Genomic DNA, 57,671 nt, shown 5'->3' with positions numbered 1-57,671 from the left:
CCAAGACGCTCGCCCCCACCACGGAGTCGTTGCTGCTCGCCTCCGCAACCCCGCACAACGGCGACCCGGAGTCCTTCAAGGAGATCCTGCGCTTGCTGGACCCCACGGCGGTGCGGCCCAACGGGGAGATTGACAAAAACGCCGTGGACCGCCTGGTCATCCGTCGCCACCGCCACAGCGAGGAGGTGGCCAGCGTGGTGGGCCCGAAGTGGGCGGAGCGCGCGGAGCCGCGCAACATCCCGGTGGAGGCCTCGGCGGAGGAGAACGCGGTGGCGCGTGAGCTGCAGGACGCGTGGCTCAACACACGTAACACCAAGGACCACCTCTTCCCCTGGACCCTGGTCAAGGCATTCCTCTCCTCGCCGGCCGCGCTCGAGGAGACGATCACCACCCGGCTCAGGCGCACCACGGACGCCAACGAGCGCGAGGCCCTCGAGCGCCTCCGAGCGCTCAACGCCAAGGTCACGCGCCAGAACTCCAACAAGTACGCCGCCCTGGTCAACTACCTGCAGGAGATCGGCGTGGGCAAGCGCTCCCCCACGCGCGCGGTCATCTTCTCAGAGCGCGTCGCCACCCTGCACTGGCTCAAGGAGCACCTGTCCAAGGACCTCAACCTGGGCAAGGACGCCATCGCGGTCATGCACGGCAGCCTGTCGGACCAGGAGCAGATGCGCCTGGTGGACGAGTTCAAGCGGACGGATTCTCCCCTGCGCGTCCTGGTGACGGGTGACGTGGCGTCGGAAGGCGTGAACCTGCACACGCTGTGCCATGACCTGGTGCACTATGACATCCCGTGGTCGCTGATCCGCATCCAGCAGCGCAACGGCCGCGTCGACCGCTACGGGCAAACCCACCCGCCGCAGATCACGGCGTTGCTGCTGGATACGGAGGACGCGAGCGTCGGTGAGCTGCACGTGCTGCGCCGCCTCATCGACCGCGAGCACGAGGCCCACGCGGTGCTGGGCGACGTCGCCTCGCTCATGGGCAAGCACACGGTCCGCGGCGAGGAGGACGTGATCCGCAAGGTGCTGCAGGGCAGCGCGGGCTTCGACGATGTGGTCAAGCGCGCCGAGACCGTTGCCGAGGAGGAACCGCAGGATGAGCAGTCGCTTATCGACGCCCTCCTCGCCCGCCTCAACCGCACCACCCCACCCGCGGCACCACCGGAACCCACTGGCACCGGCGCGCCGACCTCCACGGGGGCGACGAGCCTGTACCCCTCGGAGATCGCGTACCTGCAGGACGCGCTGAACGCCGCCTTCCACAACGCCCCGGAGAAGCCGCTGACTAACAAGGGCGTGGCGTTCGCCCAACACCCCAACGGCGTGGCGGAGCTCGCGCCCCCGGAGGACCTGCGCCGCCGCTTGGACGTGCTGCCGCAGGACTACCTGGCGCAGCGGCGCGTGCGCGAATCCTTCCAGCTGGCCACCACGCGCGAGTTGGGCAACGACCTCCTGCGCCGCGCCCGCACCGGCGACGACGGCTCCACTTGGCCCCGCGCCCACTTCCTCGGGCCGCTGCACCCGGTGACGGACTGGGCCGCGGACCGCGCGCTCGCCTCCCTGTCCGGCGGGCAGATCCCCGCCATCCGCGCCGCTGCAGGCACGCTCGACTTCCCCACCGTCCTGCTCATGGCCACGCTGACCAACAAGCGCGGCCAGGTGGTCTCGCGCGCCTTCGTCACCGTGGCCAACGGGATCCTGCCCCAAACCATCCTCAACCCGGTGGACTGGCTGCACGGCGTGGGGCTCACCGCCGACGCGATCAACACCGGCGACCTGGAGTTGCCGGAGAACGCGCAGCAGCTCATCGCGGACTCGGTGACCGTGGCCCGCGGCCAGCTCACCCCGATGATGCAGGCGGCGCGCACGCAGGCCCAGGAGCGCATTGACTACTGGATACAGCGCGCGGAGAACTGGGAGCACTCCAAGTACGACACCCAGACGGCCCTGAGCTCGCGCATCGTGCGCCGCTCCCAGCACCTCCTGCAGCAGGAGAAGCAGCTCATCGCCTCGCTCGCACCGGACCGCGAACTCATCCGCCCCCTCGTCCTGGTCCTGCCAGCCCTGCCCAACACCCAGTAACCACACACCGCGTAAGGAGACCCCGATGGCGTCCTACGACTCACTCATCAACGTTGATGAATGGATCAGCGACCACTTCTTCACCACCGATGAGAAGGGCGAGTCCTTCACCAAGTCGGTCAAGGCGCGCGTGAAGGAGTGGAAGGACCTGGAAAAGGAGACGGGCAGCCTCTCGCCTGCCGAGCGCTTCAAGAAGGCCCGCGGCGAGCTCCAGAACGCCTACGCCACCGCCGACCAGGACGCCGCCCAGCACACGCTGCGCCGCGCGCTCGGCTACGGCGCCCCCACCACCCGCACCTTCGAGCGCGCCAACCACACCGTGGCGTACCAGGGCTGGGCGGGTGCCGACGACACGCTGATCGTGCTCAACGCCGACCCGATCGAGAACTTAGAGGACATCACCTCCACCACCGTCGTTGGCGGCATCACGCGCAAGGACCGCGAGCCAGAGCCCCTCCCGGTGGCCAAGCTGGTCGGCGAGCTCTTCCTCACCGATAACGCCCCGGAGTTCATCGTCGTCCTCGCCGGCCCCTGGGTGGTGCTCGCCCACCGCGAGACCTGGGCGTTGGGCCGCTACCTGGGCGTCAACGTGCAGTTGGTGGTGGAGCGCAACGAGGTAAAGCAGGGCGGCGAGCTGCAGCGCACGGCCGTGATCCTGGCGCGCGAGAACCTGGAGCGCGCCGCCGACGGCACCACGTGGTGGGCCGAGGTTCTCGAAGCAGCGCGCAACCACGCCGTCAAGGTCTCCGAGGACCTTCGCGACGCCGTGCGCGAATCCATCGAGCTCATCGGCAACGACGTCCTTGAACGCCGCAAGGATCAGGGCCTCCCGCTCGAGGACGTCGACGGCAACGAGCTGGCCCGCCAGTCCCTGCGCTACCTGTACCGCATCCTCTTCCTCCTGTTCGCCGAGGCGTCGCCAGAACTGCAGATCCTGCCCACCGGCGCCGCGGAGTACGTCGACGGCTACGGCCTGGACCGCCTGCGCGACTACGCGCTCACTCCCCCGCTTACCGAGCAAGCCCGGCGCGGCACCCACCTCTATGATTCGCTGCAGGTCCTCTTCGACCAGGTCAACCACGGCCACCACCCGGAGCAGACGGAGAACGCGGACGAGGACGCTCAGAACGAGGGCCTGACCTTCCGCAACCTGGAGGCGGACCTCTTCAAACCGGAGGCGACCTCCCTGCTCAGCGGCACGAAGCTGTCCAACGAGGCGCTCACCCAGGTCCTGCAGCGCCTCCTGCTGTCTAAGGAGAAGGCAGGAAAAGACCGCGGCTTCATCTCCTATGCCACCCTCGGCGTGACCGAGCTCGGCCAGGTGTACGAGGGCCTCATGTCCTACCACGGCTTCATCGCCCAGGAAGACCTCTACGAGGTCGCGCCGGGCGGCAACGCCTCCAAGGGCTCCTGGGTCCTCCCCGTCGGTAGGGCAAGCTCGGTGCCGGAGGACAGCTTCGTCATGGAGATGCGCGAGCAGCCGGAGGGCGGCTACGCCCCAGCGCGCCGCGAGCACAAGCGTGGCTCCTTCGTATTCCGCCAGTCCAGCCGCGACCGCGAGCGCTCCGCTTCCTTCTACACCCCGGAGGTGCTCACCCAGTTCACCGTCGGCCAGGCCCTCGAGGTCCTCGAGGAGGAAGGCCGCATCCAGACGGCCGAGGACATCCTGGCTCTCACTATCTGCGAGCCCGCCATGGGCTCCGGTGCCTTCGCCGTGGAAGCCGTACGCCAGCTCGCGGAGCGCTACCTCAAGCTGCGCGAAGCCGAACTCGGCGAGCAGGTGCCACCCGAGGACCGCACCCGCGAACTGCAGAAGGTCAAGGCCCACATCGCCCTGCACCAGGTCTACGGCGTGGACCTCAACCCCACCGCGGTGGAGCTCGCGGAGATCTCCCTGTGGCTCGACACTATGACCGGCGAGCTCACCGCCCCCTGGTTCGGCCTGCACCTGCGCCGCGGCAACTCGCTCATCGGCGCCCTGCGCTCAACGTATGACCCCTCCCAGCTGAAGAAGAAGGCGTGGCTCACCGCCGTGCCGCGCCGGGAGTCCGTGGCCAACCTCGCGCAGGCTATCGACGCCGGCCACCGCGACCCCCGCGCCGCCGGCCGCATCCACCACTTCCTGCTGCCCTCCCAGACCTGGGGCGCGGCCCACGCCGCGAAGGACTTGAAGAAGCTCGCCGGCCCGGAGCAAAAGGCCCTTGCCGCTTGGCGACGCAGCGTGCTCACCGACCCCCGCGGCCCCCAAAAGAAGCAACTCACCCGCCTGGCCGCCCGCGTGGAGACCCTGTGGGCCTTCGCCCTGACCCGTATGAAGATCGCGGAGCAGCAGATCCGCCGCGACATCCCCCTGTGGGGCCGCGAGCACACGCCCACCTCGCGCAACGTCACCCGCGCAGAAATCGAACGCGACCTGCTGAATAATGAGCAGGGTGCTTACCGACGCCTACGCCTCGCCCTCGATGCGTGGAACGCACTGACCTTCTGGCCGCTTACCGAGATCCAGGTCGACGCCGAAGGCGAGGTCCACACAGCCCTGCCCTCCTTCGACGAGTACCTCGAAACCCTGGAGGACCTCCTCGGCATTGAGGCCCAAGCCCGCGACGAGGCGCAGACCATCATCGCCAACGCGGACACCTGGGAAGAGCTGAACCACCACGAGGACATGAACCTGAGCCTGTCCGGCGCCAAGCCCCTGGACAAGGTCCTGGAGCTCCACCCGTGGCTGCACACCGTGCGCCAGGTTGCCGAGGACCAGGGCTTTTTGCACTGGGACCTGGACTTCGCCGCCGTCTTTGCCCGCGGTGGCTTCGACCTACAGGTGGGTAACCCGCCGTGGGTGCGGCCCCGCGGTGACATGGATGGTCTCTACTCCGAGGTCGACCCGTGGTTCTCGCTGGCACACAAACCGACGCAGGCAGAGAAGCGGGAGCGTCGCGAGCAATGGAACGACAACGACCGTGCCCGCGAGATCGCGTTCAGCGGAACGGGTGACACAGTTTCGACCGCCGCCGTGCTTGGCGACGTTGCCATGTACCCGCACCTGGCCAACCAACAGCCGGATCTGTACCGAGCCTTCATGGAGCGTACGTGGGCCAACATGAGCAACAACGGCGTCGTTTCGCTTATACACCCGGAGTCACACTTCACGGAAAAGGGTGCTGTTGCGCTCCGCCACGACGCGTATCTGCGCCTGCGCCGGCACTGGCAGTTCATCAATGCCCTCATGCTCTTCGATATTGATGATCATGTTGTATACGGGGTACATCTCTATGGACCCGAACAAGACCGCCCTAAGTTCTTGCAGGCCGGCCGCATGTACCACCCGCAAACTGCTGCGGATTCCGTCCATCACAACGGCGAGGGTGACCTCCCAGGTATCAAGGATCCTGACTACAACTGGGACCTTCGCCCCCACCGCGATCGTATCCAAAAGGTCGATATGTCGGTCCTCGAGACGTGGCACTCGATCCTCGAGGGCGATGATGTCGCGATTACCGACACTCGCATGGTCTACACCGTCAACACCGAGGCTGCAGCAGTCCTAGCGAAGCTCGCCGATAAGCCACGTATTGGTTCTCTCGGACTCAAGTTCTCTTCTGGCTGGCACGAGACTTCCGACAAGAAGAAGGGGTATTTCGACGTCGATTGGGCCCACCCTAAGTCCTGGGACGACGTGATCCTCCAGGGGCCACACCTCGGCGTCTCGACGCCGATGATCAAGCAGCCGAACCCGACGCTGAAGCACAACCAGGACTGGTCCGAAATTGACCTTGAGGCGATGCCCGCGGACTTCATCCCAGCGACGGCGTATCAGCCAGATCGCGAAACCAAGCCTACGTACGACACTGATTACACATCGTGGGAGGTCGATGGTGAACGCGTTCCATCGAGAAATTGTTATCGGGTCGGTTGGCGAGCAATGGCGGCAACTACTGGGTTTAGAACTCTCTACCCAGTGGTAATACCTCCTGGAGCTGCGCATGTGCATGGCATTCATAGCGGCGGTGCGCCCTCTAATGTAACTAACGCAATACTTGTTGGAGCATCTTTGTCCTCGCTCCTCGTAGATTTTCAGTTGCGGGCTACAGGTCTTGCGAATCTTTATGGGCCCACGATTGACTCATTACCGTTGCCGGAGTTCGGGGAGTTAGAGAAACTGCTTGTGCAGAGATTTCTTGAGCTCAACTGCCTCACTGAGGCCTATGCACCACTTTGGGAAGAGAGCACGGGTCAAACCTGGACCTACGACACCCCATTGCGGAATGCCTGGGATCGGCAGCTCGCGCAAATTGAGATTGACGCGATTGTGGCACTTTCACTCGGCGTCACCGCCGATGAACTCTGCATGATCTATCGCACGCAGTTCCCCGTTATGCGTCGCTACGACGAGGAGGATCGTTTTGACGCGAACGGACGATTCGTTCCTAAGGAGATCCTCAAAGCCGATGCGAGGTTGAAGGATGGCCAGGAACTTTCGGAAACAGATCGCACGTGGGTACACCCGCAATCCGATGTGACGTACGTGTTGGAGTACCCATTTAGTCAGCTAGACAGGGAAGCTTCCTTGAAGGAAGCCTATGAGCGGTTAGGTCAACACGGTTCCTAGCTACAAACGACTTTCGCTGCTCTCACAGGCCGCGATCGTGAAGCTGGGAAGACTCAAGGAGCGTTGAGTTTTGCGAAGGAGAGAGGGAGGACGGAGCGTGCTGGATCTAGGCGAGTTAAAAGCGGGGTCGAGCCTTTTAAGCACTAATAAGGCTCTAGCGGAAATCTTCAAGGCGACAAATGGGCTTTCTTTACATGAGCTAGTGGGACCAGTAGCGGAAATTGCCGAAAGCGCCGTGCAAGAGTGGATGTCTCCAGTTGTCGGCATCCCTTTGCCGTCTGCTCTAACCCTCGCTGAAGCGAATAAAGTTGGTGCAACCTATCAATCAACTCTTTCGTCGATACAAGCCCTTTCTAAGTCGGTGCTTGATGCGCAAGATGCTTCATTCAGCTACGCGAGAAATCTGGTTGAAGATCAGTGGAAGGTGGTGGAAAGGCTACAAGCAGACCACTTTCACGCGTATGAAAAGCTTGTCGAAGATCTACAGCGACAGATAACTTCGCTCCTGCAACCGTCGATTGACCAGGGGGTTTTCAATGCGGCGCATAGAGCGCTGCTGCCACCGAATCTCCGGAACCTTGCCGGCCGAATCACACCTGATGAGGTGGTGTGCTTTGTGGAGGGTGGTTCGATTCCCATCTGTGAGGTACCGAGCGAAGAAATAGCTATCAAGATTATTGCCGCAGAAACCGTAAAAGACCAGCGAGCACTACTGAACAGATACTCTCGGAGAATTCTGGACGACTGTGAGACTGCAATTCGAGTTGTGGTTGCGCCGAGAATCGAAAAGCTTCGTCCTTTTGTCGATGAGGCGTTGGAGGTGGCCCGGCAAGGCCATGAGAAAGCTGCACAAGCCCTATTTACGACGATTCTCGATTCGCTTGTCTCTTTTCGTTTTGAGGGAGACGAGAGGAAAGTCATAAAAAACAGGAAAGCTGAGGATGAAATCCCGGAAGTCATCGACCGAATGACTTTGCGTGAGTCCCTCGTTTGGTTACCGGTGTGGAATGCTCATGCGGCATACTGGCCTGATCGAAATGACCCAGTCCCGTATCAATACTCTCGGCATGCTTCCGTGCACCATGTTTCGAAACGGCAATACAACCAGCGAAACTGCATTCAATCAGCGATGCTTGTTTGCAGTGTCTTCGCCTCCCAGGCTCAGAAATAACGTGAGGTGCTATGGCGAAATTTTTTGAACACGCCACATCGCCTCTTGGTCAACGAACACCGGCCACAGTGTCATCACAAGACAGCGTTTCATAGAACACGAGTTCTGCAATGCGGTGAAGGGAATGACGCCCATGTGAGATAATCACCTCAATACGGCCCACCCCGCCCTAGAAAGGTGACACGATGCCCCACGACGGCAACAGCTCGAAGCCGAACCCCAACTTGGATTGGTTCGGGAAAATACAAAGCGACATCGCAAACAGTGCTGCAGGCCTTGCAGGCTCCAAAGCCCTCGCGCAACAAATAGCAAATATCAACGCATCCATGAAACTGGGTACGAGTCCCTACATTGACTTCAAAAACAGTGGAGTCATGCAAGCCCTCAGCCAGGTACAAACATCCGCCAACGCAGCATCCGCCTTTCTGAGAATGCGCGATGACCAAACATTCAAAGCTGTCGAAGCAATACGACGTGGCATGAATATGGGATTCGAATCTTCAGTATTGAAAGAGATGACTGGGCTGCAAACTTCAATGGCTGACTTCGCGAAAATCGGCAATCCTTTGCCGGATATTTCCGCTTTTGCTGGAACTGGCGAAGTCATCCCACCAAAGAACATGCTCGCGGGACTTAACTTTTCAGCCGTAACCCAAGGCATTGCTGCAACGCAGGCATTAAGTGGACAAGCACTGGTTGTGCGAGGGCTCACCGAGCTCATCAATCAAGCGACCAAGGACCTGACTGCTCCTGAACAGTTGCTGAAGCAGATGCAGGGGCTGGGATTCTCACCAGGGGCGCAGATTGCTCTGAAAGGGTATCCGGCAGCTTTTCCCGACTTTGAGGAGTACTCCGCAGCATCAAAAATTGTCGGTGAACACTACCGCACGCAGAGTATTGACAGCGTTCTGCGCGGCTTTGAACGGCTTGAAAACGAACTCAATCTCGATGTCCCCGTGGAAACCCCTGATGATATCGACGACTTAGTTGGGGACGCGCAGGCTGTTGAATACGTTGAGAATCAAATCACCGAAAACGGTGCTCTTAAGCCTTCGATTTCACAAGCTCTGTTCGGTTTCAATCTCAACGAACTCCCCCTCACGCAATCCGGCAGTCTGGTCGCTTTCGGTGGATCAGTTATCGCGTATATGGATCAAGTCCTAGGGTTATTGCTTGCGGAAAACGTCACTGCCGCGCGCTTCTTCACTGTTGCTATTATTTATTTCATCCCCGTTTATGGCGCAGCAATGGTTGGAGATGGAGAGTTGGGCGAGGGTAAGGATTTGCCTGCTGCGTAGTTGCTTTTGACGATATCCGGGGGCCTGATCCAGTGCGACGACGTCAACGTATTCATGAAGAACCTCAAGTAAGTAAGGAAGAACAATGTCTGAAGTGAACAATACTCAAGCTGCCGCCCGAGGATCCGGCCGCGAAGGGTTCCGGTAACGCCGCTACCGCTACGTTCCAGAACCACATCTACAAGTCGGATACGTCCAAGGAGCGCGCCAACGAGATTTACACCGATCTGCTCAAGACGATTGCTGATGTCGCGCACAAGCACCAGGTGACCTATGACGAGTACCGCTTGCTCAAGGACTGGATGATCAAGGTCGGCGAGTACGGCGAGTGGCCGCTGTGGCTCGACGCGTTCGTTGAGCACGAGATCGAGGAGATCAACTACAACCGCCACGACTACACCGGCACCACTGGCTCGTTTGAGGGCCCGTACTACGTCTCGGATGCACCGGAACTGCCGTGGAAGACCACCATGCCGATGCGTGAGTCGGACAAGGAGTCTGAGCAGCTGATCTTCAAGGGCCAGGTCATCGACATCGACGGCAACGGCCTCGGTGGTGCGACCGTTGAGCTGTGGCACGTGGATGAGGAGGGCTACTACTCCCAGTACGCACCGGTGATTCCGGAGTGGGACCTGTGCGGCACCATCGTAACCAACGAGAACGGCGAGTACGAGATCACCACCGTAAAGCCTGCTCCGTACATGATTCCGCATGACGGCCCGACCGGCTAGTTCATCGCGTCCTACGGTGGTCACCCATGGCGTCCGGCTGCGCGTGAAGCAGCCTGGTTTCCGTGAGATCACCACCCAGCTGTACTTCCGTGGCGGCGACTACGTGGAAAACGATGAGGCGACTGCGGTGAAGCCGGAGCTGATTCTTGATCCGACCCCGGGCGAGTCCGGTCTGGACGAGGGCACCTACAACTTCGCACGGGACAAGAGCTAGTACGTCGACTTGAGCCGCGACATATGGGGAAAGACCCGTGTGCCGCGGTTTTGCCGTGCGTAGATCGATCTGAGTGTGTGCGATTGTCGGGAACTGGATTGTGGGAGTGACCCTGCGATAATGGGCAGAACCCTTCCGATCCAGAGGAGTGAGTATGAGCCAAGAAGCAGTCCTGGGGTTTGACGTCGGTACCTCGAGCTCGAAGGCGGTGCTCGTAGCGTCGGACGGCACCGTCCTGGCCAGCGAGACCTGCGAGCACGCGGTGTCGCGCACCCCGGACGGGATCGTGTCCATGGACGCGCGCATCTGGTTCAAGGAGTTCGGCTCCCTGGCCGCGAAGCTGCTGGGCAGCGTCGATGTGCACCTCGCCGGCATCGGGGTCTCCGGCATGGGCCCGTGCGTCGCGCTCACGGATTCCAGCGATGTCCCGGTTGCGGAGGCCGCGCTCTACGGCGTCGACGCGCGCGCGAGGACGGACATCCAGGAGCTGACCCAGCGGTTCGGCGCCGACTCGCTGCTTGAGGCCCGCGACTCGTGCCTGACCACCCAGGCGGCCGGCCCCAAGTTCGCGTGGTTCTACCGCCATTTCCCGCAGCTGCGGGAGCGGGAGTCGCTGTTCTATATGCCGGCGAGCTACGTCGTTAAGCAACTGACCGGCGAATACGTGCTTGACCGCCAGTCTGCCAGCCAGTGCACCCCGCTGTATGACCCGCAAACCCGCGAGTGGGACAAGGCGGTGTGGGCCGAAATCGCGCCGAACACGCTCCCGCCGACACTGCTGTGGAGTAGCGAGATCGCCGGCACCACCCGCGCCGACCTGGGAATTCCCGGCATCGAGGCCGGGGTGCCGGTCATCGCAGGGACTATCGACGCCTGGGCCGAGCAGGAATCAGTCGGCGCAGTCAACGCCGACGAACTGTTCCTGATGTACGGCACCACGCTCTTCCTCGTGGGCAACGCGGACCACCGCGTCCGCCACGCGTCTATGTGGGGGACGACGGGCACGCGCCCGGGCATCTACAACATGGCCGGGGGCCTGGCCACCTCCGGCTCGCTCACGGACTGGATGCGCCAGCTCACCGGCGAGACGGACTACAGCGTGCTGACCAAGGAGGCGGCGGCCGTGCCCGCGGGCTCAGAAGGCCTGCTGGTCCTGCCCTACTTCGAGGGCGAGCGCACGCCCATCCAGGACCCGGACGCGCGCGGCGTCATCGCGGGCCTGCGGCTGCACCACACCCGCGGGCACCTGTACCGCGCGGCGCTCGAGGGAACAGCGCTGGCGGTGCGCCACAACATCGAGGTGATGGAGCAGTCCGGCCTGCGCATTGACCGCATCGCCTGCGCCGGCGGCGGGCTCACCGCGGACCTGTGGCCGCAAATTGTCACCGACGTGACGGGGCGAGTGCAGACGCGCCGGAAGTACCACATTGGGGCGTCGCTAGGCGATGCCTTCATGGTCGCCCAAACCATCGGGATGGCGGACAGCATCGATGCGTGGAACCCGGTGAGCAAGGAGTTCGTGCCGTCCGCGGACTTCGACTTCGATGCGCTGTACCAGGACTACAAAAAGCTATACCCGAGCACGGCAGGCATCATGCACAACCTGGCGGCTCGGGGGTAGGGGCGAAGCCGGTTTAGCAGCCAGCCTCAAAGTCGGTAATGACCTGGACCTTCTTGGCGGACGGGGAATTGACGTCAAAGACGTAGCCGATCCACTCGCCCACCAGACGCTTCGCCAACTCAATACCCACAACGCGCTGCCCCATGCACAGCACCTGCGCGTTGTTGGACAGGATGGAGCGCTCCACGGAGAAGGAGTCGTGCGCGGTGACCGCACGGATTCCCTTGACCTTGTTGGCGGAGATTGCCACGCCAAGGCCGGTTCCGCAGATGAGCACCGCGCGGTCAGCATCGCCCTTCGCAATCCGCTCGCCGGCCTCGATAGCTACGGACGGGTACGGCGTGTGCTCGTCTTCGTTCACTCCGATGTCCGTCACAGACTCGACGCGCTCATCAGCCTCGAGGAGCTTCCTGATCTCCTCCTTGTACTGCAATCCAGCGTCGTCGCATCCGACGATCATGCGCAGCTTTTCTGTCATCGTTCGCTCCTATCAGTTTGCTTCTTGGGTGAATTCTTCAGCAAGACGCTGCGCGATCATGGAGAATGAGATCGCACCTGCGTCGGGGTGTCCAACGGACTTTTCGGCAAGGGGCGCGGCGCGGCCCTTGCGCGGCACCAGATCAGAGGTCGCCTCCGCGGCCTTCACCGCGACATCCGCAGCATCGCTGAATGACGATCCAGCGGCAAGCGCATCGCGGAACGGGATGAGTGCGTCAAGCAGCGTCTTGTCACCGACCTGCGCCCCGCCAAGCTGCTGGACCGTGTCTGCAAACGCGGCGACTCCTTCTGTCACGGTGGAGGTACCGGCGGCGGCCTCCAAACCAGCGCCCCACAGGACGCCAGACGTGCCTCCGGCTTCGAGAGCCCACGCAGCACCGGCGGTACGGAGCTGGTCCGACGAGGAAGGGGTGAAGCCGGCTTTTGCCACCAGCTTGTCCACCGCGTTCTGTGCCGCGGAAGTGCCGCGCACCATGCCGCGGCCGTGGTCGCCGTCACCGGCGATGGCGTCGATCTTGCCCAGGTGAGACTCCTGATCCTTCATCAGCTGGGCGACGATGCCGATGCCGCGCCGTACCTGCTCGGCCACCGCGACAGCATCGCCCTCCGGTTCGGTGAGCTCCACCTCAGCCTCATTGGTCGCGGTACTGACGGCAGTCGGATCGAGCGTCTTCAGCGGTGCGTGGCTCTTGCGGTAACCGCAGGCGTATGCCTCCGCGTGCCACGCTGCTTCAAGCTCATCGTCGAGCCACATGAGCGTCAGCGAGATTCCACCCATGTCCAGGCTGGTCACAAGCTCGCCCACCTCCGGCTCGACGATGGAAAAACCCGCGGCGCGAAGCTTGGCCGCGACCTTGCCGTACGTGAGGAACAACTCTTCGTACTTCGTCGCGCCCAACCCGTTGAGGATCACCGCGACGCGGTCAGACGCAGCGTCGCTCGGCTCAGCGTCGAGGACGTGGCTGACCAGCAGATCAGCGATCTCCTCAGCGTCTCCGATCGTTTCGTCCTTGATTCCCGGCTCGCCGTGAATGCCTAGACCGACTCCCATTTTTCCCTGTGGGACGTCGAAAAGCGGTTCAGTGGCGCCAGGCATCGTGCACCCGGAGAACGCCACACCCATCGTTCGGGTCATGTCGTTGGCGTGGCGGCCAATTCGCTCTACCTCGTCGAGGGACTTGCCGGCCGCGGCAGCTGCACTCATGGCCTTGAAAACAGTGAAGTCACCGGCGATACCGCGTCGGTCTTCGGGCGTGGAGGCAGAGGCGACGTCATCAGTGACAACGACAATGCGGGTATCAATCCCCTCTGCGTTGAGACGCTTGGCCGCGATGCCAAAGTTCATGTTGTCGCCTGCGTAATTGCCAAACGTAAGGATGACGCCCTTGCCTTGGTTCGCAGCCTTTGCCACGGAATAAACGTGCGCAGCAGACGGTGAGGTAAAGATGTTTCCCACCACAGCGCCGGATGCAAACCCCGGCCCAACTAGGCCTGCGAAGGCCGGGTAGTGGCCAGAGCCACCGCCCACGACCACCGCGACTTGAGGTTCCTTCGGCGGATGCGTGACAACTCCGCCAGTGACGCGCGTGAGCCGGTCTGAATACAGGTCAACAAACCCGTCGAGTTGGTCCTCCGAGAACTCGGCAGGGTCCAGGAAAAGCTTGGTCATTGGAACCTACTTCTGCGGCAGAATGGACACCTTCACCGATGCCCCGCTGGAGTCGCCGACCAGATCAAGCGCGTCCTGGAACTGTTCCAGGCCGAATTGGTCGGTGCAGATGTCGTCGAGTGGCAGCGTGCCAGACTCGATGAGCTTGATCGCGGCGGGCCAGGTGTGGGGGCCGAGGTGCGCGCCGTAGACGTCGAGCTCCTTGTCATCAGAGATGATCGACCAGTCCACGGAGGTCTCGGAGCCAAAGACGGAGTACTCCACAAAGCGGCCCAGCTTGCGCAGCATCTCCAGGCCCTGCACCACACCGGACGGGTGGCCGGTGGCCTCGATGTAGACATCGGCGCCGTAGCCGTCGGTAAGCTCCTTGACCTTCGCAACAGCGTCCTCGTTACGGATGTTGATGGTCAGGTCCGCACCGCAACGCTTCGCCAGCTCAAGCTTCTTGTCGTCCATATCCAGGGCGATGATGCGCAGCGGGTTCTTCTGGCGGGCACCTGCGATGACGCCGAGGCCAATCGGGCCTGCACCAGCGATGACCAGGGTGTCCTCGAACTGGAGCTGCGCGCGCTCAACAGCGTGCAGCGCGCACGAAAGCGGCTCTGTGAAGGCGGCGTGATGGGCCGGGATCTCATTGGAGATCTTATGCACGAGGCCTCGGGTTGGGATCAGCATGTATTCAGCCATGCCGCCGTCGAAGTTGCGGAAGCCGAACATGTCGTGGGGACCGCACATCCAGTACTCGCCACGGTTGCAGTAGCGGCACTCGCCACACGGAACGATCTGCTCGACGACCACGCGGTCACCAACCTCGACACCGTGGAAGTTCAGCCCCGACTCGGAGCCCTTGACCACAGTGCCGGTGATCTCGTGGCCAGAGATGACGTTTTCCTGGGCCCACTGCTCGCGTCCATCTCCGCCCCAGAACTTGGCGGCGCCGTGGTAGCACTTCAGATCCGATGCGCAGACGCCCACGGCCTCGACCTGAATCAGAATGTCGTCTTCCCCGAGGGTAGGCACCGGGCGGGTTTCCAACCGGTAGTCCTCCGGGCCGTGGCAGACCACGGCGCGCATTTCAGAAGGTAGGTTCATTGCGAGGCCTCTCATTTGAGATGAAAAAGTGTTGCAGATAACACACTATGACCTGCTTGAACGCATGTCAAGCACTTTTGTGCGTGCGCTTTCGCTGTGTCCGAAGACCCCATAGAATCCCAGGCATGGAAGACGCAGATGAGGGCAAACTCTATGAGGCGGCACGGCTCTACTACGAGGTTGGATTGGGGCAATCCCAGGTCGCGGCTGCATTAGGTGTCTCTCGCCCAACCGTGTCGCGCTTGCTGTCACGCGCCCGTGAAGCCGGAATTGTGCAGATCCGGGTGGTGCGTCCCAGCGCGACGACCATGACTCCACTGGCGCGCGAGCTGGCGGATGCGCTTGGGCTGCGTTGCGTCTACCTGGCTCCAGGTTCGCAGTCTCCCGCGTTTGATTACGGCATGGAGCCTGCGGTGCAGACTGCGCTGAAAGAGATGAACCTACGTCCGGGCGATTCCGTCGTGGTTGCGTCAGGAATGGCAACAGCGGGGATAGCAAACATGCAATGTAGCGGCCTGGATTACACCAAACTCGTCCCCGCGGTGGGAGGGGCCCACGAACCCGAGGTGTGGTACCAGACCAACGAAACGGTGCGACGCCTCGCCTTGAATTCCAACGCGGAATACACGGCGCTCTTCGCGGAGGCGATCCCGTCTGCGCCGGTGTTTGAAGCGCTGCAAAAAGACGAGTCTTTCCTGAATGTCCGAGCACAGTGGGAGCGAGCGCGTGGAGCCATCGTTGGCATTGGTTCCCGCACGACGGGCCGCGTGTCCATCTCTCAGGCCATTCCGAAGGATGCGCTCCCCTCGGCCGTCGGGGACGTGTGCCTCCACTTCTTTGATTCCCAGGGGCGCGAACTGAGCTTCCCAAACTCGGAACGCACGGTGCACATTTCGCGCGAGCAATTGATGGCCATCCCGGAGACACTGGGCTGCGCAGTCGGCCCCAAGAAAGTGGAAAGCATCATCGTGGCCGCCCGAGCGGGCTTCTTTAAAAAGCTAGTGACCGACGTGGCCACCGCAGAGTTGATCCTTCGCAGGATGTAGCGGTAACCAGTCGGCCACTATCGTGTGCAGGACTTCGCCCGGCTAGGCGGCATCGACTAGAGCGGCGTCCTTGCGCTTCAATTCTTTCCGGTACTCGGGGTCGTCCTGTCGCGTGCGCAGGCGTCCCACCAAGATGAAGGCGACGGCGTACAGTGCCACGAAAGCCCAGACAACGGCTGTGTTTTGTGCGTAGCTGCCGAGGTTGAACCAGCCGGTCACGTTGAGTACCACGGCGACTACAAGCGAACCAAGGAAGGTCGCGCCACCGGCGGCGGTAGTGTACATCGCCATGGCGCCGCCCTCCTGGCCAGGCGCGTTCGCGGCGACGATTGCTCCCATCGGGACAAACCCCGCCAAGAAGATGCCGTACGCGGTACCGGCAATGACGGCAAGGACGTAGCCGGAGGTGGAGCCGGGCTCAACCCAGTGCGGAACGTACCACCAGGCCAGGAGTGCAATGGACGAGGCCAAGATGCCAAAGTAGCGGACCGTGGACACCCAACCGTGCTTATCTCCAATAGCGCCGAACACTGCGTTGAACAGGATATTGCCGGCGTAGACGATCACCGTCATCATCAGCCAGCGGGATTGGCCCCATCCGAGCTCATCGGAGATCACGGCGGGGAGGATGATGAACATGCCGAACTGCGGTGCCGTGTTGATCATGCGGACAAGGAAGCCGTCGCGGACCTTGCTGTTGGACACTAGCAGCTGCAGGCCAGACATGAGTACCTCGGAATTGGACATGGCAGGCTCTGCGAGTCGGCGCAATCCTGTCTGGTCCCGGCACCCGAACCACGCGAGGGCTGTGCCGACGGCAGCGAGCGCGATGGACATGTAGAGGGCAGCAGTCTCACCGACAAAGCCACCCCCAAAGGCCGGAATAACACCGAAGGCGACCAGCGAGCCGAGCGTGGGGAGCCCGCCCGTGAACATGACGTAAAACCAGCCAATCGCCGTGCCCAGCTTTGATGGTCGGGCAAGGTGGTTGATCCAGACGAGGAACGCGAAGGCGAACAGGGGGAACCCGAAGCCGCGGATGAAGTACGTCAGGCCGACCAAGTGGAGGTTGCCGGTGCTGATAGCAAAAATGAATGCGAATTGGAAGACGATGAACACTGCCGCTCCGGCGAGCATGACTCGCTTCGGGCCGAAGAGGTCGGCCAGCGCACCGGACAAGTAACTCGCGACGAGAACGGTCAAGGAGTAGCCGGTGATAACCCAGGAGACCGTGGCTTCAGAGGTGTTCAGACCGGCGACGAGGTGGGGTGTGAGGAAGTTGGATTCCACACCCACCGCCGTCATGAAGAGTAGGACAGCTGGGAAGCCCCACTTAATTGGATCTGGAATGCCGGCCAGGTCCCATTTAGTGACTGGCCTCTCTTCGTGTTGTGTGGCTTCCACTGTCACTCCTTTGCAATGCATGTGATGCACGTAACTATGGGGTGGAAGTATAGGGCAGTCGGAAGTTCATGCACAAGCGTTTGTGACATTCGTTCACGCTTGGGGGTAGTCGGCAGGCCCGGAGGATACCGCCGACCTCATCCTCCGGCGCCTCTAGGACTCCTGGCCGAACTCGTCGAAGTGCTCGGTGGCGTCGCGAAGCGCTTCGTACTGCGCAACGGCCTGCTCGGAGTAGGTCCCCTCGTAGGTCTGTGCATCATGCACGCCCCATTGCGGCGGCTCCGCCTCGTCCGAGAGCGCCCACGCTGCCTGGCGGGCCGCGCCGAGCGCGACGAACTCGGACGCCTTGGGCACCACCACCGGGGCACCGAAGATGGTCGGGGCGATCTTTTGCACCGCCTCGCTCTTCGCGCCGCCGCCGATGAGCAGGACGCGCTCCGTGGTCACGCCGGTGGCGCGCTGCAGCGCCTCGATCGCGTCGCGCATGGAGCACAGCAGGCCCTCCACCACGGCGCGCGCGATGTCCTCGCGGCTGGTGGTTGTGGTGATGCCGTAGAACTGGCCCTTCGCGTTGGGCCGGTTCGGGGTGCGCTCGCCATCCAGGTACGGCAGGAGCGTCACACCGTGCGCGCCGGGCGTGCCTGCCAGCGCCAGCTCCGCCAGCTGTTGGTGGTCCACGCCCAGCATGGTCGCGGCGAAGTCCAGCACCTTCGCGCCGTTGAGGGTGCAGGCCAGCGGCAGGTAGTTGCCGGTGGCGTCGCAAAAGCCCGTCACGCCGCCGGTCTTGTCGTGCACGCTCTTGGTGGAGACCGCGCTGGCCACCCCTGAGGTGCCGATGGACACGCACACGTCGCCGGGCTCCAGGCTCATCCCCAGCGCGGCTGCCATGTTGTCGCCGGTGCCGGCCGCGACCTTGGCGCCGCTCGCGGTGGTGCCCACGATCTCGCTCGGCTCCGCAATCCGCGGCAGCGCCACCTGGGAGCCGAGGTACCGCTCCGCCAGCTCGGGGAGGAAGACGCGGTCGCGGGTGGAGTAGTAGCCGGTGCCGGAGGCGTCGCCGTGGTCCGTCGTCAAGCACTCGCGCCCGCCCAAATGCCAGGTGAGGTAGTCGTGCGGCAGGCAGACCGAGGCCGTGCGCTGGGCGTTGTCCGGCTCGTGGTCGCGCATCCAGCGCAGCTTCGTGCCGGTGAAGGATGCGACCAGCACGCTGCCCACCTTCTCGGCGGAGGCCCGGGGTCCGCCGAGCTCGTCGATAAGCGTGCGTGCCTGCGGCGCCGACGAGGTGTCGTTCCACAACATGGCCTTGCGCACCACCTGGTTGTCGCGGTCGAGCGCGACCATGCCGTGCTGCTGGCCGCCCACGGCCACGGCGTCGGCGCGCTCGAGCAGGCCCGCGGTGGCCTCGCGCATCGCGTCCAGCCAGGCGGTCGGATCCACCTGCGTGCCCGTGGGGTGGGCGGCGCGGCGCTGGTCGATGACCTCGCCCGAGGCGGCATCCACAAGCAGCGCCTTCGTCGACTGGGTGGACGAATCAATTCCGAGTACAAATGACATAGTGGCTCCTAGCTTGCGGTTGTGGTGGCGCGCGCGGGCTCGTCGGTGCGCACGACGTGGATCGTGGCGCCGGACTCCTCCAGGACGCGGTTGTGTTGGTCGGTGGTGTGTTGGTCAATGACGATGTCGTCGAAGGCAGAGAGCTTTGCGACGAAGTGCATCCCCTCCACCGCGAACTTGGAAGAATCCACCACGAGGACCTTGCGCTGGCCCAACCCGATGAGCGCCGTCTTGGTCACCGCGGCGTCCTCGTCCGGGTGGCAGAGCGCGTCGCCGTTGATGGCGGTGGTGGAGACAAAGGACATCGACGCGGTCAGCGTGTCCATCGCCCGGCACGTGGAGGCGCCGAGGAAGGAGTCGGTGGCGGCGACGTAGCGCCCGCCCAGCCCGGTGAGCACCAGGCCCTCCTGCGGGCGGGCGGTGGTGGCGATGTGGCTGAGCACCGACAACGAGTGGGTGATCAGGCCGGCCGGGTGGGCGTCCAGCGCCGCGTCGACCATCGCGCCGACGGTGGTCGAGTCGTCGAGGGCGATGACCATGCCGGGCTCAATGAGCGCCGCGGCCCGGGTGGCCAGCGCCTGCTTGACCTGCGTGTTGGTGGCGCGGCGGATGGCCACGTCGCGTTCGCGGAACTCGCCGTGTTTCAGGCGCGCGCCGCCGCGGAAGAGCTCCACCTTGCCCACCGAGGCCAGGGCCCGGAGGTCGCGGTGGACCGTCATCGAGCTCACGCCCAGCGTGTCGGCGAGGTCAACCGTCTTTGTGTCGCCCCGCAGGCGGAGCTCGTCCATTAGCGCCGCCTGGCGGAGTGTTTGTTGGCTCATGTGCGTACTTTCGTCCTGGGGTGGGTCCGCAGCTGCCACAAAATCTAACATTGGCGTGTTACGCAATGTTGCTTTCGGTGTGGCAATACCCCTGTGCGGGGGCGGATATTTACAAAATATTTCACAGGATGTTGCATTAAATGTGAAAGCGGTGCTACCTGTTGATCTAGGTCACACACATCCGCAGTCATGTGATCTACACCATTCACATTCTTACTGCAGGCTGGAGCAAATCTTGCAAACACAAGCAACACGGCCCAAAGACTGGGCCGATCGGCTTGGCTTCCCCCGACCGCTGCTGTGGGGCTTTGTTGGCCTCACCATCTTCATGATCGGCGACGGGGTAGAAACCAACATCCTGGAACCGTTCCTCTCCGGCGAGCACGGCTTCAACGTCTCCCTCGTGGGCACCCTGGTCACCGTGTACGGCGTGAGCGTGGCCATCGCCGCGTTCTCCGCCGCCGCCCTGTCGGACCTGTGGGGGCCGCGCAAGGTGATGATCATCGGCGCCGCCATCTGGGTAGTGCTGGAGGTGCTACTGCTTACCGTCGCACTGCCGATGAACAGCAAGTTCCTCATCTTCGCGCTGTATGGACTGCGCGGGTTCGGCTACCCGCTCTTCGCCTACGCCTTCCTGGTGTGGATCACCGCCGTCTCCGCGCCGGAGCACCGCGGCGCGGGCACCGGCTGGTTCTACGTCGGCTTCTCCGCGGGCCTGCCCACGCTGGGCGCGCTCGTGGCCACCGTCTCCATCGGCGTCTTCCACCTCTCCTTCTATCAGACGCTGTGGATTTCGCTGGCTCTCGTCGTTATTGGCGCGCTCATCGCGCTGCTGGGCGTGAAGGAAGCGCGCGGCCGCAAGCCGCTGGTGGAGAACCCGGACGACATCCGCGACACGCTTGGCGAGTCCTTCCGTCTCCTCGCCCGCGACAAGCGCGCCATCTACGTCGCCGTCATCCGCACCATCAACTCCATCCCCACCTACGCCATGGCGGTGTTCTTCCCGGCGTACTTCTCCGAGCGGCTGGACTGGCCGCTTGAGTGGTTCCTCATCATGACCACGGTGATCTACCTGGTCAACCTGCCGTTCAACCCGCTGTTTGGCATCGTCGGCGACAAGATCGGCTGGTCCAAGACCGTCGTCTGGGCCGGCGCCATCTCCTGCTGCATCGCGCTCGCGCTGGTGTACTTCGTCCCGATGCTCTCCGTGGACGCGGGCCTGCCCGACGGCGTCGGCTTCGCCCTCTCGCTGGTCGCGGCCTGCCTCCTCGGCGTGGCCCTGGCCGGGTTCGTCCCGCTCTCCCCCATCGCCGTCTCGCTCAACCCGGAGCGCCCCGGTGCCGCCATGGCCGCCTACAACTTGGGCGTCGGCGGGGCGGTCGCGGCCGGCCCGCTGCTGGTGGCCGTGTTCTACCCGCTCGTGGGCGCCACCGGCCTGATCCTCATCTTCTGCGCCCTGTTCCTCCTCGCCGCCTGGATGGGCACCCAGCTCAAGGGCACGCAGCCCGGTTTCGACGGCGTCCCCCACACCACCTCACTTGCTTAAGGAAGCACCATGACCATCCACCTCTCCAACGACACCCTGCAGCAGATCGCTGAAAGCACCGACGTCGCCGTCCCCACCTACGACCGCTCCGCCGTCACCCCCGGCATCGTCCACTTCGGCGTCGGCGGCTTCCACCGCGCCCACCAGGCTCTCTACCTGGACAAGCTCCTCTCCCAGGGCCTGAACACCGACTGGGGCATCGTCGGCATGGGCGTCATGCCTGGCGATTCCCGCATGCGCGACGCCCTGAAGTCCCAGGACTGCCTCTACACCGTCACCGAGAAGGCGCCGGACGGCTCGGAGCACGCGCGCGTGGTCGGCTCCATCATTGATTACGTCTTTGCGCCGGACGACCCGCAGGTGGCCGTCGATAAGCTTGCGGATGAGCAGATCAAGATCGTCTCGCTCACGGTCACCGAGGGCGGCTACAACTTCGACCACGTCCGCGGCGAGTTTGACCTGCACAACCCGCACATCGCGGCCGACATCGAGGCGCTGCAGGCAGGCGACTTCGCCTCCCTGACCACCTTCTACGGCCTGATCACCGCGGCGATACTCACCCGCAAGGAGCGCGGCACCCGCCCGTTCACCATCATGTCCTGCGACAACATCCAGGGCAACGGCCACATGGCGCAGCGCATGTTCCACGCCTTCGCCACCGCCGTCTCCCCGGGGCTCGCCGAGTGGATCGAGGACAACGTGACCTTCCCCAACTCCATGGTGGACCGCATCACCCCGGAGACGACGGACGGCGACCGCGCCGACATCACCCAGAAGTTCAGCTACGTCGACGAGTGGCCCGTGGTGTGCGAGGACTTTACCCAGTGGGTGCTGGAGGACAATTTCGTCGCCGGCCGCCCCGACTACGGCAAGGTGGGCGTTGAGCTTGTCCAAGATGTCGTGCCCTACGAGCTGATGAAGCTCCGCCTCCTCAACGCCTCCCACCAGGGCCTGTGCTACTTCGGCCACCTCGCCGGCCACGAGTTTGTCCACGATGTGATGGCGGACAAGCGCTTCCGCGACTTCCTGCTTGCCTACATGGAGCGCGAGGGCACCCCGTCGCTGCGGCCGCTGCCGGGCGTGGACCTGGACGCCTACCGCCACCAGCTCATCGCCCGCTTCGGCAACGCCGCGGTGAAGGACACCGTCGCGCGCCTGTGCGCGGAGTCCTCGGACCGTATCCCGAAGTGGCTGCTCCCGGTCGTGCGCGAGAACCTGGAATCCGGCGCGGCTCCCGTGACGCTGTCGGCCGCGATCGTTGCGTCCTGGGCCCGCTACGCCGAGGGTGTGGACGAGCAGGGCAACCCGATCAAGGTGGTCGACCGCATGGCGGATCGCCTGCAGGAAACCGCGCAGGGCACCCGCGAGGATGTCCTCGCCTTCCTGCGCGACCGCGAGGTCTTCGGCGACCTTGTCGACGACGAGCGTTTCACCGAGCCCTACGCCCGCGTGTTGAAGTCGCTCCACGAGGTTGGCGCTGAGGCGACGCTGGATGCGTTGCTGGCTGAGTTGGATTAGGCAGGGAATTTTGGGGGTTGGGGCCCTTGGGGCTTCGGGCCTTTGGGGCCTTGGGGAGTGACAGATTTCCCCGGGCCCTCGCTTGAGCCCTGGGAACCCCCAGGTGGGAGGGTCTAGTAGTTCCCTGTTGTCTGCAAGAATCGAAGCGTTGTCCAAGAATCTAGCGTAAGATGTAGCCATTAATCTAGTTGGAATTTGAAGTTGACGCCTGCATTTTGAGGACATGAGGTGGTTTAAGAGTGCCGATTACACACACACCACTGCGCTATCCGGGTGGAAAATCGCAGGTATATGAACAGATCGCTTCGATTCTCCGCGTTAACGAAATGTCGGATCGGACATATGTAGAGCCTTTCGCTGGTGGTGCGGGATTGGCACTCAAGTTTCTCTTCGAAGGAGATGTGCCTTCGATTATTTTGAATGATGTTGATCCCGCCATTGCGAATTTTTGGCGAACGGTACTTGCAGAGCCTGGTTACCTTTGTGATCGCCTATTTGATACGCCCGTCGACATGGAATCATGGGTTATGCAACGTGCTATCTATGAAGACGAGTCTAAGCAATGGACTCCAGAGCATGCGTTCGCAACCTTATTCCTTAACCGTACAAACCGCGCAGGAATTTTGCGTGGCGGGCCAGTTGGGGGGAAGTCGCAAAGTGGTGTGACGAAACTTGATGCGCGTCTGACGCCCACAACAATTGACAATCTGTGTAAAAAAATCGAAAAAATCTATCAACATCGTGAGCAAATCCAGGTATTTTCTGATGATGCCGGCATCTTGCTGGAGAAATTAAGGTTGGTATCGGATCAGCATTTTGTTTACGCTGACCCTCCGTACATTGGCAAAGGCTCCGCCCTTTACCACAATAGTTTCTCCCAAAAAGACCATTGTGTCTTTAGCAGGCAGATTGTAGACAGCGGATGCGCGTTTATCGTCTCTTACGACGAACACCCATTGGCCCGAGAAATCTATCGTGAATTGCGCATGCGCTACCTGACACTTCGCTACTCCTTGAACAGTAGGCAAAGCAAGAGGGAGTACCTCTTTTTTTCAAAAGATTTAAGAATTCCATCGGAATTGGAGAAAGCATGACTGAGACCTCGAATAGTGAAAACGCTAGTTCTGAACAAGCAACTCCAAATTCTAAAGAACCCTGGTCCGGACACGTTGAGTCAATAAAAATAGTTTCATACAGAAGCTTCACGGACATCGAGATCCCTTTTTCTCCCGGACTAAACATCATTAGTGGAGCTAACGGCATCGGGAAAAGCAGCATTTTATATTTGCTTAGCAATGCTTTTCAACGGCCAGTGGGTAGTCTGCCCTGGATGGAGGAGGTAGCACGGAATAAGCTATTGTCGGGATTCTCGAAAGTACTTAATCTTAAAGTCGAACAACTGATCCGAGACTCAAAATATAGCGACCCCTCGCTAGGTACTGTCGGCACGCTTTTTACTGTCCGTTATGAAGGCGGAAGGAGTTTGGATTTCAGAAGGCACAACTCCAAACAGGACGCGCGACATCGCCTTATTCCCTACTACAGTCAATCTAAGCCGTGGGGCCTTCCGTCGGTGCCTGCGATCTACTTAGGGCTTTCGAGGCTGTCAGCGCCAGGGGAAATTGATGATCAAATTAGGTTCAAGAAACGGCATGTTCTATCTGACGAGTCGATGGAAGAACTTAAGAAAGCGTACAGCCGTATTGCGAGACTAAAATTGCTGCAAACTGAGACGGGTTCGTGGGATGGGGGAAAGCTAGCAGGTAGTTTTGACACCACGACGGATGGTGTTGATTCAAACACAGTTTCAGCAGGCCAAGATAATGTATTCGTAATACTATATGCGTTTCAAGCTCTGAAAGAGTACGCGACGAAAACCGAGAAAAGTCCATCAGTTCTGTTAATTGATGAATTTGACGCAACATTGCATCCGGCGATGCAAATAGATCTCATGAGCAAGCTTCGTAAAGAGTCCAAAGATTGGAATATCAGAGTCTTCTTTACGTCACACAGCTTTAACGTGTTAGAGGAAGGCTTGCGTCATAAAGATAATATTCTGTACTTTAGGTCGCTTGCGAATGGAAGCGCAGAGTTGGAACAAGAGCCGTCGATGGCTAGTTTTAGAATGGATTTAAGTACTTTAACTAGAGAAGCTCTCCTAAGTAACAACGAGATTTTTGTACTGATGGAGGATGCTGAGGCGCGGACTGTATTCAATGAACTCGTTAGAATTCTGTCGCAGGTTGATCCAGGATTCACTCAAATTGCCGCCAAGTTGAGATTGGTGGAAGTTAACATGGGGGCATCTATTCTGAAGCAGTTGTTTGCTGTGAGAGACCTCTGGGCTGAAACGCCCGCCTTCGGTGTGCTTGACGGAGACCAAAGCAACTCAGCCAATAAATCAAATAAATTGATATTTCTTCCTGGGGGGGATTCGCCGGAGAAGTTTCTTGTAGAATACGGGAAAAAGATTAAGGAAGATGAGCGAAGCTTCTGGGATAGCCGTCAAATGCGTCACGAGGGCTATTCCTATAGCGTGTTTGAAAAAGTGGTTCTCGACTACCTATCGGATAATTTAAATAAACCCAAAGGTCGTGCGAAGCGTGAGGTCTATAAGCAGGTTTGGAAGAGATTTGAAAGTGGGTTTACTCGGCTAGCACGCGCTTGGGTTTCCGATTTGAGGAATCGGAAGGAAGTAATTGAGTTTTATAAGCAACTTGAAGTAATGCTGAAGAAGAATAATTCATTGATTGGTCTGGCTAGTGAAACGTGGGAATTTGACGAGTCATTGCTTGTCAACCTGCCGAATGAAGGATGTTGAGTCTGATTTAGAGTTGGCTGCAACCCAGATAGCGAAGATTGAGCATGTCAGTGATGAATTGCAGAGAACATCTTCATTGAATTGTCTAATCAAAGGTGTTCTGGCTTGGGTTTTTCGCGCTAGCGGACACAGGACAGGCACTCGAGCCACAATTGCAGGCGAGCGATTGGATTGCTCGATCTTGTAATTATTCAACGAATTCCTGTTCCCCATTAATGCACGGTCTTTAGTTGGCCAATACAGTAGGAAGACGTGTCTACTCTTCTTCCCGTCCACGCGTCCGCGCACGTCCTTGAGGGCGTCACTGAGTACCTCACCACGACGTTCTCGCTGGCCAACCCGGATACTGCGAAGGCGCTGAGGTCGTTTCTGGACGACACCGAGACCGGCATGTTCCGCGGCCCCTACGTGCGCACCCGCCTGCCGTATGCGCGCGCCACGCAGTGGGAGGGGCTGCTGGGGTGGCTCCCCGCCTGGTTTACTCCCTATCACCACCAGGCAGAAGCTTTTCAGCGCCTGCGCAGCCGCACCCAGGCGGGCGAGCGTCGCCCAGAGCCCACCCTGGTGATCACGGGCACGGGCTCGGGTAAGACGGAGGCCTTCCTCTACCCCATCCTCGCGCACGCGAAGCGGATGCGGGAGAAGGGCCAGCGCGGCGTCAAAGCGCTGTTGCTCTACCCCATGAATGCGCTGGCCAACGACCAGGCCAGCCGCCTGGCCGCCCTCCTCACCTCGGAGGCGGGGCTGGAGGGCGTGGACGCCGGCATCTACGTCGGCGACCAGAACACGGGCGTGACCAAGGTGACGGAGGACTCGCTGATCACGGACCGCGACACCCTGCGCAAGAACCCGCCGGACATCCTGCTCACCAACTACAAGATGCTGGATGAGCTGCTCCTGCGCCCCGCCGACCGCGACATCTGGCGTGCGAGCGCCACCTCCCTGCAGTACCTGGTGCTCGATGAGTTCCACACCTACGACGGCGCGCAGGGCACCGACGTCGCGCTCCTCCTGCGCCGCCTGGGGCTCATGCTGAAGTCGCACCAGCCGGACGGGTTCCTGGGCGAGTACGCGGACAACCCGCTGGGCCGGGTCACGCCGGTGGCCACGTCGGCCACGCTGGGCGGCGAGGGCGATACGGGCCGCATCCTGGAGTTCGCGCGCACCATCTTCGGCGAGCCCTTCCCCGCCGACGCGCTGATCGGAGAAACCGCGCTGACCTTCGACCAGTGGCAGGCGGAGATGGCGGGGACGTATGGGGGGAATGAGGGGGCGTCGATAGGCGAAATGCCCAGCGTAGACGCCATCCGTGAGGTGCTGGGCGCGATCGCGGGGGACGCGACGGGGCGCGAGCACGCCGAGGTGGTGCTGGACGTGTTTCGCAGGCGCGTGTGGGGCTGCGGCGAGGCGCTCGAGGCGACGATCGCCGCGTACGCGCAACACCCGCTGACCAGGGCGATCATCGAGGCAGCGGCGCAGGCGCGGCCGATGGTGGCGCGCGCGGGCGAGGCGACCGCCCTGCCGGAGGCGGTGCTGGGGCAGGCAGTGGTGCGCCAGCTCAGGGGCGACGAGGCCGCCGAGTTTGTCACGCACCTGCTCACGGCGGTGGCGCACCTGCGCGCGCTCGCGGGCGAGAAGTACGGGTTTGAGGGCAAGCGACTGCCGGGTGTGGATACGCACCTGTGGGTGCGCGAGGTATCGCGCATCGACCGCGCCGTGACCCCCACCGCGGACGGCAAGGAGTTCCGCTGGTACGACGACGGCGTGGTCGGCGAGGGCGCCGACGTCACCGCCGAAGCCACGGACGAGCAAGCCCCCGCCGTGTGGCTGCCCGCCTGCTACTGCCGTGCCTGCGGGCGCGCCGGGTGGATGACCAGCCTGGAGCCGGGCACCGAGGCGCCGATCCTGGACCCGGCGGAGATCCGCACGCAGTCCATCGAGCACATCGAGCGCCAGCGCCCCCTGATCACCGCCATCAACGAGCTGCGCCAGGCCACCACCGACGGTGTGGACTTCACCGCCACCCGCGACCCCGAGGGCAAGCGCACCCCCATGTGGCTGCACACGGAGACCCGCGCGCTGTCCACCGCCGCCCCCAGCGCGGAGGAGCTCTTGCGCGGCACCTCCGTGCCCGTGCTCACCTACTCGGGCCAAGACGCCGCCGACTACGCCAAGGACCAGGTCTGCCCGTCGTGCGGCGAGCCGGACACCATCCGCTTCATCGGTTCGCGCGTGGCCACGCTGCTGTCCGTGGGGCTGTCCAACCTCTTCGGCATGGGCGAGCTGGATCAGGACGAGAAGAAGACGCTCGTCTTCGCCGACTCCGTGCAGGACGCCGCCCACCGCGCCGGCTTTGTCCAGTCCCGTTCCCACGCGTTCGCGCTGCGCACCTTCACCTACGCGGTCGTGGGCGATGAGACGGTGAGCCTCGCCGAGATGCCGCAGCGCATTATCGACGCCGCCGTGTACCACTCCCCCGACAACGACCCCGCCCGCGCACGCTACGAGCTCCTGCCCCCGGAGCTGGCCGACACGGTGAACTACCGCCCGTTCTGGGACTTCAGCGCGGATGCCCAGGCCCGCCGCAGCGCCACCCGTGAGGCGAAGCAGCGCCTCGCCTTCGACGTCGCCCTGGAGTTCGGCCAGCGCGCTGACCTGGCCCGCTCGCTGACGCTCACCGGCGCGCTGAACGTGGGCGTGGACATCCCGGACGCCGTGCTTGCCTCCGCCGCCCGCGAGGCCGTATCTCACGCCGCCGAGCAGTCCACCATCAGCGGCGACGCCGACGTGCAGCTGCGCTGGGCGCGCGGCCTGGTCGAGCAGGTCCGCGAGCGCGGCGGGATCAACCACCCGTGGCTGAAGTCCTACCTGCGCGACGACGGCAACAGCTGGCACCTGCACAACCGGCTGGCCAAGTCCAAGGGCGTGCCCGCCTTCCCCCGCGGCGGTGCGCCCGAGTTCCCGCGTGTGGGCGAATCCTTAAACGACAAGGACCGCGGCATTACTCCCCTGTCCAGCCCGCGCGGCCGCTACGCCCGCTGGACCTCCACCATGCTGGGGCTGTCCCCCCACGATGCCGCAGCCGTCCTCCGCGACTTCTTCAAGGCCCTGGCCAGCAGGAATGCGGTCACACCCGTGCAGACCAAGACCGGCGGGACCATCTACGCGCTCGAGCCGGAGCAGGTCGTGGTCTCCAGTGAGGCCGCACCGAAGCTGTTGCGGTGTGGGATCTGCCACGCGCAGTTGGGCGTCGATAAGCATGCGCGAAACCTTATGCAAGACCAGCCCTGCGCAACCCCCGGCTGCTCCGGCACCTACGAGGAACTGCCCGTCGAACCCAACTACTACTGGAGCCTCTACACCTCCGCCCAACCGCGCACCGTCGTGGCCAAGGAGCACACGAGCCTGGTCCCGCCCGAGGAACGGCTCGCGCTCGAACACGCCTTCCGCGGCGGCGCGAACCCCGCCGCCGACGCCCCAAACGTGCTGGTAGCCACCCCAACCTTGGAGATGGGTATTGACATCGGCGACCTGTCCACCGTCATGCTCGCCTCGCTGCCCACCACCGTGGCCAACTACGTGCAGCGCGTCGGGCGCGCCGGGCGACTGACCGGCAACTCGCTCGTCCTCGCCTTCGTCCAAGGCCGCGGGCCCACTCTGTCCAAGCTCAACGAGCCGCTCAGCGTGATCGCCGGCGCCGTCGCCCCGCCCGCCGCCTTCCTCTCCGCCACCGAGATCCTGCACCGCCAGCTCGCCGCCTACCTCATCGACGCCACCGACCTGGAGTCCCTCGGCGTCGACCCCACCGACGCGAAGTCGGTCTTCGGCTACGCCGATCGGCCCCTGGTCTCCGTGTTGCAGGAGGTCATCGCCGCGGGCGTGGAAGACAAGGTGGACCAGTTCCTGGACTCGCTGTCTGGCGAGGAGCTCGACCCGGAGCTGTTGGAACGCGTCCGCGCCTGGGCTACCGGACAAGGCCCAGAGACGCTTACCGCGGCGCTGACCGCCGCGCGCGAGCAGTGGAACGCCGAGGTACGAGTGCTGCAAGATCGCGCCGCCGCGCTGCGCGACGTGGAGGCCGAGCTGAAGAAGCGCGATGCCAACGCCGCCGCATCTCTGGACACCGAATTTGTCGACGAGGACCTCGAGCGTGAAAAGCGCAGCGTCAGCGCCGCGCTCAAGCGCACCCAGCGCGACCTGCACGAGCTCGCGCTCCGCGAGCGCTGGGTCTCCGCCCTGGAACGCTACGGGCTGCTGCCCAACTTCACGCTTATCGACGACTCCGTAGAACTCGCCGTGGCCATCTCCTACCTCAACCCCACCACCATGGAGTTCATGCCGGAAAGCTTCGAGCTCCAACGCGGCGTGTCCTCTGCGTTGCAAGAACTCGCACCGGGCGCGACCTTCTACGCCCGCGGCATCGCCGCGACCATCGACTCGGTGGAGATGGGCTTCGACGGCCAGAACGTGGAGCAGTGGCGCCTGTGCCCCGCCTGCTCCTACGGTGAGCGCGTCGCCGTCGGCGGGGCGAGCGCTGCCGCTACGGGTGGCGCTGGCGTTGTGGGCGCGTGCCCGCGGTGTGGTGCGGCAGCGTTCGCCGATAAGGGCCAGCTCATGGACGTGATCCAGATGCGCAAGGTGGCCGCCGAGGTGGACCGCAGCAACGCCACCATCGACGCCTCCGCCGAGGAGCGCCGCACCACCTTCTTCCACACCGCCATGTCCTTCGCGGTGCCCGAGCACGCCCCCGACGGCGGGCACTGGTACTTAAGCGGCGGCTTCGGCGCAGAGTACCTGCCGCAGGCGGACCTGAGCTGGTTCAACATGGGCAAGGGGCAGGCGCAACGCCGCATGATCGGTGGACGCGAGGTCGAGGCTCCCCTGTTTACCCTGTGCCGCATCTGCGGCCACGTGGACTCCGCCCGCGGCGAGAACAGCAAGTGGGACCACCGCCCCTGGTGCCCGCAGCGCAAGGAGCGCGACGAGGACACGGTCACCACCGCGCTCGGCCGCTCGCTGCGCACCCAGGGCGTGCTGCTGCACATCCCGCGCACGCTCACCGCCGGCGACAAGGCCACCGTGCCCAGCCTCACCGCGGCACTGCGCCTGGGCTTCAAGGAGGTGCTCGGCGGCGACCCGGAGCACCTCAAGGTGGACACGGTGACGGTGCCCAACCCGGCGGGCGGCGGCGTGATCGAGGCGCTGCTCCTGCACGACAGCGTGCCGGGCGGCACCGGCTACCTCTCCCAGTTCGCGTCCCCGGAGCAGGTCCGCGGCCTGTTCGAGCAGGCGTATCGGCGCGTCGCGGCGTGCGAGTGCCACAGCGACGAGCGCCTCGCCTGCGCGCACTGCCTGCTCCCCTACACCGAGTTCCGCCACAAGGACGTGACCTCGCGCGGCGCGGCCGAGCGCGCCATCCGCGCCATCCTGCGCAACGAGGCCCACCCGGCCGACGGCGCGGACGCGCTCGCGGTGCCGTGGGAGCCGCAGACCACCCCGCCCGCGCCCGACGAGGGTTCCACCCTGGAGTTGCGCTTCCGCGAGGTGCTGCGCGCCGCGCTCGAGGCCCGAAACGTCACAGTGACGGATCGCCCGAACGCCGGGCGCATGGAGCTGGAGATCACGTTCCCCGGCGCCAGCGGCGAGCAGTGGGTGATGAAGGAGCAGGTGAATAAAGGGCACACGGTCCCCGACTTCCTGTTCACCCACCGGCGCCGCGGCGACGTCCGCCCCGTCGCCGTGTACACGGACGGCTACGCCTACCACGCCAGCCAGGCGCACTTCCGCTTCCCGCAGGACATGATCAAGCGCGCCACCCTGCACTACGAGGACGACACGATCCCGTGGAACCTCACCGACGCCGACCTGGACAGATTCGAGCGCGAGGGCGCCGACGCCGCCGCCCCCTGGTGGGTCACCGCGGAGCTGCGACGGACGATCTCGGGCCTGCCCAAGCTGGACAGCGACGCCGTCGACTTCCTCCTCGCCTCCCCCATGGAGCAGCTGCTGCGCTACCTCAAGGCGCCGCGCACCGCCACCTTCCCCGCGCTGGGACGCGGGCTGGCGGAGCTGGTGCTGGGCGCGCCGGGCAGGCAGCAGAGCGTGGTCGATTCCATGGTCCGCGTTGCCTTGCCGAGCGGGGCGTGCCTGGACCTGCGCCCGCTTTCGCCAACCGAGTTCGCGCCCGAGCGCCTGTTCATGGACACCTCCGCGGGCGTGCTGGAGGCCGACGCGTGGAACGAGTACCTGCGCATGGCCAACGTGCTCTGGCTTGCGGGTCAGGGTGTGCGTGTGGAGACGAGTGCGGGGGGCGTCGAGAAGCGAACCCTGCCCGCGGAGCCCGCGCCGCAGGTCGCTGGGGCCTGGGCCGAGGCGATCGAGGAATTCGAGGACGAGGAGGCCGTGGTGGCGGCGCTGCGCACGCTTGCCGCGCAGCACGCGGCGCCGGCGAGCGAGATCGGCGAGGAGCTGGGCAGCCTGCCCACCGCGCTGATCTGGCGCGAGGCGAAGGTGGCGCTGCTGCTGGAGGCGGACCCGTCGTACGCGGAGGCCGAGGCGGACCTCGTGCGCGGCGGGTGGACCATTGTGCATCCGGAGGGGCTGACCCCGGACGCGATTCCGCAGGCACTGCTGGGCAACTAGCATCGGACCAGGACATGAAGGAGTAACAGCATGGTGACCTTCTCGCTGTACGGCGGGTTGAAGCTGGACGGCAGTTTGATGAAGCCCACGATGGACTTCCTGCAGACACTCGCCGCGGACCCGACGAACCCGTCGCTGAACATCAAGACCATTAAGAACTCGGTGGACAAGCGCGTGCGCACCGGGCGCATCAATGACCAGTTCCGCGCCGTGCTCTTTGAGCTTCGCGACGGCGACGTGCACCACTTCGTCCTCGTCCATGTCGACTCGCACGACGAGGGCATTGAGTCCGCGCGTCGCTTCGACCCGGCCCGGCTGGAGCTGCGCGCCAACGCGGTCAACGGCATCACGGAGCTGATTGAACGGACGGCGCCGGATGGTGCGGATGACTCGGACGCCCACGAGCCGGAGGTGTCGGACTCGCAGCGCAAGGCCGAGGAGGCGGCTCGCGAGGCCGAGGAGCTGGCCAAGGCGCAGGCGGGTATCACGCCGGTGGAGCTGAAGCCGGAGGAGGTGCCGCCGCGCACCGAGCTGGAGAAGCACGGGTACACGCCGGCGATGCTGCACGACGAGCTCGGCGTGGACGAGACGATCGCGGAGATGCTCTTCGTGCTCACCCGGGAATCCCAGCTGGTGGCGCTCATGCAGGGCCGCCCGAAGTGGGAGACGGAGGCCGTGGAGGGGCTCGTCGCCGGCTACACGATTGACAACGTCAAGGAGATGCTCAATCTCACCACCGACGCTGCGGGCGAGGCCGCTGACCAGACGGGTTCCGAGGACGCGCGCATCCTCGCCGGCCTCAAGCAGGACGCCGCCCAGCTGGAGTTCGCCTACGTAGACGACGTGGACACCGACTCGCTGCGCGCGGTCATCGAGTCCGGCAGCTTCGACCAGTGGCGCGTGTACATCCACCCGGAGCAGCGCCGCATCGTCGAGGGCGACCACAAGGGTTCGGCCCGCGTTTTCGGAGGCGCCGGCACCGGCAAGACGGTCGTGGCCGTCCACCGCGCGAATCACCTGCTCAAGCGGGGTCAACCCCGCGTGCTGCTCACCACCTTCACCGATGGTTTGGCGGGCGGCCTGCGCCAGCAAATGGCCGCGCTCAACCCCAACTACCCCGCCGCGGAGCCCGGCGAGCCCGGCCTGTGCGTCACCAACATTGACAAGCTGGTCCGCCACGTGATCACCGCCGCCGCGCCCGCCGACGTCGAGGAGGCCACCCGCCGCGTCCTCGGCACCGGCACCTCACGCGTGCGCCCGTACAGCAACGACGAGGCCGCCCGCGTCTGGGGAGGGCTCTTGCTTATCGACGCCACCGTCGCCGATTCCCTCCCCGCCGGCACCACCAACGAGACCTTCCTCCAGCGCGAGTACGAGGGCGTTGTGCTGGCCAACTCCATCACCACCAAGGCGGAGTACCTCAAGGTGGCCCGCACCGGCCGCGGCACGCCGTTGAGTAGGGCTCAACGAAAGGTGGTGTGGACGCTCCTGCAGTCCGCGATGCAGACCCAGGCAGTGGACGGCAAGCTGTTCTGGCCCACCATGTCCGCCGTGGGCGCCGAGCTCCTGCGCATCCAACGCGACCGCTCCGACCGCGCCCTGTTCGACCACGTCGTGGTTGATGAGGCCCAGGACTTCAACGCCGGCCACTGGCGCTTCCTCCGCGCCTGCGTGGACCCGGGCCCCAACGACATCTTCCTCGCCGAGGACTCCCACCAGCGCATCTACGGCCAGCCCCTCGTGCTCAGCCGCTTCGGCATCTCCACGCGCGGCAAGGCGTCGCGCAAGCTCACGCTGAACTACCGCACTACCAAGGAAAACCTGGACTACGCCGTGCGCATCCTCAGCGCGGCGGGGGAGTTCACCGACTCCGCGGGAGAGACCGATGACACCCGCGGCTACCGATCCGCCCGCTCCGGCCCGAACCCCCAGCTCCTGCGCTGCGCCACGCCGGACGAGGAGTTCGACGCAGCGGCAGCCTACATTAACTACTGGCTGGACGCCGACGAGGTCCACGAGCCCCGCATCGGCGTGATGTGCCGCACCCGCGGGCAGCTGAGCCGCATTGTCAGCGGGCTGGCCGACCACGGCATCGACGCCGTGCAGACCAAGGACGCGGCGCACGCGTCGGGGGAGCAGGTGGCCGTGATGACCATGCACGGCGCCAAGGGTATGGAGTTCACGCACGTCATCCTGATGAGCGTGGGCCGCGACATCCTCCCGCAGCCCTTCCGCCTCGCCGGGCTGTCCGACGACGACCGCGCTGCTGCTTTGCAGCAGGAGCGCTCCCTGCTCTACGTCGCCGCCTCGCGCGCCCGCGACGCGCTGGTGATCACGACGGTGGGCGAGCAGTCGGAGCTGCTGCCGGAGGTGTAGGGGAGACCGCCCCTAAACAAGGTCCTGCGGGAACGGAAAGCCGACCGACTACCGAGTTACGCGGGACCTTTGTTCTTTCAGTACATGGATCGATGCTTGTTTGACCCTTTCTTCTTCCTTGTGAAGGTGATAACACCCGCCCGAAGAGCGAGCTACCTCACTGTGGTGTTTAAAGTAATCGTGTTCACAAATGATGAAAGAGGGTGACATATGCAAATTGAGATAGGACTGATCAGCTCGGCAGCGATCACACTGCTTTTGCTGTTGTTTGGCGCTTGGGCGGCGAGAAGCTGGAAGGTATTCAGCATGTTTGCCATTCCGGGGCCCGTGGTTGGGGGTTTTCTCTTTGCCCTTGTGGTGCTTGGGCTGCGGGAGTGGGGATCGGTTGAGCTCACGGTTGACACCACGCTGCAGTCGCCCGCAATGTTGGCGTTCTTCACCACGATTGGTCTGGGAGCATCGCTCAGCCTGATTAAGACTGGCGGGCGTTTTCTCATGGTGTACCTGCTGGCGTGTTGGTCGGTAGCGATTCTCCAGAATCTCGTTGGAATTGGCCTCGCCAAGGTCTTGGGGCTCAACGAGCTTCTGGGCATCATGGCAGGAGCTGTTTCACTCGAAGGTGGCCACGGCGCTGCTGCGGCGTTCGGTCCAACGGCAGAAGAGCTTGGCGCGCAAGGTGCTACCGCTGTCGCTATTGCGGCGGCAACATTTGGGTTGATCGCCGGATCGCTCATTGGCGGCCCCTTGGCAACCTGGCTCATCAAGCGAAACAACCTCGCGGTGGAGACCCACGATATCGGCAACGTCGAAGAGCGCGGAGTAGATAACGACTCAGACATCAGCGAAGGGTCCGTCACCGCGACTGCAGCCGTGATCGGCGTAGTGGTCGTGATCGGTGTCTACCTGGGCGAGCTCTTCGGTGAATGGACCGGGTACTCGCTGCCGGGATACGTCGGTGCCATGCTCATTGCGATTGTCTTGCGCAACGTTAACGACGCCCTTGGTTGGGTGAAGATTCACGGGAAAACCCTCAAGCTGATTTCTGACGTCTCCTTAGGCTACTTCCTCACCCAAGCCATGATGAGTCTCAAGATTTGGGACCTCTACGATCTCGCACTGCCGCTCCTGGTCATCTTGCTTGTACAGGTTGCTGTACTTGCTGCTTTGGTCGTGTTTGTCGTTTTTCGGGTTCTGGGCAGAAACTACGATGCCGCAGTCATTTGCGGAGGCATGATGGGTCACGGTCTTGGCGGCACTCCGAACGCGGTCGCCAACATGGACGCGGTTGGCCGCAAGCACGGATTGCAGTCAAAGGTAGCAATGGTGGTTGTCCCGCTTTCGGGCGCCGTGCTGATTGACATTGTTGCCCTGCCATGGATCGTCTTCTGCCTCAACTGGGTAGCGTAACCACCGGGGATGGGGGGATTCGCTTTGGCTCCATTGCTAGGGAGAGGCGCGGGTTCTCGCCCTGGTTTAGGGTAGGGGAATGCGGATTGAAGAGGGGCCGGTGGCGTCGGCAAGCGAAGTGGAGCGGGAGGCGCTGCTGCCTCGGCACGAGGACGCGGTGGTGCGCACGATGCTGGGGCTGCTGCCCAAGGATGCGGCGGACTGGCAGCTGGTGGGGATCGTGAACAAGGACGGGGACGTGTTCACGTTTGGGAATGACTCGAAGATCGTGGGGCGGGCGTTTGAGGTGGTGGCAACGGCGTACGTGAAGCAGCTTGCCGATGCGCTGGGGTACACCTTCCGCGAAAGCGAGGTGCAGACCCAGTACCCGGATTTCGTGCTGGAGAAGCCGAACGGGCGGCTCATTGCCATTGACATCAAGTCCACGTACCGCAGCGTGAGCAAGCGCGGGGCGACGCGCGCGTTCAGCTTCACCCTGGGCAGTTTCACCAGCTACCTGCGCAACGGGACGAAGAACATCTACCGCACGTACGACGACTACGACGCGCACTACGTGCTGGCGTTCCTGTATTCGCGGACCAACCGCTTCGAGACGACCCGCGTTCCCGTCACCGACATCGACCGCATCCGCCCCGCTTACGAGGACGTCGAGGTGGCGTTCATGGAGAAGTACCGCTTGGCCGGGGACAAGACCGGCAGCGGCAACACCGACAATCTGGCCACGTTCAAGGCGACGTCGATGGAGCCGTTCCAATACGGCGCCGGCCCGTTCGCCCTGCTCGGCCACGACGTGTTCGAGCACTACTGGCGCAACCACCCCAGAAACGCCGACTCCGCCGAGGTCAAACGCGCGAAGTTCAAGAACCTGCCCGCGTACTTCGATTGGCTGGAACGCCAGGACAGCGCCCCGTTCGACCCCGCGCAGCTGCGCGCGTCCTACGCGCAGTACAAGGGCTTCGTGGCCGACCGCGGCTGGACGATTCGGCTGAACTAGAACAGCGTCGCCAGGCTCGCTTCGGCGCTTGCCTTGGCGCTTGTCGACGCCACTTCATTCCCCGGCACCGCGTGGCCGTGGGAAATAACCAGCGCCTCCGTCATCGCCTTGCGGTTCTGCACCGACGCGCCGACGTGGTAGAAGTGCTCGGTGGTGCGCAGCTCGCCTTCCCAGGCGCGCAAATGCGTGTTCTCGCGGTGGATGTTGGAGTGCCACATGCTCAGCGCGTACCCGGCGGGGGAGTCCTGCACCTGGCGGGCCAGCTGGTCGGCGAGGTCCTGGCTCCACGTGCAGAAGTACTCGTCATGCCTATCGATGTACGGCGGATCCAGGTACAGAAAGTCCTGCTCCGTGAGCTGGCCGATGATGTCGGCGAAGTCGGCGTGGCGGAACTCCCACTCAGGGCGCTTGGCCAGGAGCGTTTCCGCCCAGTGGACCTGGTTCACGATCTTGGTAATCAGCGCAGGCTGGAAGCGCTGCGGCTTCCGGCAGAAGGGGACGTTGTACCTGCCCTTAGCGTTGAACCGCATCATGCCGTTGAAGTTGCTGCGCTGCAGGAAGAGGAAGTCGAAGGGGCTGCCGGTCTCGTTGAAGCGGTCGCGGACCTCGTAGTAGTAGGAGTGCTTGTCCGCCGGGGTTGCGGCCAGCTTCGGCGCCTCCTGCTCCAGGTAGTCGCGGACCTTCCAGGCGGTGAGCTCCCCGGATTGGATGCTGCGGTAGAAGTTGACCAGGTGCGGATTGATGTCCACAAACACCGCGCGCTGGGGCGCGAGGTTGAACCCCACGACGCCCGAACCCATAAACGGTTCGTAATAGGTCCCTGCGCCGTTCCACCGAACGTTCGCCGCGATGAAGGGGACAAGTTTGGTCTTGATCCCTTGGATCTTCAGCGGCGGTACGTTCAGGTGACCTATCTGCTGCGGCAGGAGCATGGCGGGGCCTTTCGGGCGAGTGGCGGTTGTGTGGTGAGTGTAGCAACCGCGCCGAACACGCCCGTGCGCTGCGGAAAGGGGGGTCCTGTAGCATGGCATGCACCCGACGGCCGTCACGTTTTCCAAGATGGCGCCGGTGAAACCAGGAGAGTCACAGTGACAACTTCACACGGAATCGAGTCGGCGCGGCAGGCGTCGACAAGCGAAAAGCTCACGAACGAGCACAAGCGCGTCCTCGGCGGCGCGCTGGTGGGCACCACCATCGAATGGTTCGACTTCTTCATCTACGCGCAGGCTGCCGGCCTGATCTTTGCCACGCAGTTTTTCAACCCGGTCGCTGACGCCTCGCCGGGGCTGGCGCAGATTATCGCCTGGGCCTCGCTCGGTATCTCCTTTTTGTTCCGGCCCTTCGGCGCGATCCTCGCTGGCCACCTCGGCGACCGTATCGGGCGCAAACCCGTGCTTGTACTCACGCTCGTCGGCATGGGCCTGGCGACGTTCCTGATGGGGCTTTTGCCGAACTACGAGGCGTGGGGGATTGCCGCGCCGATCCTGCTCGTGGTGCTGCGGATCGTGCAAGGCATGTCCGCGGGCGGCGAGTGGGGCGGTGCAGCGCTCATCGCCGTCGAGCACGCACCCGTGCTGCGGCGCGGCTACTTCGGCGCGTTTCCGCAGCTCGGCGTGCCACTGGGGATGATGCTCGCGACCATCATGATGCTCACACTCACCGCTGCGATGACGCCCGAACAGTTCGAGACCTGGGGTTGGCGCATCCCATTCCTGTCCTCGCTCGCGCTGATCCTGGTTGGCTTCTTCATCCGCCGCTCCGTCGAAGAATCGCCCGTATTCACCGAGATGGAGCAGCTGCGCGAACGCTCCTCCGCACCGCTGAAAGACCTGTTCGCCGGCTACTCCAAGCTGGTCGCGCAGTGCGCGCTCATCTTCGCCGGCAACAACGCCGCCGGCTACCTGCTCATCGCCTTCTTCGTCTCCTACGGGTCGCAGACACTCAGCTTCACGCGCCCCGTAGTGCTGGGGATCATGCTGCTCGGCAGTGGCGCGTGGTTCATCTCCACACTGGTCAGCGGGCAGATTTCCGACGTCATCGGGCGCCGCGCCGTCTTCTTCTGGGGCTACGTCGCGCTCATCCTGTGGTCGCTGCCGCAATGGGTACTCGTCGACTCCGGCGAGATTTTCCTCTTCGCCCTGGCCACCATCGTCCTCGGCATCCTGCTCGGCGTGACCTACGGGCCGCAATCCGCCCTCTACGCCGAAATGTTCCCCGCCTCCGTCCGCCTGTCTGGCCTGAACATCAGCTACGCGCTCGGCTCCATCATCGGCGGCGCGTTCGCTCCGATGATCTCGCAAATGATCCTGGAACGCACCGGCAACGCCATCTACATCGGCGTGTACATCGCGGTGCTGTGCGTGTGCTCGATGCTGGCCGTGGTGGCCGTGCCGAAGGGGATCCAGGGGCGCGCGCTGAGGGAGTAGGTGTTATAGGTCGGCATCTGCCAGAACGTCGCGGACAATCTCCGCCATGTGCTGGGCCTCCTTGCCCGTCCCCTGCTGCACCTGTGTACGGCAGGAGAAGCCGTCGGCAACAACGATACCGTCGTGTTCACGCACTCTCGGGAACAACTCTCTCTCGCCGAGCTCAAACGACATTTCTGCGTGGCCATCTTCATAACCCCAGTTGCCCGCGAGGCCGCAGCAACCGGTTTGAATCTCTTCCATGTCGTATCCCAATGCATCGAGAATGAGCGCTGACTGTTTTGGATCACCTAGCGATTTCTCGTGGCAGTGAACCTGGGTAAGCACGGACCCTGACTGAGGTTTTAGACGCCCCTCTTCGACGAGCTGCTTGATCTTTGGTGCAACAACTTCGGAGAAAGATTTGGTCGCCTTAGCGAGCTCGGCCACACGCGGGTCACGCGTCTGTGAGACTGCGTCATGCTGCAACATCGTCGTACACGAAGGCTCGATCGCCACGACTTCGAGTCCCTGTGAAATGTACGGTTCAAAGACTTTAGCTGAGTGCTCGAGTACCCGTCGCGTCATGTCGAGCTGACCTGTCGAGTGCCACGTGAGTCCGCAGCACACGAATTCATCGGGAACGATTACGTGGAATCCCAAAGATTCCAGCACCTCAATGGCCGCCTGCGCAGGCCCCGTATTGAGCTTCGAGTTGAAAGAATCGGGCCAGAACACGATTGGCTCGCCGGTAGATTTAGGAACGCGTTTCTTGGCCCATTTTTGGAGTGATTCTGGCGCGAAGCTAATCAGGGGACGACTCGAGTCCAGCCCGCCAACTTTAGCCATGATTTTCGCGGTAACAGTGGACTGCATGAGTGCTCCTGCAATGCGCGGCACTACAGGGAGCCGGTGTGCAATCTCGCTGAGAAGGGGAAGCCACCCCATGAGGTAGTGCACGCGGGGCCGTAACTTCCCTGAGTACCGGTTATGAAGGAACTCCGACTTATACGTGGCCATGTCAACGTTGACCGGGCATTCAGACGCGCATGCCTTGCAGGAAAGACATAAATCGAGTGATTCTTCGACGTCAGTAGAGTCGACGGTCTCTCCTCGGAAAAGCTCGGACAGCACGCGGGCGCGACCACGCGTGGAATGCACCTCGTCGTGAGTGATCTGAAAAGAAGGGCACATTGACCCTTCCATGGATCGACAAGCGGAAACGCCTACGCAGCGGTTCACCGCGTTAGTGAAACTTCCGTCATCTTGTAGGAAAAGCTGAGTGGGAGCGATCTCATTTTTTCGTTGCGCGGGTTCCATGCGGAGTCCATCGGTGACCGTGTCAGCCCATACGAGGACACCTGGGTTCATTACACGCTGTGGATCGAAGAGAAGTTTGAACTCTTCAAATACGTTTCGCATTTCGGGACTGTACATTTTGGAAAGCAACGAGGACCTCGCTCTTCCGTCGCCGTGTTCACCAGAAAGCGATCCGCCGTACTTAGTCACCAAATCTGCGGCTTCGTTCATGAATTTCTCGAAGTGGGTAATGCCCTCCTCCGTGTGGAAATCAAAACTGATCCGCACGTGGACGCAGCCTTCACCGAAGTGCCCGAAGGGGATGCCCCGATAGTTGTATTTCGCCATCAGTGCGTAAAGGTCGCGCAGATAATCAGCAAGGTTTTCCGCAGGGACCGCTGAGTCCTCCCAATTCGGCCACGCCTCTCCGCCGTCGGGCAAGCGCGTCACGGTTCCAGCAGAAGCTTCACGGATTCGCCACAGCGCCCTTGCTTCTGCGTGATCACTCACGACGACCGCACCGGTGTGCTCAATCGATGCAGTTAACGATTCTGCCACCGCATTAGCTTCTTCTTGGGTATCGCCAGTAGTTTCGCAGTACAGCCATCCGCCCGCGTTGGGCTGTCCAGGGAGATTATCGCCTGCTCGCTCTTGCCCGTTCTTAGAACGGAGCGCATCGAGCAAATCGCCGCCCATACCTTCGATGGTTGCGACGCCGGGGCGCCGCAGACGGGGCGCTGCAGCCGCGGCGGCGAATACGTCGCTAAAAGATAAGACGGCAAGTGCAGTATGTAGCGGCTTACGGATGAGGCGGACGGTCATGCGCGTGATAACGCCTAGCGTGCCTTCGGACCCTGCGATCGCCTTCGCTACATCAGACCTTAAGTAGTGCAATCCGTACCCGGAAACTTGGCGAGGGAACCGACCGAGTTCTTTCTCGATTAGATCCTCGTGCTTTGCATATAGCGTTTTGATTGCCTCGTCGAGTTCGGGGTCGTCGCACCCGGACTCGGTAAACGTCACTAACTTCCCGCTGGGGAGAGCCAATGTCACGTCAACTAAATTTTCAGCAGCAGTGCCGTAAGCAACGGAGTGTGAACCACACGCATTGTTAGCTACCATGCCGCCGATTGTGCAGCGAGAGTGCGTAGAGGGGTCGGGACCATACGTGAGTCCATATGCCCCAGCCGCATCACGCAATTCATCACAAATGACCCCTGGTTCTACGACCGCCGTTTGCGATTCAGGATCTATGGAAAGAATCCGGTTGAAGTGCCGTGAGGTGTCGATGATAAGCCCGTCGCCAATTGCATTACCGGCGACCGATGAACCCCCACCGCGCCCCACAATTGGCCAACCTCGCTGTTGTGCGTAATCAATTCCCTCGAGGATTTCATCTACGGAGTTGGGCTCAAGCACTGCCGCGGGCACACGGCGGAACAGCGACGCATCGGATGAGTAGGCGGCGCGGGTCGGCATATCGCGACGAAGTTTCTGCAGGAGAGAAGTTTGAGGTTCAGGTACCATTATGTTCCTTATGACGAGAAAAGCGGATGCGGTTGTGGACTACGTTCGAGGTGCAATTCGATCAGGGGCTATGCGACCGGATGAATGGTACAGCGTGGCGCAGCTTGCGTACGAGCTCGACATTTCCCGCTCGCCGGTCCGGGAAGCGCTGCTCAAGTTGCAGGAAGCCGGGCTTATTCGGTTTGCGAAAAACCGTGGCTTTGAGGTTATTGAGACGGGTCCGAACGAAGTCGCAGAAATTTTTGCCATCAGGCTCGGCATCGAACCATCGGCCGCTTACCGCGCGGCACGTTTCCGCACCCCTGAGCAACTGGCGGAGGTGTACCGATTGATGGTGGCAATGCAGGAGTGCGCTGACCGAGGGGACGAAACTACGTTTTTCGTGCACGATCGGGCCCTCCACGTGCAGCTGTACGAAATGAGCGGGTCGAGATACGGGCAAGGTTTTATGGAACGCCTGAGGGATATTACCGGAATTCTGGGGCATACCACCGCTGGCACGTCCAGGACGCTGCATGACATTCTCGATGAACACCGGCCGATAATCGAAGCGGTCATCGGGGGACACTCGGCGGAAGCTGCAGCTGAAATGCGTGACCATTTGACCATTACGGGGAAGCTGCTCACCCGGCAAGCGCTTCGAGCTGAGATTCTCGACAACTTCCAGGCCGTCGATGATGAGTGGTGCGCTAGAAAAGTCGACGAGATCTGGTCGAACCACGTGATTGACTGTTAGCAACCTAGCCCTCGGATTGTTTCCGCTGCTTTTCAGTCTCGCGCTCTTTCTCGGCCTGTTTACGTCGTGCCTCACGTGCTGCAGGTCGGTAGCCGAGGACGAAAGCAGAGAGAGCACACAATGTAGCTGCTCCAAACACCCAAGGAGCGAGCGCATCATTCACTCCGGTCACCATGTCACCACTACCCAGGAGAAGACCTATGCCTTGGAGACTCACAAGTGCGAGCCCTCCAATGAGGAATGCAGCGAGAAACAGGTAGAACAGAACTCGGAAGGTTTTGAATATTGTAGACATTTCTATACTCCTGGGACGTAAACCGGTAGGAAACCCATTCCAACGAGCCATGCAAGCAAAATCATTGGAACAACGAAGTACACAATGAGCGGAACAAACATCTTTGTCGGATTGGCCTCTGCCATTGCCGCGGAGAGGTAGATCGGTGCGCCAACCGGTGGTGACGCGCCTTCGGTTGCGGTGCAGAGTAAGACAGCGACGACTGCGATGGTGGGATCGATGCCGGCAGCGGTAAGTGCTGCTACTGCTGGGGCACCGATTGCAGCAGCAGTAGCTGTTGACGAGAGCGGCGTAGCGACAATTACTGCAAGTACGCCTACCACGAGGAGCATCGCCCACTTCGGCAGATCGAAAGCATCGAGGGTATTGGAGAGTTGATCGCCGACGCCCAATTCCTCCATGATGGACGCTGCTGCGAGAGCGGCGAACAGCGAAATGCCCACAGTCGCGAAGCTCGGAAGGTCCCGAACGAGCTGAGCGCGGAATTGTGCATTATTACGGCGAATGCGCCCGGCGCCCTCGATGAGTGCAATTACGGTGATGAGGATTGGTACCCAAACAATGATTGAAATCGACTTTACGCCTGCTTCACCGACCCCGGTGGAGGTCTTCAGCCAAGATGCGAGAGGGCCAATCGTGAGTAGAACCGGGATGATGATACCGAGAAAGATAGATGGAGAACGCCATCCCTGGCTCCACGCCTCGTTTAACGAGACAATGTTCTCTCGAGGCGTTTTCGGAATGCTGTCTCGTTTGGTCCAGTACCAAACGACCACGAGGCGGTATAACACTGCGTAGGCGCCGGCACACGCAAGAGTGACGTAAACCTGACTTGCCGAGGACGCGGCAGCCGCTGGCATAGCCAAAATAATAAACATTGTTGAATTCGGGGGAAGTGAAACACCGAGTCCCGAATTTCCGGCGACGAGTGTCGCGGCTCGGTTAGACGAGAATCCGGTTTGCTTCATCCAGGGAATAGTGACGGAGCCGACTGTCGCGGAGTTGCCAGCAGTTGAGCCTGCAATAAGACCCATCATTGCCGAGGAAAGGGTGGAGACATATCCCGCACCACCTCGCAGCCGTCCAAAGATTGAGTTCAAAATGGTAATCAAGCGATCAATGAGTCCAGTTGATTGGACGATGATCCCCATAAACACGAACGCCATACCTGCAAAAGTGACTTCGGAGGAAATGGCGCTAGTGATGCCATGCCAGAGAAGCTGGGGTGCCTCTCTTCCGCCGAAAAGCGCGACGCCGAGCAAACCGAGAAGAAGCGCCTCAGCAATGTCGCGTTTTAAAACGACGTTAATCAGCACCGTAATCGCGATGAAGACAAACAGCGCGAGGATGCCCATGCTTCATTCCTTTCAGATAAGAAAAAGTGATGTGAGGCACGTTACCGGTAACATGTTACGGCCGACGGAGATCGCACGAATTAACCCAATGTGGGGGTGGATGTGCGGAAAGTTCATCTTGGAAGATTGGGATTGGTGGGGAGAAGCTGGACCTTAGTGCATTGGGGAAATGGGCAATCTGCGAACGGCTGCAAGGCCTGCACCTATTGTCACACTAAGCGGTAGAAGTGGTGAGGAGACGCAATATAAATGGGCATGTATCGAATCGAGAACGTGTTTATGCTTGGCCGGTATGAGCACGCACGATCGCTTCCGCCACTTCCTTATTTTGGCGGGTGGGTTTATCGGGCCTTTCCTGGGGCAGTCGATCGCAGTAGTGTTGCCAGAATTTGCGGCGGATTTTGGGATCACCTTGCGCCAGGCGTCGTTGACTATGACCGCGTTTATGCTGCCATTCGCAACGATGATGCTGTTTTCCACATACCTTGTCCGCAATGTTGAACCTGCAAAGGTAGTGCGGTGTGCATTTTGCGTGATTGCGACCGCTGCGGTCGTACTGGCGCTCGCGCCGAATTGGTGGACGTTTCTGATCGCGTTTGTTGCCGCCGCTTTAGCAAACGCGTTTACATCTCCGCTCCTGCAAGTGATTCTGAAAGCGATGACGCGCGAGGAAGAGCTGGGTAAAGCGCTCGGGTCATATCAAGCGATGCAGTCTTGCGGGCTATTCTCTGCTCCGTTACTCGCTGGACTGTCTGTGCAGTTCACCAGTTGGCGGGCAATGTATGTCGTGCTGTTCTTCCTCACGCTTACCATCGCCGTGGCAGGGTTGCCGTCTACACCGCCGGCAGGGGAGTCTGCACCACGTGAAGGGCGCCTGCTTAGCTGGACTGCAGTCCGAGCTGCGGTGACGTTACTGGCCATCGGCACTTGTGTGATAGGTCTTGGGTTCCTTCTCGCGTTGTATGTGGGTGAGAAGTTCGGAGCGGATCCCGTGGTACGCGGTGTGGTTGTGATGGCCGGAGGATTTACATCGTTCATTTTCGCTCGGTGGGCCGGGTCATTGACTGATCGTTTTGGTGCACGAATAGTCACATCAGGGGGGCTGATTGTGGCTGCGGTCGCGTTGTTGGCATTGTGCATTGCGCCTTCGATAGTTCTGGCGGCTGCACTTTGGGGTATTGCCGTGCTCGCGGCGCAGGGCACGCAAATTTCCATCAACGTGCTTACGCTGCGTGCGCCGGGCGGGGCGCAGATCCTGTCAACAGTTCAAGCTTTCCGGTTCTACGGTAACGCGCTCACACCGTTGATATTTCTGCCTATCTACGGCGTGGGCGGGGCTTGGGCGTTCGTAGGTGCCGCTGGGGTGTTGTTGGTGCTGGGAGGGATCAGCGCCACAGGGGGTGACAGGGGACTTAGTGGGCGAGGAGCGAACGCTTGAGACAGGCTCCCGGAGAGGAAATTGCCGCACGACCATCGATTTTCCTGGGCTTTTCTTGTGGAGTCGACACTCATGGCAGGTTCAAGAATAGGCAAATGCCACCCCCGAGTTGTGAGGCGAGTGAAACTCGTTCATTGTTATGCGCTAAGTAACAGTGTTAGCGGCGGGGCGTCGAACAGAGAAGGCCTCGTTGATCAACAAGAGAGGAATGGTGGGGGTATGAATGCCTTGGCAAACTTCACCACAAACTGGGTACAGAAATATCTGCCGGATGCGTTCATCCTCGCGATCTTTCTCACCTTCATCGTCATCGCAGCAGCGATCGGGTTCACCGATTCGGGGATCATCGACGTAGTGGGATATTGGGGAGACGGATTCTCTAATCTCTTCGTTTTTGCAATGCAGATGGCATTGGTACTTCTGACCGGTTTTGTGCTTGCACTAAGCCCGTTTGTGGAGATGCTGCTGGGCAAGCTCACCGACATACCAAAGAAGCCGAACCACGCCTATGCGCTTACGGCAGCAATTTCATTTGCGTGCTGCTACCTAAACTGGGGACTCGGGCTCGTGGTCGGCGCACTGGTTGCGCGTGAGATGGGTAAGAAAGTGAAGGGAGTTCATTTTCCACTCGTTGTTGCTGCGGCGTATTCAGCGGAAATCGTACGCGGACCATCCTCGGCTATTCCGGTCGTAATGGCCACACCTGACAACTTTATGTTTGACGAGGTGGGGCTCATTCCGATTACGGACACGCTGTATAGCTGGTGGAATTTGCTGATCACTGCCCTCATTTTTGCCGCGATTATTGGCTTTTACCTGATAATGCGTGTCCCCGAGAATGAGGCTATTGCATTTGTGGACACCGTCGACGAGGAACACGTCCACGAGGAGTTGTCGGATGAACCAACGTTCGCAGAACGTCTGGATAACTCGCGTTTTTTGCTGATGCTGCTCGGTGTGCTGCCGTTGGTGTACTTAATCAACTACTTTGTTGCCGAGGGCTTCAATATCAATCTCAACACAGTAATCCTGCTCTTTCTGACGCTCGCCCTGTTTGCGCACCGAAGCGTGAAGGACTTCCTTAACGCCGTGCAAGAAGCGATCACCTCGACACGTGGGATTATTCTCCAGTTCCCTCTTTACGCCGGTGTTGCGGGCATCATGTCGGATTCGGGGTTGGTAGAGACGTTCTCCAATGCGTTCATTTCTATTGCAAACAGTACAACATTCCCACTGTTGACCTTCTTGTCGGCTGGGCTTGTGAACGTGTTTATTCCTTCCGGTGGCGGGCAGTGGGCAATCCAGGGCCCCGTCATGCTGCAGGCAGCCGAGTCGATGGGTGCAAGCATCCCTCAGACAATCATGGCGTTTGCCTGGGGTGATGCATGGACGAACCAGATTCAACCCTTCTGGGCCCTCCCGCTGCTGGGCGTTGCTGGCCTGAATGCGCGAAGCATCATGGGGTACTGCATTCTGTGGCTTGTCATCACTGGGGTGATCATCTGTACTGGTTTTATGTTGCTGACGCTGTTGTGAAATGTGTTTTCGGGCAGCGAAGCAGGGAATCCCAGAGTGGTGTACCTCATTAGGCCAGCCGCTGCGAGAACCTTAAACTTTGGTGGCTTAACCTTTCGCGTCTGGCAAAACGTGAAACCTTAGGCCCCTAAAGTTTCACGTTTCCCGAAACCTCAAGACTTCACGCGGCAAATTTGCGTCGCAGCGCAGGCGGCGCGCCTAGAGCCCCGCGACATCCTCCGCCAGCATCGCCTGGTCCACCTTGATGCCCACGGCCGCGCCCGCGCCCATCGCCTGCGGCACCTGATCCGGCGAGCTCACCACGTTGCCCGCGGCCCAGAGCCCGCTTATCGACGTCCCACCGTCCTCCACCCGAACCCAGCCGTCAGCCGTGCCGTCGACGGTAGCGCAGCCGGCCTGCTTGAGCAGCGCGTCGTTGGGGAGGAAGTCGGGCCCGGTGAAGCAGGCGTCGAACGCGGTGGCGTCGTCGCCGGCGCGCACGACCACGCCGGTTGCGGAGGCAGCGTCGGGGTCGACGCGGGTGACCGGGGTGTCGCTGATGGTGACGCCGAGGGCGTTGAGGATGCCGCGCTCTGCATCGTCGAGAAGAAGCCCGTTGGGGTAGAAGGTGAGCTGATCCGTCCATTTGGAGAGCAGCTTGGCAATGTTCGTCGTGAAAGGCGGATTTGCGCCGCCGACCAGCGCAACCTTTTGGCCACGGACCTCGTATCCATGGCAGTACGGGCAATGGAAGACGCGCGTGCCCCACATATCCTGCAGGCCGGGCACATCCGGGAGGCGGTCGGTGATGCCGGTTGCGACGAGGACGTGGCGGGAGCGCAGCGACTGGCCCGTGGAGAGGGCGGTGCGCCAACCGCCGTCGGTGAGGGAAAGCGCGTCCGCAGTCGCGCGCACGAGGGAGCCACCGAAGGACGCGAACTCGGCGTGGCCCCTTTCCAGGAGCTCCATCGGCGAAACACCGTCCATGCCGAGAATGCCGTGTGCGTGCTCGCTGAAACGATTACGAGGCTGGCCAGCGTCGACGAGTACTACTTGGCGGTTAGCGCGCGCGAGTGTGATCGCAGCGGCAGTGCCAGCGAAGCCACCGCCGATGACGATGACGTCGGGGTGAGCGTAACTGTTTGGATACGGGTTGGGTCGGTTGTGCGGCATACGGTTCCTCGTGGAGCGTGTTTGATGTGGTGCCTTCGTCACGATAATGATTCGGGATGCCAGCGCAAACGGAGCTAGCTCCATTTGCGCCGACTTCGGCAGTAAAACCCCAGTTCGCGCGAAGCTGGAAACCCCAAATGGAGCTAGCTCTGTTTAGCCCCCGCATGTTATGTCCATAGAGTTTTTGGACAAGGAGTCCAATGACTTTTTGGACAAAACGCAGCTAGCTCGCCCGCTTCCTTACACACCCCGCAGCCGCTCCACCGCGTAGCCGAAAACGATGCGTTCCTGTTCGATGCGCAGGCATCCGCCTGCGGAGTGGCTGCGCAGGTAGTCCAGGGCATCGGCCTCCCCAGAAGTAAGTCGCGTCGGCGTAAAGCGGCTAGGACTCGGCTCTTCGACGGCGAGTGCGTCGTGGTCGCGCGCGGTATCCAGATCCATGAGCACGGACCGCGTATGCGGCAGGTGTGCGCGCACGAGGTCAAGGATGTAGAAGCCGTAGGAGTCTAAGTCTCCCCAGTACAACACCTCTTTTGAAGCAAGCCAAGGCAGCTGCTTCGCCAGCACTTGCGCCAGCAGGCCGCCACCGAAGATCGCGACGATGTCCGGCAGCTCCGGCAGCGCAAGGAACGTCTGGTGGTTTTCCACGAACAACACGCGGCCCCCGGGCAGTGCCTTCAGCTCGGAAAGAGGGCACGACCAGTGCCGCACCCCGCAGAATGACGCGTCCGGGTCCAAGCTCCGCAGCTCCACCAGGACCGGCTTGTCGCGAAATCCCAACTCGCCGACTACGGCAGTCAGTACTGCGCGGTGGGCCTCCACCCACTTAGAATCCACGCCGAAGATCGGGAGCTCGCGGATGTAGTAGGCGGACGGGTCATGCGTGCGCAGCCACCGCACCACGCTGACAAAGCGGGCGACGGTGGCATCATCCCACGCCTCCCACGCAGCGAGCTTGTTTATCAAGGGGCTACGGACGTCGTCGCCAAGTGAGGCGGCAAAGCCGTCGAGCAGCGTGTTGATGCGCAGCCAATGCTTAGCGCGACCGGCAACGCGGGCAGCAGTGGCGGGGCTGTCCAGCACTACGCGCGCCGGGAGTGCGTAGGTGCCCAGGTAGCCGAGCTTCTTCTCCTCCCACTCCGCAGTGATGCGGCTGCGCTTCCATTCCTGGATCCAGGCCTGCACCGCGCGCCCCTCATCAAGCTCGGCGGCACGGCCCGTCGGTGGCAGCAGGTTCACCGTGAGCGGCGAGAAATCGCCGGCAAGCCAGGCCCGGTGGTTGCGGGCATAGAACGTGGCAGCGCGTGTGCGTACCTGGTCACAGGTCTTCATCGAGGGCCTCCTCGATGGTGAGTGTGCTGGTCTGCGAGTGCTTGCGGTCCGGGCACTCCACCATCAGCACGCCGCCGATGTAGTCCTGCACCGTCTGCAAAAGCTTCTCGGGCGTGGCGAGGATCATGTGGAATCCGAACTTTCTGAACGCTCCCATGGCCGCGCGCGTGAATTCGGCGTCGGCGCGGTCGAAGGCTTCATCCAGCACGATGGTGCCAAAGCGGGGGTACATCGCATCCTCAACCTCGACCACGGATTTGTTCGCTTGCGACGGGTTCGCGCCCATCCCCGTGAGCCGGTAGCGCAGCGCGGCGGCGAGGCAGAAGGAGGAGAGCTTCTGGGCCTGGCCGCCGGAGAGTCCTTCGGCAGAGTCGTATACTGCGCCGCGGACGCCGTCGGTGCCGTACTCCACGCCCAGGAACTTCACGTGCTGACGCGTGTCCAGGCGCAGCTTCTGTTCGCGGGCGCTCGTGGTGTCGGAGATCGTGACCGCCTCGATCACCTCGCGGATTGTGTGGAAGCGGCGCTCGCTGTCCTCTAGATCGGCCTCGTTGATCATGCCGTCGAGCGTGGCGTCGATAAGCTCGATGAACTTGCGGGCGATCTGCGGCTGCGCCTCGCGGACCTCAATTTGCAGGTGCGTGCCGGGGTAGAACTCGACCTGCGCCAGGGAATCGTTGATGGTTTGGATGGACTTGCGCGTATTGCTGGCGGCCTCGCGGATGAGGCGGCGGAGGCGGCCGAAGTGCGTGCGCGTCTGTTCTTGGAGGAGGTCCTTGAACTCCTGCTCGAAGCTCGGCAGGTTCTCCGTTTCAAGGCGGTCCAGCTCGGACAAGAACGCCTGCTGGTAGCTCTTGTCCGCCTGCAGGTCGCCCTTGCGGCTCTCCCACTTGTGCAGGTAGCGGTGCATTGCGTCGAGCATCCGGCTCTCGCACTTGAGGTCGCGGCGGTTGAGTTCGTCGAGCTCGGCGGTGATGGCCTTGCGCAGCTGCTCGTGCACGCGGTCGATATTCTTCTCGTCGATGGTGCCGGCACGCTTGGACAGCCTGCCGTGGACCTCCTCCGGTGGGGCTCCGCGCTCGAGGCGCGCCTGAGCCTCGGCAAGCGCCTGTTCCGCCTGCTCGAGCTTTTGGCGCAGCCCGCCGCGCTGTTCAATCAGCCCGTTGAGGTGGCCTTGGGCCTGGCCCAGTCGCTTCTCGCGGACTTTGAATTGCTTCTTCAATTCGGCGACCTCCGCGTTGCCGTCGGTGAGCCGGTCCACCAGCTCCTGCGACTCTGCGAGCAGGCGGGCCGCGGTCGCGGTGTCGATCTCGCTGAAATCTGTTGTCTCTTGGAGACGCTCCACCGTGGAAATCTGGTCGCGGGCCGTCTTCATACGGCGCTTTGCGGTATCGCGCGCCTGCTCCGCCTGCGCTAGCTCCTTGCCCACGCGTTGCAGCTCTACGTGCAGTGCGTCGATCTTGTCGTCCAGATTGCCCCACAACACCCACGTGCTCGTGTCGTCGATGCGCCGGCGGTCGTCCTTCACGTGGTCCGCTTCGCTGTGCTTGACCTGGCCATTGCGGGTTACCGCGCGACGGGCGCGCCGGAACTCATCCAGGGACTCGCAGCACTGGTGGTCGAACCGGCGGGCGAGCTGCGACTGCACCCAGTTGTAAAAGCGCCCGTCGGCCACGTCGATCTTCGTGCCGAGCGTGCCGTGTTGAAAGCTCCGGGGCGCCGCGAACTCCTGCTCCGGTGTGATGCGGGTGTACTGCAGCTTTGCGCCAAGGTGCGTGGCATCAATAGCTGTCGAGACTGCGCGGTAGTGCTCTTCGGGTACCAAGAGTGTGCGGGCGAACCCGCCCATGACGCGCTCGGCCGCGCCCTGCCAGGCGCCTTCGCCTTGACTGACAGAGATGAGGTCGGCCACAAACGGCAGGTCTTTCTCGCGGATGCCGGCCGCGTCGGCGATTATGGCGCGAGCTCGCAGCAGTCGAGAATCCATCGCTGAACTGTACTTGTGCAGCGTTTGCAGCTCGGTCTTGAAGGCTGTCTGGGTCTCCTGCAGCTTGCCCACGAGCTGGATCGCGGTGGTAGCTTTGGCGTCTTCTGCGTCGTGCTGCGCGCACAGGTTGTGCAGGTCCTTTCCCAGCTGGTGTGAAATGCGCGCAAATTCCTCCGCTGAGCCAGGTGGCGTGAGTTGGAGCACCCGCAGCCGGGAGGCGAAGGCTTCCGCGGCCTTGTTGACCTGGTCGAGGCGTGTGCGGCGGCTGTCGCGGGTCATTTCGGCCTTGGCCAGGCCGGTGTCCTGTTTGCCGTCGATAAGCTGGCGCAGCTCCTCGCGCTCGCTGCGAAGCGTCTCTACTTCAGCCTCGCCGGCCGTGATCGCGCCGCCCAGCGCTTCGAGGTCGTTGCGGTGCCGCTCGCAGGCGCGCTCGGCGAATTGCGCCTTCCAGCCGAAGACGAAGGGGTCGAGCCACGCCTGTTCCTCGGCCACAACCGCGGTGGCACGGGCGATCTCCTCGCGAGCATGCGCGGCTTCGCGGACGGGAACGAGGTGCTCGATCTGCTCACGCGCGTTTACCACTGCGGTGTAGGCGCCGTGCAGCGCGGTGAAGTTCTCGGCCGCCTGTTTGGCCACGGCAAACGTGTCGGGCTCCGGAAGCATGAAGGTGCGCATGAGGTGGTTGAGATCCCCCAGCGTCTTCGCTGATTGCGTGCGGTGCAGGAGCTCGAGCGCGCCACTGTCGGCGATGCCCAGCGCTCGCTGCAGCGCGGCGATGAACTGCGGGTGCTTGCGCCCCACGTTCAGCGCATCGCCGTAGTCCTGCTTCGCCTGCGTGATCGGCAGGTTCTTCACCGCAAGCGTTTCAAACTCCGTGAGATCCGCATCGCGCGGCAGTAGCAGATACAGGTCCGTGATGTCCTGGTCAGCGTGCGCGTTGGCGGCGAGGAACATGAGCCTGCAGGCGGTGATCGTCTCGCCCGTGCCGTTTTCGTAGCGAAGGAGCACACCGCTCCACGTCGCGCCGTTCCGGAGGTACGAGCGGGTCAGCTCATCCAAGTCCTCGGAGTGTTCACGGCGCCACGCCCCGCGGCAGTACGTGATCATGGTGCGCCCGGAACGCTTTTGGTTGTCCGCAGCGGCGTTGAACGAGCGCTTGCTCGGCGGGACCAGGATGGCGGAGATGGCGTCGATGAGCGTGGACTTGCCGGAGCCGGAGGGGCCGGTGATGAGGTAGCCTTCGCGGGCAATGTCGACGCTGTGCAGGCCGTTGAAGGTGCCCCAGTTGTAGACCTGGACACGGGAGAGGCGGAATTGGCCGGGGATGGTGGTCATGGCTGCTGCTCCAGAAAGGTGCGGAAGGATTCGGTGATTGCGGCGATCTCCTCGCCGGAGAAGACGATGCGCAGGACGGGGGAGACCTCGAACCGGCCTTCGGTCGGGGTGTCGATGACTATTGAGTTCCGCTTCATCTTGTTCCACGACGCCGTGAACTGCTTGCGTGGATTCGACTTATCGGTTGTGGATTTCCCCTGGTAGGGCACCGTGGCCTCGAAGACCTCGTCTTCGTTGACAATCGTGCGCTCGGTGGGGCTGGTGGAGACGAGCTCGCGCCGCAGGTGCAGAATTATGACCGTATCCATGAAGGTCAGCGAGGTCTTGCGCAGCATCGCGCGCTTGTCGGGGACGTCCACCTCCCACGCCTTGGTGTAGGCCACGCCCGCGTCATCGTCCACGATGAGCGTGAGGAAGAGGTTGTCCAGCTGCTGCGCGAGCACTTCGCGAGACCCGGACACGGTCTGAAACACCTCCGGCGTCTTGATGCTGGACACGTACGGGCCGCGGATGAGCTCCGCGAGCGCCCTGCGCTGCGGGCCGGTGAGCGTGCCGGTGTCGCCGTCGTAGAGTTTGTTGTCCATTTATGGCCGTCCAATCGTGGTGTCGAATTCAAACCGTTCGTATCGCGCGCGCAGCCTCGTACCGTCCGCGCGCGTCCAATGCAGCAGCTCGGTGCCGTCCCTTCGCTCGCCGTGCCTGCGCGCAAGTTTGATCAGCCCCACCACGCTCGCAAGCCCCTGGGTCGCAGGGTGCGCGGAGAGCACATCGCTTATCGACGCCCTGCCGTCCCGCTCCACCACGTCGTTCACCGCCCCGCGCAGCTCCTCCCAGTCGATCTCGTTCTCCCGGATGCGCTGGCGCATCGCCTCCATATCGATCGACCCCTGCTCATTGATCTCCATGCCGCGGTCGATCTTGTACTCCATCGGGTCGTGCAGCTTCCAGCTGGACAGTGACGTCGGCTGCATCGTTGTTAACTCCAACTCAACACCGACCGGGCTGTGGGTGCCGATGCCCTCCTGCGCGAGCTGCAGCGCCATCTGCTGCGCGGCGTTGATCGACTTGATCAGTGCCTGCTGGGACTCGGCTTCACGGGATTGCACAAAGCGTCGTAAAGAGCGCGAAAGGTTGGTCATGGAATCGTGGACTTGGCCCGACGACACGTCCAGCGTGTCCACGAATTGGCCCAGCTCAGCGCGCTCCATCGGCGAGAGCTTGCGCACGAAGTCGCGCGACAGGACGGTACTCACGGTGGCGTCGAGCTGCTTCGACTGCTCCGGATCCAAGAAGACCTCGTAGAAGCCGCTAAACGCTTTGCCAGCCTCGGACTGCGTGATGAGGTCCACGCCACGGAACACGTTTTCCAGCACGTCGCGCGCGTGAAGCTTCTCCTCGACGATGGACTCACGAAGCTCCCGGTCCACGTCCTCGATCTCCTCGCGCACCCGCGAAAAATCGGTGGGAAGGTCGCTGACCAGCGACAGGATCTCTCGCGCCTTCTCCACCGCTTCCTCGTCCGAGATGGAGACAACGCCGTTCATACGAACCTGGTCGATCCGGTGTTGGATCGCATCGCGCTGCGCCTCCAACCTGCGGATCGCGTTCGCCTCGTCTTCGTCGGTTTCGGCGGCGAGGTCGCGCAAGCCAGTAATGAGGGTGCTCAGCCGCGACTTTGTCACCGACCGCTGCGGATTGGTGAGCTGCTGCACGTAATCGATCGCCACGTGGGCGTCGGTGGACAACTCGTACAGTTCCTCGCGGGTGCCCTGCGGGCTGCGGCGCACCAAGTACCCATCCTTGACCCAGTCATTGATGTAGGCCACACCGGTCTTCGGCAGCTCCATGTCGGTCTGCTCCCGGATGTCCACCAGCATGGCGTCGACGGCGAGCGCGAAATCGGAGCCGGCGACCTGGCGATTATCCCCTTCAAACACCGACCGCAAGATGGCCAGGACGGCGGGGGCATTCTTCGCGCGAAGTATCACCCAGGCCGGGTTCGAGGTGGATAGCCTGAGCTGCTCAAGCGTCGTGGCAACCACTGAGATGCTGTTCATGCCTTCAACTTAGCAACGGCACCGGACATGACCTGCGGTTTTCTCGAACGGGTGGGCGGTTGGCCTCGATGGAGCTAGCTCCATCTACAACAGCGCCGACCGGAAAACCCCAGGTCGCGGCCTGGCGGTTGGCCTACATGGAGCTAGCTCCGTTTGCACCAGCGCCGCCTCTGTCGCCTGGCCTGGTGAAACGCCCACGAAACGCCCACAAAACGCTCACGAAACGCCAGCCAAGCCAGCCAAGCCAGCCAACTACCCGCCCATCCCAGACTTCCACGCCGCGAGCGTCGTGTGCAGCGGGCGCGGCGCGAAGTTCACCGTGTACGCCCCCGGCTCCGCCTCCGCCTTGAAGCACAGCACCCCGCTGTTGGTTTGCCCGTGCTCAAACGTCAAGTTCAAGTGGTTGAAACCGGGCGCGTAGCTGGGCTCCACGGTCTTCCCGCTCGGCATGGTGAGCACGAAGTCGCTCTTGGAAATCCACAGCTCGTCATTGGTCATGTTGAGGAATGACACGTCGTGGCAGAGGATGTTGTCCTCGCCGTATTTCCCCATGTCGCGCACCGGCCCGACGCCGATGCGCATGCCCCCGACATTCGCCACCTCGCCGGCCTCGAGTGGCGTGAGCTCGAAGGCGCTTTTCGACGGAGCCTCCATCCCCCTCGGACTCACCGGAACCGGATCCTGCACCCCGGAATTTGGGTCGTAGTCGTCCGGGCGGTACATGGCGGGCTCCTCGCCCGCCTCCTTGGCTTGCGAGATCCGCTCATCCACCGCCCCGAAATTCGGGAACTCAGCCTCTGCCGTCGGCGACTGTTCCCGACCTTGCGTAGTCTCCGCCCCGCTGGGACCATCGGTCATCGAGGTGTAGATCAACCCGATCGCCCCGGCCACCGCCAGCGCCAACACGATGACGACCCACCAGTTCTTGAACTCAAACAGCGTTCTTTCCTCCGGGTCGGAAGGGACGTCGTCGCGCCAGTGCTGCCCCGACCCGAACTCGCCAGGCCCGAACACACCGGACCCGTCGGCCCCGGGCTGGTTCGAACTCGGTTGGTACGAGTAGTGCTTGTACGGATTCGGGTTCTTGCTGCTCATGTGCTGGTCCTTTCGGGAGGGCCGGCGAGGCCGCGCCGGGCGCGGCAACGCTTCGAACACCCCTCACAGTACCGGCCGGCGCGCCCCTGCACACGCCCCGCGACAGCTGCCACGTTTCCCGAATCCACCCCCAAGCCCCGCCCCGTACCTCGACGCCCCGCCACCCAAACGGCGCTAGCTCCTTTTGCACGTCGTGCACCTGCAAAACCCCAGGTCGCGACCCAGCCGCCGACCCAAACGGAGCTAGCTCCGTTTGCAGCCAGCCCCACCACCTACACGCCCCCCGATATTCCACGTCCCGAGCCGGTAAAATTGCCCACAACACCCCGAACAACAACCAGAACAACACCCCAGAAACCACCCCAGAAACCACCCCAGGAGACACGATGAACCAGGATCTCCCCGTCAACCGCCCGGAAGTGTTCGGCGACGCCGACTCCAACGACGACGCCGACCGCGCAACGCGCATCGATACCGTGAATGCCGTGGAACCGCAGCCGGGCGGCGCGCGCCCAGCGGTCAAGCGCATGTTGCAGGGCGACGGCGCGAACCTCATCGTGTTCAACTTCTGCCGTGGGCAGGCGCTTCCGGACCACAAGGCGGCGCACCCGATCACGGTGCAGTGCGTCAGCGGCTCGCTCGAGTTCGAGTGCGGCGGTGAGCGCTTCCCGCTGCAGCCGGGCGAGGTCGTTCACCTGCGCGCCTACGTGCCGCACGCGGTGTATTGCACAGACAGCGCCCCGGAGGAGGGCAACGTGCTCCTGCTCAACATGATCACCGGAGAACGCCACTGAGCCAAACGCCACTAAGTTACAGGTGCACGACTTCCACGTCGTCCCACGCCTCCGCGAGGTACTCGGCGGCGACGAGCCGGTGGCAGGTGCTGGGGTCGGCTTCGGAGCAGAGGAGTACGGCGTCGTTAAACAGCGACTGGTCCAGCGACGAGACCTCGCCGTCGTCGTATTCCGCGCGGAGCTTGCGCGCGAACTCGTCGAACTCGATCTCG

At 62.4% G+C, this 57,671-nt stretch carries 35 protein-coding genes and 2 pseudogenes (2 of these 37 cut by a window edge); 21 read left to right on the top strand and 16 right to left on the bottom strand.

From position 1 onward, the window contains the following. The 6 genes and pseudogenes from CKJ85_RS06760 to CKJ85_RS06740 form a co-directional block, all read left to right on the top strand. A protein-coding gene (locus CKJ85_RS06760) for a DEAD/DEAH box helicase (protein WP_095553881.1) crosses the window boundary here: on the top strand, window positions 1–2,084 show its 3' portion. 793 nt of this gene lie to the left of the window's left edge; 2,084 of the gene's 2,877 nt are visible here — the last part of the coding sequence; its start codon lies beyond the left edge, outside the window; it ends in the stop codon at window positions 2,082–2,084. A gap of 25 nt (window positions 2,085–2,109) precedes the next feature. Then, complete coding sequence (locus CKJ85_RS06755; RefSeq protein WP_095553837.1) at window positions 2,110–6,693, top strand: DNA methyltransferase; 4,584 nt, start codon at window positions 2,110–2,112, stop codon at window positions 6,691–6,693. Window positions 6,694–6,790: 97 nt separating this feature from the next. Beyond that, entirely contained in the window at window positions 6,791–7,864 is a 1,074-nt protein-coding gene (locus CKJ85_RS11865) for a hypothetical protein (protein WP_143340170.1), read from the top strand. Between the two features lie 185 nt (window positions 7,865–8,049). Further along, window positions 8,050–9,162, top strand: a complete 1,113-nt coding sequence (locus CKJ85_RS06750) for a hypothetical protein (RefSeq protein WP_095553836.1) — start codon at window positions 8,050–8,052, stop codon at window positions 9,160–9,162. A 110-nt stretch (window positions 9,163–9,272) separates the two neighbouring features. Next, window positions 9,273–10,107 (top strand): annotated as a pseudogene (catA, locus tag CKJ85_RS06745) (catechol 1,2-dioxygenase). 154 nt (window positions 10,108–10,261) lie between these two features. Next, window positions 10,262–11,728, top strand: a complete 1,467-nt coding sequence (locus tag CKJ85_RS06740; RefSeq protein WP_095553835.1) for an FGGY-family carbohydrate kinase — start codon at window positions 10,262–10,264, stop codon at window positions 11,726–11,728. 13 nt (window positions 11,729–11,741) lie between these two features. Here CKJ85_RS06740 and CKJ85_RS06735 read toward each other — a convergent pair whose 3' ends face one another. The 3 genes from CKJ85_RS06735 to CKJ85_RS06725 are packed head-to-tail and all read right to left on the bottom strand — an operon-like array spanning window position 11,742 to window position 14,987. Beyond that, window positions 11,742–12,206: a ribose-5-phosphate isomerase gene (locus tag CKJ85_RS06735; protein ID WP_095553834.1), complete on the bottom strand. Its 465-nt coding sequence runs from the start codon at window positions 12,204–12,206 to the stop codon at window positions 11,742–11,744. Window positions 12,207–12,218: 12 nt separating this feature from the next. Then, the gene (locus tag CKJ85_RS06730; protein ID WP_095553833.1) at window positions 12,219–13,895 is read right to left on the bottom strand and encodes a dihydroxyacetone kinase family protein; all 1,677 of its coding nucleotides are present in this window, start codon (window positions 13,893–13,895) and stop codon (window positions 12,219–12,221) included. Window positions 13,896–13,901: 6 nt separating this feature from the next. Then, window positions 13,902–14,987: an alcohol dehydrogenase catalytic domain-containing protein gene (locus CKJ85_RS06725; RefSeq protein ID WP_304441676.1), complete on the bottom strand. Its 1,086-nt coding sequence runs from the start codon at window positions 14,985–14,987 to the stop codon at window positions 13,902–13,904. 125 nt (window positions 14,988–15,112) lie between these two features. Here CKJ85_RS06725 and CKJ85_RS12370 point away from each other — a divergent pair. Further along, window positions 15,113–15,259, top strand: a pseudogene (locus CKJ85_RS12370) (helix-turn-helix domain-containing protein); the annotation flags it as partial. A 36-nt stretch (window positions 15,260–15,295) separates the two neighbouring features. Continuing rightward, window positions 15,296–16,033, top strand: coding sequence for a sugar-binding domain-containing protein (locus tag CKJ85_RS06720; protein ID WP_369801161.1), 738 nt, complete (start codon window positions 15,296–15,298; stop codon window positions 16,031–16,033). A gap of 42 nt (window positions 16,034–16,075) precedes the next feature. Here the strand turns inward: CKJ85_RS06720 and CKJ85_RS06715 are convergent, their stop codons facing one another. From CKJ85_RS06715 to CKJ85_RS06705, 3 genes are all read right to left on the bottom strand, one after another. After that, window positions 16,076–17,458 (bottom strand): RbtT/DalT/CsbX family MFS transporter, encoded by a 1,383-nt coding sequence (locus CKJ85_RS06715; protein ID WP_095553831.1) that lies wholly within the window; start codon window positions 17,456–17,458, stop codon window positions 16,076–16,078. 132 nt (window positions 17,459–17,590) lie between these two features. Next, the gene (gene xylB, locus CKJ85_RS06710) at window positions 17,591–18,991 is read right to left on the bottom strand and encodes a xylulokinase (RefSeq protein ID WP_095553830.1); all 1,401 of its coding nucleotides are present in this window, start codon (window positions 18,989–18,991) and stop codon (window positions 17,591–17,593) included. Window positions 18,992–18,999: 8 nt separating this feature from the next. Beyond that, a complete protein-coding gene (locus CKJ85_RS06705; RefSeq protein WP_095553829.1) occupies window positions 19,000–19,812 on the bottom strand; it encodes a DeoR/GlpR family DNA-binding transcription regulator in 813 nt (270 codons plus the stop codon). Window positions 19,813–20,044: 232 nt separating this feature from the next. Between CKJ85_RS06705 and CKJ85_RS06700 the strand changes: the two genes are divergently transcribed. The 8 genes from CKJ85_RS06700 to CKJ85_RS06665 all read left to right on the top strand — a co-directional run bounded on the left by CKJ85_RS06700 (window position 20,045) and on the right by CKJ85_RS06665 (window position 37,116). Further along, a complete protein-coding gene (locus CKJ85_RS06700; RefSeq protein WP_369825030.1) occupies window positions 20,045–21,358 on the top strand; it encodes an RbtT/DalT/CsbX family MFS transporter in 1,314 nt (437 codons plus the stop codon). A gap of 9 nt (window positions 21,359–21,367) precedes the next feature. Continuing rightward, window positions 21,368–22,876: a mannitol dehydrogenase family protein gene (locus CKJ85_RS06695; RefSeq protein ID WP_095553827.1), complete on the top strand. Its 1,509-nt coding sequence runs from the start codon at window positions 21,368–21,370 to the stop codon at window positions 22,874–22,876. A 239-nt stretch (window positions 22,877–23,115) separates the two neighbouring features. Continuing rightward, window positions 23,116–23,970: a DNA adenine methylase gene (locus tag CKJ85_RS12005; protein WP_095553826.1), complete on the top strand. Its 855-nt coding sequence runs from the start codon at window positions 23,116–23,118 to the stop codon at window positions 23,968–23,970. Then, on the top strand, window positions 23,967–25,697 hold the full coding sequence (locus CKJ85_RS06685; protein ID WP_095553825.1) for an ATP-dependent endonuclease: 1,731 nt from the start codon (window positions 23,967–23,969) through the stop codon (window positions 25,695–25,697). Before CKJ85_RS12005 ends, CKJ85_RS06685 begins: the two co-directional genes overlap by 4 nt. Before the next feature lie 252 nt (window positions 25,698–25,949). Next, window positions 25,950–32,339, top strand: a complete 6,390-nt coding sequence (locus CKJ85_RS06680; RefSeq protein WP_095553824.1) for a DEAD/DEAH box helicase — start codon at window positions 25,950–25,952, stop codon at window positions 32,337–32,339. A gap of 30 nt (window positions 32,340–32,369) precedes the next feature. After that, window positions 32,370–34,715: a 3'-5' exonuclease gene (locus CKJ85_RS06675; protein WP_095553823.1), complete on the top strand. Its 2,346-nt coding sequence runs from the start codon at window positions 32,370–32,372 to the stop codon at window positions 34,713–34,715. A 210-nt stretch (window positions 34,716–34,925) separates the two neighbouring features. Next, the gene (gltS, locus tag CKJ85_RS06670) at window positions 34,926–36,122 is read left to right on the top strand and encodes a sodium/glutamate symporter (RefSeq protein WP_095553822.1); all 1,197 of its coding nucleotides are present in this window, start codon (window positions 34,926–34,928) and stop codon (window positions 36,120–36,122) included. Window positions 36,123–36,201: 79 nt separating this feature from the next. After that, a complete protein-coding gene (locus CKJ85_RS06665) occupies window positions 36,202–37,116 on the top strand; it encodes a type II restriction endonuclease (RefSeq protein ID WP_095553821.1) in 915 nt (304 codons plus the stop codon). Here CKJ85_RS06665 and CKJ85_RS06660 read toward each other — a convergent pair. Then, window positions 37,113–38,048, bottom strand: a complete 936-nt coding sequence (locus CKJ85_RS06660) for a Dam family site-specific DNA-(adenine-N6)-methyltransferase (RefSeq protein WP_095553820.1) — start codon at window positions 38,046–38,048, stop codon at window positions 37,113–37,115. The two genes, CKJ85_RS06665 and CKJ85_RS06660, sit on opposite strands and share 4 nt — an antisense overlap. A gap of 156 nt (window positions 38,049–38,204) precedes the next feature. Between CKJ85_RS06660 and CKJ85_RS06655 the strand changes: the two genes are divergently transcribed. Continuing rightward, window positions 38,205–39,542 carry an MFS transporter gene (locus tag CKJ85_RS06655; RefSeq protein ID WP_095553819.1) on the top strand — a complete coding sequence of 446 codons (1,338 nt, stop codon included), beginning with the start codon at window positions 38,205–38,207 and terminating at the stop codon, window positions 39,540–39,542. A gap of 3 nt (window positions 39,543–39,545) precedes the next feature. Here the strand turns inward: CKJ85_RS06655 and CKJ85_RS06650 are convergent, their stop codons facing one another. Continuing rightward, window positions 39,546–42,347, bottom strand: coding sequence for an FAD-binding and (Fe-S)-binding domain-containing protein (locus CKJ85_RS06650; protein WP_095553818.1), 2,802 nt, complete (start codon window positions 42,345–42,347; stop codon window positions 39,546–39,548). Between the two features lies 1 nt (window position 42,348). On the opposite strand from CKJ85_RS06650, the gene CKJ85_RS06645 reads away from it, so the two are divergent. Further along, window positions 42,349–43,083 carry a GntR family transcriptional regulator gene (locus CKJ85_RS06645; RefSeq protein WP_233126984.1) on the top strand — a complete coding sequence of 245 codons (735 nt, stop codon included), beginning with the start codon at window positions 42,349–42,351 and terminating at the stop codon, window positions 43,081–43,083. Window positions 43,084–43,380: 297 nt separating this feature from the next. Here the strand turns inward: CKJ85_RS06645 and CKJ85_RS06635 are convergent, their stop codons facing one another. Beyond that, window positions 43,381–44,733, bottom strand: coding sequence for a TRAP transporter large permease subunit (locus tag CKJ85_RS06635; RefSeq protein WP_095553816.1), 1,353 nt, complete (start codon window positions 44,731–44,733; stop codon window positions 43,381–43,383). Between the two features lie 292 nt (window positions 44,734–45,025). Between CKJ85_RS06635 and CKJ85_RS06630 the strand changes: the two genes are divergently transcribed. Both CKJ85_RS06630 and CKJ85_RS06625 read left to right on the top strand, forming a co-directional pair. Next, window positions 45,026–46,171 carry an MFS transporter gene (locus CKJ85_RS06630; protein ID WP_095553815.1) on the top strand — a complete coding sequence of 382 codons (1,146 nt, stop codon included), beginning with the start codon at window positions 45,026–45,028 and terminating at the stop codon, window positions 46,169–46,171. A 219-nt stretch (window positions 46,172–46,390) separates the two neighbouring features. Next, the gene (locus tag CKJ85_RS06625; RefSeq protein WP_095553814.1) at window positions 46,391–47,707 is read left to right on the top strand and encodes a short-chain fatty acid transporter; all 1,317 of its coding nucleotides are present in this window, start codon (window positions 46,391–46,393) and stop codon (window positions 47,705–47,707) included. A gap of 198 nt (window positions 47,708–47,905) precedes the next feature. Here CKJ85_RS06625 and CKJ85_RS06620 read toward each other — a convergent pair whose 3' ends face one another. From CKJ85_RS06620 to CKJ85_RS06595, 6 genes are all read right to left on the bottom strand, one after another. Further along, window positions 47,906–48,859, bottom strand: coding sequence for an NAD(P)/FAD-dependent oxidoreductase (locus CKJ85_RS06620; RefSeq protein ID WP_095553813.1), 954 nt, complete (start codon window positions 48,857–48,859; stop codon window positions 47,906–47,908). Between the two features lie 240 nt (window positions 48,860–49,099). Further along, the gene (locus CKJ85_RS06615; RefSeq protein WP_095553812.1) at window positions 49,100–50,191 is read right to left on the bottom strand and encodes a Wadjet anti-phage system protein JetD domain-containing protein; all 1,092 of its coding nucleotides are present in this window, start codon (window positions 50,189–50,191) and stop codon (window positions 49,100–49,102) included. Beyond that, entirely contained in the window at window positions 50,178–53,513 is a 3,336-nt protein-coding gene (locus CKJ85_RS06610) for an ATP-binding protein (protein ID WP_095537832.1), read from the bottom strand. Before CKJ85_RS06610 ends, CKJ85_RS06615 begins: the two co-directional genes overlap by 14 nt. Then, on the bottom strand, window positions 53,510–54,097 hold the full coding sequence (locus CKJ85_RS06605) for a DUF4194 domain-containing protein (protein ID WP_095537833.1): 588 nt from the start codon (window positions 54,095–54,097) through the stop codon (window positions 53,510–53,512). The genes CKJ85_RS06610 and CKJ85_RS06605 overlap by 4 nt, the downstream gene beginning before the upstream one ends. Continuing rightward, entirely contained in the window at window positions 54,098–55,570 is a 1,473-nt protein-coding gene (locus CKJ85_RS06600; RefSeq protein ID WP_095537834.1) for a DUF3375 domain-containing protein, read from the bottom strand. Window positions 55,571–55,822: 252 nt separating this feature from the next. Next, window positions 55,823–56,665, bottom strand: a complete 843-nt coding sequence (locus tag CKJ85_RS06595; protein ID WP_095537835.1) for a hypothetical protein — start codon at window positions 56,663–56,665, stop codon at window positions 55,823–55,825. A 386-nt stretch (window positions 56,666–57,051) separates the two neighbouring features. Here CKJ85_RS06595 and CKJ85_RS06590 point away from each other — a divergent pair, with 386 nt between their 5' ends. Continuing rightward, entirely contained in the window at window positions 57,052–57,459 is a 408-nt protein-coding gene (locus CKJ85_RS06590) for a cupin domain-containing protein (protein WP_233126983.1), read from the top strand. Between the two features lie 16 nt (window positions 57,460–57,475). Here the strand turns inward: CKJ85_RS06590 and CKJ85_RS06585 are convergent, their stop codons facing one another. Beyond that, window positions 57,476–57,671, bottom strand: partial view of a DUF488 family protein gene (locus CKJ85_RS06585; protein ID WP_095553811.1) — the end only. It continues 236 nt past the right edge of the window; only the last 196 of its 432 coding nucleotides appear in the window; the start codon falls outside the window, past its right edge — the gene reads right to left on this strand; it ends in the stop codon at window positions 57,476–57,478.

Source organism: Corynebacterium sp. NML 150383 (genome assembly GCF_002285085.1).
GTDB lineage: Bacteria > Actinomycetota > Actinomycetes > Mycobacteriales > Mycobacteriaceae > Corynebacterium > Corynebacterium gottingense.
Note: the sequence above shows the minus strand (reverse complement) of the source record. Positions and strands in the feature narration are given on the sequence as shown.

What these genes read in the sequence shown, in the direction of transcription:
- CKJ85_RS06755 (WP_095553837.1), top strand. Translation starts at nt 2,110, where the DNA reads ATGGCGTCCTACGACTCACTCATCAACGTTGATGAATGGATCAGCGAC.
- CKJ85_RS06750 (WP_095553836.1), top strand. Translation starts at nt 8,050, where the DNA reads ATGCCCCACGACGGCAACAGCTCGAAGCCGAACCCCAACTTGGATTGG.
- CKJ85_RS06740 (WP_095553835.1), top strand. Translation starts at nt 10,262, where the DNA reads ATGAGCCAAGAAGCAGTCCTGGGGTTTGACGTCGGTACCTCGAGCTCG.
- CKJ85_RS06735 (WP_095553834.1), bottom strand. Translation starts at nt 12,206, where the DNA reads ATGACAGAAAAGCTGCGCATGATCGTCGGATGCGACGACGCTGGATTG.
- CKJ85_RS06730 (WP_095553833.1), bottom strand. Translation starts at nt 13,895, where the DNA reads ATGACCAAGCTTTTCCTGGACCCTGCCGAGTTCTCGGAGGACCAACTC.
- CKJ85_RS06725 (WP_304441676.1), bottom strand. Translation starts at nt 14,987, where the DNA reads ATGAACCTACCTTCTGAAATGCGCGCCGTGGTCTGCCACGGCCCGGAG.
- CKJ85_RS06720 (WP_369801161.1), top strand. Translation starts at nt 15,296, where the DNA reads ATGACTCCACTGGCGCGCGAGCTGGCGGATGCGCTTGGGCTGCGTTGC.
- CKJ85_RS06715 (WP_095553831.1), bottom strand. Translation starts at nt 17,458, where the DNA reads ATGCATTGCAAAGGAGTGACAGTGGAAGCCACACAACACGAAGAGAGG.
- xylB (WP_095553830.1), bottom strand. Translation starts at nt 18,991, where the DNA reads ATGTCATTTGTACTCGGAATTGATTCGTCCACCCAGTCGACGAAGGCG.
- CKJ85_RS06705 (WP_095553829.1), bottom strand. Translation starts at nt 19,812, where the DNA reads ATGAGCCAACAAACACTCCGCCAGGCGGCGCTAATGGACGAGCTCCGC.
- CKJ85_RS06695 (WP_095553827.1), top strand. Translation starts at nt 21,368, where the DNA reads ATGACCATCCACCTCTCCAACGACACCCTGCAGCAGATCGCTGAAAGC.
- CKJ85_RS06685 (WP_095553825.1), top strand. Translation starts at nt 23,967, where the DNA reads ATGACTGAGACCTCGAATAGTGAAAACGCTAGTTCTGAACAAGCAACT.
- CKJ85_RS06675 (WP_095553823.1), top strand. Translation starts at nt 32,370, where the DNA reads ATGGTGACCTTCTCGCTGTACGGCGGGTTGAAGCTGGACGGCAGTTTG.
- gltS (WP_095553822.1), top strand. Translation starts at nt 34,926, where the DNA reads ATGCAAATTGAGATAGGACTGATCAGCTCGGCAGCGATCACACTGCTT.
- CKJ85_RS06665 (WP_095553821.1), top strand. Translation starts at nt 36,202, where the DNA reads ATGCGGATTGAAGAGGGGCCGGTGGCGTCGGCAAGCGAAGTGGAGCGG.
- CKJ85_RS06660 (WP_095553820.1), bottom strand. Translation starts at nt 38,048, where the DNA reads ATGCTCCTGCCGCAGCAGATAGGTCACCTGAACGTACCGCCGCTGAAG.
- CKJ85_RS06650 (WP_095553818.1), bottom strand. Translation starts at nt 42,347, where the DNA reads ATGGTACCTGAACCTCAAACTTCTCTCCTGCAGAAACTTCGTCGCGAT.
- CKJ85_RS06645 (WP_233126984.1), top strand. Translation starts at nt 42,349, where the DNA reads ATGTTCCTTATGACGAGAAAAGCGGATGCGGTTGTGGACTACGTTCGA.
- CKJ85_RS06635 (WP_095553816.1), bottom strand. Translation starts at nt 44,733, where the DNA reads ATGGGCATCCTCGCGCTGTTTGTCTTCATCGCGATTACGGTGCTGATT.
- CKJ85_RS06630 (WP_095553815.1), top strand. Translation starts at nt 45,026, where the DNA reads ATGAGCACGCACGATCGCTTCCGCCACTTCCTTATTTTGGCGGGTGGG.
- CKJ85_RS06625 (WP_095553814.1), top strand. Translation starts at nt 46,391, where the DNA reads ATGAATGCCTTGGCAAACTTCACCACAAACTGGGTACAGAAATATCTG.
- CKJ85_RS06620 (WP_095553813.1), bottom strand. Translation starts at nt 48,859, where the DNA reads ATGCCGCACAACCGACCCAACCCGTATCCAAACAGTTACGCTCACCCC.
- CKJ85_RS06615 (WP_095553812.1), bottom strand. Translation starts at nt 50,191, where the DNA reads ATGAAGACCTGTGACCAGGTACGCACACGCGCTGCCACGTTCTATGCC.
- CKJ85_RS06610 (WP_095537832.1), bottom strand. Translation starts at nt 53,513, where the DNA reads ATGACCACCATCCCCGGCCAATTCCGCCTCTCCCGTGTCCAGGTCTAC.
- CKJ85_RS06605 (WP_095537833.1), bottom strand. Translation starts at nt 54,097, where the DNA reads ATGGACAACAAACTCTACGACGGCGACACCGGCACGCTCACCGGCCCG.
- CKJ85_RS06600 (WP_095537834.1), bottom strand. Translation starts at nt 55,570, where the DNA reads ATGAACAGCATCTCAGTGGTTGCCACGACGCTTGAGCAGCTCAGGCTA.
- CKJ85_RS06595 (WP_095537835.1), bottom strand. Translation starts at nt 56,665, where the DNA reads ATGAGCAGCAAGAACCCGAATCCGTACAAGCACTACTCGTACCAACCG.
- CKJ85_RS06590 (WP_233126983.1), top strand. Translation starts at nt 57,052, where the DNA reads ATGAACCAGGATCTCCCCGTCAACCGCCCGGAAGTGTTCGGCGACGCC.